The sequence below is a fragment of the Streptomyces sp. BE303 genome, assembly GCF_036290945.1.
Classification (GTDB): Bacteria; Actinomycetota; Actinomycetes; order Streptomycetales; family Streptomycetaceae; genus Kitasatospora.
The window spans coordinates 1-57,104 of record NZ_JAQYWZ010000639.1 but is presented as its reverse complement, the minus strand read 5'-3'; the positions used below and the strand labels follow the sequence as shown (position 1 = coordinate 57,104).

The 57,104-nt window shown below is 75.4% G+C and carries 51 protein-coding genes (1 of these 51 running past the window's edge); 28 read left to right on the top strand and 23 right to left on the bottom strand.

The window, feature by feature from the left end; translation table 11 throughout:
• The 5 genes from PUR56_RS15110 to PUR56_RS15090 form a co-directional block, all read right to left on the bottom strand.
• A protein-coding gene (locus PUR56_RS15110; protein WP_329949291.1) for a hypothetical protein crosses the window boundary here: on the bottom strand, positions 1-203 show its 5' end (the start). The gene continues 1,492 nt to the left of window position 1, outside the view; 203 of the gene's 1,695 nt are visible here — the first part of the coding sequence; its start codon is at positions 201-203; its stop codon lies off the left edge, out of view.
• Positions 203-1,279, bottom strand: coding sequence for a GNAT family N-acetyltransferase (locus PUR56_RS15105; RefSeq protein ID WP_329949290.1), 1,077 nt, complete (start codon positions 1,277-1,279; stop codon positions 203-205). The genes PUR56_RS15110 and PUR56_RS15105 overlap by 1 nt, the downstream gene beginning before the upstream one ends.
• A 72-nt stretch (positions 1,280-1,351) precedes the next feature.
• Complete coding sequence (locus PUR56_RS15100) at positions 1,352-2,509, bottom strand: glycosyltransferase (protein ID WP_329949289.1); 1,158 nt, start codon at positions 2,507-2,509, stop codon at positions 1,352-1,354.
• On the bottom strand, positions 2,506-4,545 hold the full coding sequence (locus PUR56_RS15095) for a polysaccharide biosynthesis tyrosine autokinase (protein ID WP_329949288.1): 2,040 nt from the start codon (positions 4,543-4,545) through the stop codon (positions 2,506-2,508). Before PUR56_RS15095 ends, PUR56_RS15100 begins: the two co-directional genes overlap by 4 nt.
• A 421-nt stretch (positions 4,546-4,966) precedes the next feature.
• Complete coding sequence (locus PUR56_RS15090; protein ID WP_329949287.1) at positions 4,967-6,085, bottom strand: glycosyltransferase family 4 protein; 1,119 nt, start codon at positions 6,083-6,085, stop codon at positions 4,967-4,969.
• A gap of 354 nt (positions 6,086-6,439) precedes the next feature.
• Here PUR56_RS15090 and PUR56_RS15085 point away from each other — a divergent pair, with 354 nt between their 5' ends.
• The 6 genes from PUR56_RS15085 (at position 6,440) to PUR56_RS15060 (ending at position 12,893) form a co-directional block, all read left to right on the top strand.
• Positions 6,440-7,564 (top strand): glycosyltransferase family 4 protein, encoded by a 1,125-nt coding sequence (locus PUR56_RS15085; RefSeq protein ID WP_329949286.1) that lies wholly within the window; start codon positions 6,440-6,442, stop codon positions 7,562-7,564.
• A 103-nt stretch (positions 7,565-7,667) separates the two neighbouring features.
• A complete protein-coding gene (locus tag PUR56_RS15080; protein ID WP_329949285.1) occupies positions 7,668-8,351 on the top strand; it encodes a thiol:disulfide interchange protein DsbA/DsbL in 684 nt (227 codons plus the stop codon).
• 216 nt (positions 8,352-8,567) lie between these two features.
• Positions 8,568-9,479, top strand: coding sequence for an ABC transporter permease (locus PUR56_RS15075; RefSeq protein ID WP_329885253.1), 912 nt, complete (start codon positions 8,568-8,570; stop codon positions 9,477-9,479).
• A complete protein-coding gene (locus PUR56_RS15070) occupies positions 9,469-10,683 on the top strand; it encodes an ABC transporter ATP-binding protein (protein ID WP_329949284.1) in 1,215 nt (404 codons plus the stop codon). Before PUR56_RS15075 ends, PUR56_RS15070 begins: the two co-directional genes overlap by 11 nt.
• A 3-nt stretch (positions 10,684-10,686) precedes the next feature.
• The gene (locus PUR56_RS15065; protein WP_329949283.1) at positions 10,687-11,886 is read left to right on the top strand and encodes a glycosyltransferase; all 1,200 of its coding nucleotides are present in this window, start codon (positions 10,687-10,689) and stop codon (positions 11,884-11,886) included.
• A gap of 131 nt (positions 11,887-12,017) precedes the next feature.
• Positions 12,018-12,893, top strand: coding sequence for an alpha/beta fold hydrolase (locus PUR56_RS15060; RefSeq protein ID WP_329885250.1), 876 nt, complete (start codon positions 12,018-12,020; stop codon positions 12,891-12,893).
• Positions 12,894-13,040: 147 nt separating this feature from the next.
• Here PUR56_RS15060 and PUR56_RS15055 read toward each other — a convergent pair whose 3' ends face one another.
• Both PUR56_RS15055 and PUR56_RS15050 read right to left on the bottom strand, forming a co-directional pair.
• A complete protein-coding gene (locus PUR56_RS15055) occupies positions 13,041-13,787 on the bottom strand; it encodes an SAM-dependent methyltransferase (protein WP_329949282.1) in 747 nt (248 codons plus the stop codon).
• A gap of 24 nt (positions 13,788-13,811) precedes the next feature.
• Positions 13,812-14,942 (bottom strand): glycosyltransferase, encoded by a 1,131-nt coding sequence (locus PUR56_RS15050; protein ID WP_329949313.1) that lies wholly within the window; start codon positions 14,940-14,942, stop codon positions 13,812-13,814.
• A gap of 66 nt (positions 14,943-15,008) precedes the next feature.
• On the opposite strand from PUR56_RS15050, the gene PUR56_RS15045 reads away from it, so the two are divergent.
• Entirely contained in the window at positions 15,009-15,779 is a 771-nt protein-coding gene (locus tag PUR56_RS15045) for a glutamate racemase (RefSeq protein WP_329949281.1), read from the top strand.
• Positions 15,780-16,086: 307 nt separating this feature from the next.
• Here the strand turns inward: PUR56_RS15045 and PUR56_RS15040 are convergent, their stop codons facing one another.
• Entirely contained in the window at positions 16,087-17,235 is a 1,149-nt protein-coding gene (locus PUR56_RS15040; RefSeq protein WP_329949280.1) for a polysaccharide deacetylase family protein, read from the bottom strand.
• A 589-nt stretch (positions 17,236-17,824) separates the two neighbouring features.
• Between PUR56_RS15040 and PUR56_RS15035 the strand changes: the two genes are divergently transcribed.
• From PUR56_RS15035 to PUR56_RS15010, 6 genes are all read left to right on the top strand, one after another.
• Positions 17,825-18,097: a hypothetical protein gene (locus tag PUR56_RS15035; RefSeq protein ID WP_329885245.1), complete on the top strand. Its 273-nt coding sequence runs from the start codon at positions 17,825-17,827 to the stop codon at positions 18,095-18,097.
• 232 nt (positions 18,098-18,329) lie between these two features.
• A complete protein-coding gene (locus tag PUR56_RS15030) occupies positions 18,330-19,172 on the top strand; it encodes a polysaccharide deacetylase family protein (protein WP_329885244.1) in 843 nt (280 codons plus the stop codon).
• Positions 19,165-20,349 (top strand): glycosyltransferase family 4 protein, encoded by a 1,185-nt coding sequence (locus PUR56_RS15025; RefSeq protein ID WP_329949279.1) that lies wholly within the window; start codon positions 19,165-19,167, stop codon positions 20,347-20,349. Before PUR56_RS15030 ends, PUR56_RS15025 begins: the two co-directional genes overlap by 8 nt.
• 41 nt (positions 20,350-20,390) lie before the next feature.
• Positions 20,391-21,185 (top strand): sugar transferase, encoded by a 795-nt coding sequence (locus tag PUR56_RS15020; RefSeq protein ID WP_329949278.1) that lies wholly within the window; start codon positions 20,391-20,393, stop codon positions 21,183-21,185.
• Positions 21,186-21,211: 26 nt separating this feature from the next.
• A complete protein-coding gene (locus PUR56_RS15015; RefSeq protein ID WP_329949277.1) occupies positions 21,212-21,844 on the top strand; it encodes a NeuD/PglB/VioB family sugar acetyltransferase in 633 nt (210 codons plus the stop codon).
• A 30-nt stretch (positions 21,845-21,874) separates the two neighbouring features.
• On the top strand, positions 21,875-22,363 hold the full coding sequence (locus PUR56_RS15010; protein ID WP_329885240.1) for an NUDIX hydrolase: 489 nt from the start codon (positions 21,875-21,877) through the stop codon (positions 22,361-22,363).
• Positions 22,364-22,395: 32 nt separating this feature from the next.
• On the opposite strand, the gene PUR56_RS15005 is transcribed toward PUR56_RS15010, so the two are convergent.
• Positions 22,396-23,325, bottom strand: a complete 930-nt coding sequence (locus PUR56_RS15005) for an NAD-dependent epimerase/dehydratase family protein (protein WP_329949276.1) — start codon at positions 23,323-23,325, stop codon at positions 22,396-22,398.
• Positions 23,326-23,581: 256 nt separating this feature from the next.
• Positions 23,582-24,121: a PTS-dependent dihydroxyacetone kinase phosphotransferase subunit DhaM gene (locus PUR56_RS15000; RefSeq protein WP_329949275.1), complete on the bottom strand. Its 540-nt coding sequence runs from the start codon at positions 24,119-24,121 to the stop codon at positions 23,582-23,584.
• Positions 24,122-24,384: 263 nt separating this feature from the next.
• On the opposite strand from PUR56_RS15000, the gene PUR56_RS14995 reads away from it, so the two are divergent.
• The 3 genes from PUR56_RS14995 (at position 24,385) to PUR56_RS14985 (ending at position 27,485) form a co-directional block, all read left to right on the top strand.
• Entirely contained in the window at positions 24,385-24,612 is a 228-nt protein-coding gene (locus PUR56_RS14995; RefSeq protein ID WP_380363265.1) for a DUF397 domain-containing protein, read from the top strand.
• 777 nt (positions 24,613-25,389) lie between these two features.
• Entirely contained in the window at positions 25,390-25,884 is a 495-nt protein-coding gene (locus PUR56_RS14990) for a hypothetical protein (protein ID WP_329885237.1), read from the top strand.
• 374 nt (positions 25,885-26,258) lie between these two features.
• Positions 26,259-27,485, top strand: a complete 1,227-nt coding sequence (locus PUR56_RS14985) for an acyl-CoA dehydrogenase family protein (protein WP_329949274.1) — start codon at positions 26,259-26,261, stop codon at positions 27,483-27,485.
• 18 nt (positions 27,486-27,503) lie between these two features.
• Here the strand turns inward: PUR56_RS14985 and PUR56_RS14980 are convergent, their stop codons facing one another.
• On the bottom strand, positions 27,504-28,730 hold the full coding sequence (locus tag PUR56_RS14980; protein ID WP_329949273.1) for an aminoglycoside phosphotransferase family protein: 1,227 nt from the start codon (positions 28,728-28,730) through the stop codon (positions 27,504-27,506).
• Positions 28,731-29,205: 475 nt separating this feature from the next.
• Between PUR56_RS14980 and PUR56_RS14975 the strand changes: the two genes are divergently transcribed.
• Positions 29,206-30,693 carry a DNA-binding protein NsdB gene (locus PUR56_RS14975; protein WP_329949272.1) on the top strand — a complete coding sequence of 496 codons (1,488 nt, stop codon included), beginning with the start codon at positions 29,206-29,208 and terminating at the stop codon, positions 30,691-30,693.
• A gap of 265 nt (positions 30,694-30,958) precedes the next feature.
• On the opposite strand, the gene PUR56_RS14970 is transcribed toward PUR56_RS14975, so the two are convergent.
• A complete protein-coding gene (locus PUR56_RS14970) occupies positions 30,959-31,498 on the bottom strand; it encodes a hypothetical protein (RefSeq protein WP_329949271.1) in 540 nt (179 codons plus the stop codon).
• Positions 31,499-31,781: 283 nt separating this feature from the next.
• Between PUR56_RS14970 and PUR56_RS14965 the strand changes: the two genes are divergently transcribed.
• Positions 31,782-33,305: a HEAT repeat domain-containing protein gene (locus tag PUR56_RS14965; RefSeq protein WP_329949270.1), complete on the top strand. Its 1,524-nt coding sequence runs from the start codon at positions 31,782-31,784 to the stop codon at positions 33,303-33,305.
• A 140-nt stretch (positions 33,306-33,445) separates the two neighbouring features.
• Here the strand turns inward: PUR56_RS14965 and PUR56_RS14960 are convergent, their stop codons facing one another.
• Together PUR56_RS14960 and PUR56_RS14955 are read right to left on the bottom strand one after the other, a co-directional pair.
• Positions 33,446-34,291 (bottom strand): undecaprenyl-diphosphate phosphatase, encoded by an 846-nt coding sequence (locus PUR56_RS14960; RefSeq protein WP_380359109.1) that lies wholly within the window; start codon positions 34,289-34,291, stop codon positions 33,446-33,448.
• Between the two features lie 294 nt (positions 34,292-34,585).
• Positions 34,586-35,281, bottom strand: a complete 696-nt coding sequence (locus PUR56_RS14955; RefSeq protein ID WP_329949268.1) for a class I SAM-dependent methyltransferase — start codon at positions 35,279-35,281, stop codon at positions 34,586-34,588.
• Between the two features lie 243 nt (positions 35,282-35,524).
• Between PUR56_RS14955 and PUR56_RS14950 the strand changes: the two genes are divergently transcribed.
• On the top strand, positions 35,525-36,061 hold the full coding sequence (locus tag PUR56_RS14950) for a DUF4396 domain-containing protein (RefSeq protein WP_329949267.1): 537 nt from the start codon (positions 35,525-35,527) through the stop codon (positions 36,059-36,061).
• A 129-nt stretch (positions 36,062-36,190) separates the two neighbouring features.
• Here PUR56_RS14950 and PUR56_RS14945 read toward each other — a convergent pair whose 3' ends face one another.
• Entirely contained in the window at positions 36,191-36,724 is a 534-nt protein-coding gene (locus PUR56_RS14945; RefSeq protein WP_329949266.1) for a PadR family transcriptional regulator, read from the bottom strand.
• A gap of 107 nt (positions 36,725-36,831) precedes the next feature.
• Here PUR56_RS14945 and PUR56_RS14940 point away from each other — a divergent pair, with 107 nt between their 5' ends.
• Both PUR56_RS14940 and PUR56_RS14935 read left to right on the top strand, forming a co-directional pair.
• The gene (locus PUR56_RS14940) at positions 36,832-37,602 is read left to right on the top strand and encodes an alpha/beta fold hydrolase (protein ID WP_329885228.1); all 771 of its coding nucleotides are present in this window, start codon (positions 36,832-36,834) and stop codon (positions 37,600-37,602) included.
• 37 nt (positions 37,603-37,639) lie between these two features.
• On the top strand, positions 37,640-38,563 hold the full coding sequence (locus PUR56_RS14935) for an aminoglycoside phosphotransferase family protein (RefSeq protein ID WP_329949265.1): 924 nt from the start codon (positions 37,640-37,642) through the stop codon (positions 38,561-38,563).
• 75 nt (positions 38,564-38,638) lie between these two features.
• Here the strand turns inward: PUR56_RS14935 and PUR56_RS14930 are convergent, their stop codons facing one another.
• On the bottom strand, positions 38,639-39,586 hold the full coding sequence (locus PUR56_RS14930) for a helix-turn-helix domain-containing protein (RefSeq protein ID WP_329949264.1): 948 nt from the start codon (positions 39,584-39,586) through the stop codon (positions 38,639-38,641).
• Between the two features lie 98 nt (positions 39,587-39,684).
• Here PUR56_RS14930 and PUR56_RS14925 point away from each other — a divergent pair, with 98 nt between their 5' ends.
• Positions 39,685-40,716, top strand: coding sequence for a saccharopine dehydrogenase NADP-binding domain-containing protein (locus PUR56_RS14925; protein ID WP_329949263.1), 1,032 nt, complete (start codon positions 39,685-39,687; stop codon positions 40,714-40,716).
• An 84-nt stretch (positions 40,717-40,800) separates the two neighbouring features.
• Here the strand turns inward: PUR56_RS14925 and PUR56_RS14920 are convergent, their stop codons facing one another.
• From PUR56_RS14920 to PUR56_RS14900, 5 genes are all read right to left on the bottom strand, one after another.
• Positions 40,801-41,688 (bottom strand): biotin-dependent carboxyltransferase family protein, encoded by an 888-nt coding sequence (locus tag PUR56_RS14920; RefSeq protein ID WP_329949262.1) that lies wholly within the window; start codon positions 41,686-41,688, stop codon positions 40,801-40,803.
• Positions 41,685-42,470, bottom strand: a complete 786-nt coding sequence (gene pxpB, locus PUR56_RS14915; protein WP_443034505.1) for a 5-oxoprolinase subunit PxpB — start codon at positions 42,468-42,470, stop codon at positions 41,685-41,687. Before pxpB ends, PUR56_RS14920 begins: the two co-directional genes overlap by 4 nt.
• Positions 42,471-42,478: 8 nt before the next feature.
• Complete coding sequence (locus PUR56_RS14910; RefSeq protein WP_329885223.1) at positions 42,479-43,255, bottom strand: LamB/YcsF family protein; 777 nt, start codon at positions 43,253-43,255, stop codon at positions 42,479-42,481.
• A gap of 75 nt (positions 43,256-43,330) precedes the next feature.
• Complete coding sequence (locus tag PUR56_RS14905; protein WP_329949261.1) at positions 43,331-43,885, bottom strand: hypothetical protein; 555 nt, start codon at positions 43,883-43,885, stop codon at positions 43,331-43,333.
• 229 nt (positions 43,886-44,114) lie between these two features.
• Complete coding sequence (locus tag PUR56_RS14900) at positions 44,115-45,161, bottom strand: IPT/TIG domain-containing protein (RefSeq protein WP_329949260.1); 1,047 nt, start codon at positions 45,159-45,161, stop codon at positions 44,115-44,117.
• Positions 45,162-45,388: 227 nt separating this feature from the next.
• Between PUR56_RS14900 and PUR56_RS14895 the strand changes: the two genes are divergently transcribed.
• The 4 genes from PUR56_RS14895 (at position 45,389) to PUR56_RS14880 (ending at position 53,493) form a co-directional block, all read left to right on the top strand.
• Entirely contained in the window at positions 45,389-46,933 is a 1,545-nt protein-coding gene (locus PUR56_RS14895) for a hypothetical protein (RefSeq protein ID WP_380359077.1), read from the top strand.
• A 217-nt stretch (positions 46,934-47,150) separates the two neighbouring features.
• On the top strand, positions 47,151-48,026 hold the full coding sequence (locus PUR56_RS14890) for a hypothetical protein (protein WP_329885220.1): 876 nt from the start codon (positions 47,151-47,153) through the stop codon (positions 48,024-48,026).
• 96 nt (positions 48,027-48,122) lie between these two features.
• Positions 48,123-52,709: a hypothetical protein gene (locus PUR56_RS14885; RefSeq protein ID WP_329949259.1), complete on the top strand. Its 4,587-nt coding sequence runs from the start codon at positions 48,123-48,125 to the stop codon at positions 52,707-52,709.
• Positions 52,710-52,728: 19 nt separating this feature from the next.
• Entirely contained in the window at positions 52,729-53,493 is a 765-nt protein-coding gene (locus PUR56_RS14880; RefSeq protein ID WP_329949258.1) for a metallophosphoesterase, read from the top strand.
• Here the strand turns inward: PUR56_RS14880 and PUR56_RS14875 are convergent.
• Both PUR56_RS14875 and PUR56_RS14870 read right to left on the bottom strand, forming a co-directional pair.
• Entirely contained in the window at positions 53,469-53,918 is a 450-nt protein-coding gene (locus tag PUR56_RS14875; RefSeq protein WP_329949257.1) for a hypothetical protein, read from the bottom strand. The genes PUR56_RS14880 and PUR56_RS14875 overlap by 25 nt on opposite strands.
• A gap of 209 nt (positions 53,919-54,127) precedes the next feature.
• Positions 54,128-54,823, bottom strand: a complete 696-nt coding sequence (locus PUR56_RS14870; protein ID WP_329885216.1) for a FadR/GntR family transcriptional regulator — start codon at positions 54,821-54,823, stop codon at positions 54,128-54,130.
• Positions 54,824-55,027: 204 nt separating this feature from the next.
• Here PUR56_RS14870 and PUR56_RS14865 point away from each other — a divergent pair, with 204 nt between their 5' ends.
• Both PUR56_RS14865 and PUR56_RS14860 read left to right on the top strand, forming a co-directional pair.
• Positions 55,028-55,582 (top strand): gluconokinase, encoded by a 555-nt coding sequence (locus PUR56_RS14865; protein ID WP_329949256.1) that lies wholly within the window; start codon positions 55,028-55,030, stop codon positions 55,580-55,582.
• Positions 55,579-56,967: a GntT/GntP/DsdX family permease gene (locus tag PUR56_RS14860; protein WP_329949255.1), complete on the top strand. Its 1,389-nt coding sequence runs from the start codon at positions 55,579-55,581 to the stop codon at positions 56,965-56,967. Before PUR56_RS14865 ends, PUR56_RS14860 begins: the two co-directional genes overlap by 4 nt.
• The last annotated feature ends 137 nt before the right edge of the window (positions 56,968-57,104 follow it).

Sequence of the window (57,104 nt, the reverse complement as noted above, 5' to 3'; positions counted from 1 at the left end):
GTGTGCGCCGAGGCCAGGACGAAGACCGTGACGTAGCCGGTGACCAGGGCTGCCGCGAGGGCGGACGGCCAGGGGACGCGGGTCAGGGCCGCCCGCGGGAGCCCGGGCCGGGGCCGGCCGCCCCGGGCGGGTGGTCGGGCGGCGCCGTGCGGGGAGGCCCTGGGCGGCGCGGACGTCCCTGACGCCCCCGGCGGACCGGGCATCAGAACACCTCCAGGTCACCGAGACCGAACCGCCAGTCCGCCAGGGTGAGCGGGGTGGGTCCGGTCGGGGTGCGGGCGGCCAGGGTCATACCGGTCCGGGGGGCGTGCAGGAAGCCGGCCCGCAGTGCGGCGCCGGCGGCTTCGGTGCCGGGGGAGAGGTGGGTGGCGACGTGGTCGCAGCCGGACTCGCGGGCGGCGGCGCGCAGCAGCCGGGCGGCGCTGTCCCGGTCACCGGGGCGGACCAGCACGTCGGAGAGGGTGAACTCGGCCAGCGGTCCGCGCCGTCGGGGGCGGCCGAAGGCCAGCCCGGTGAGCTCGGCGCCGCGGTGGCAGGTGAGGACCCGGTAGTCCAGGCCGGGGGCCTCGCCGTAGCGCCAGCGCAGGAACTCCGGGGTGCGTCGGACGGCCAGGCGATGGTCGGCGGCGTCGGCGGCGGCCCGTTCGCGGAGCAGTTCCCCCACGGGACCCGCCGCCCCGCCGCCCGCGGGGTCGGCGAACCAGTCGGCCGCGGTGGGCAGTGGGCAGGTCGGGCCGACGGGTCGGTCCGCCGCCCGACCGGCCGGGCGGCGGGCCAGCGCCGCGCGTGCGCCGCGGGCGAAGGCGGCCGGCCGGACGGCCCGAACCGCGATCGGCACCCGGCCCAGCTCCTGCCAGCCCATCGTGCGGTAGCCGGGGAGGCTGTTGCCGTTGGGTGTGTTGAAGACCAGCTCGGTCTCGTCGGCGACCTGGTCGAGCAGGTCCGTGGTGAGCCGGCGGAAGATGCCCCGGCCCTGGAAGTCCGGGTGGGTGGCGGTGTCCACCGGGCGGACCGCGGCCACGGTGCGGCCGTCCCCCCGGTGCCACTGCCAGCGCAGGAACAGCCGGACGCCGACGATCCTCCCATCGGCGGTCTCGGCGAGCAGCCCGGGGCTCGCGCCGAACGGGTTGCGCCGGTGCTTCCAGGTGAAGAACTCCGCGGTGCGGGTGCCGGTCGGACCGCCCGCGAGGGACGCGGTCAGCAGGTCGAGCACGGCGGGGAGGTCGGACTCGGCGAGCGGGCGGAAGGCCGGCTCGGCGCGGGCGGGCAGGGCGCTCACGTCCGGACTCGCTCTCCCATCGGTGGTCGGGGGCACGGGCAGATTCGGTACTCCGGCGGGGGACGGGGGAGGTCAGCGCAGCAGGACCCGCGCGTACACCGCCTCCACGGCCCGCTGCGCGCCGGCCACGTCGAACCGCTTCGACCGTTCGCGCGCGGCCGCGCCGAGCCGGGTGCGCAGCTCGGGGTCGTCGGCGAGCCGGGCGAAGGCGTCGGCCAGGGCGGAGGGGTCGCCGGGCGGCACGAGGAACCCCTGGTCGCCGTCGTCCAGCACCTCGGGCATGCCGCCGACCCGGGTGACCACGGCCGGCAGACCGCTCGTCATGGCCTCCATCAGGGCGACCGGCAAACCCTCCTGGCGCGAACTCAGGGTGAACGCGTCGAAGGCGGGGAGCAGTTCGGGCACGTCGGCGCGCGATCCGGTGAAGAGGACGGCGTCCGTCAGGCCGAGTTCGGCGGCGAGGGCGCGGAGCCGGGCCTCCAGCGGCCCGGCGCCGATCAGCACCAGCCGGGCGTCCGGGCGGCGGCGGCGCAGCGCGGCGTGCGCGGCGAGCAGGGTGGCCTGGTCCTTCTTCGGGGTCAGGTTGCCGACCGTGCCGACCACGAACGCGTCGTCCGGGAGCCCGAGTCCGGCGCGGGCGGCGGCGCGGGCGGCCGGCCCCTCGGGGGCGCCGGCCAGGTCCGGTCCGTGGTGCACCACGGTCACCCAGTCGCCGGGGCGGCGCCGGTCCGCCGGGATGGTCCGCTCGACGGCGTGCGAGACGGCGATCACCGCGTCGTTGCGCCGGTAGGTGAGGGCATTGGCCCAGCGGGTGGCCGTGCGGTAGCGGTCCCAGACGTTGTGCTCGGTGTGCACCAGGCGTGGCGCCGGCGCGACCGTGGGGGAGAGCAGCCGGGCGGCGGCGGCCGGGACGGGCATGTGGGTGTGGACCAGGCCGTATCGGCGGTCGGCGATCAGCCGGCGCAGCCGCAGCGGCCAGCGCGGGTCGGCCCGGCCGGGCGTGCCCGGGGCGCCGCCGAGGCAGTGCACCGGGACGCCGGCCTCGGTGAGCGCCGGGGCGAGCGCGTCCTTCCACGGCAGGACGTAGGCGACCTCGATCCGGTAGCGCGAACGGTCGGCGTGGCGGGCGCAGTTGAGCAGCAGTTGTTCGGCGCCGCCGCGTCCGAGGCCCTTGGCCAGCCAGAGCACCCGGGTGGGCTCGTCCGTCGTGCCGTGCGCCGGCGCGTTCACCGCTCCTCCGCCTCGTGCAGCAGGGCCGGCTCGCCGTGGTCGCCGCCGCGGCCGCCGCCGTGGTCGCTTCCCGGGGCGCCGCTCCGTGGGCCGAGCCCGTTGACGCCGCGGCCGAGGCCGGGGCGGCCGGTGCGACCGTTGCCGTCGGGGCCGTCCGTGCCGCGGGCGCCGGTCCCCGGGCCACGCTCCGGCGCGTGACCCGGCGTGTGGCCTGGCCCGTGACCCGGCGCGTTGCCGGGTCCGTGCGGGGAGTCGGGCGTCGACTCGTGCTCCGGTCCGGGTCCGCCGCCCGGGCCGGGCGCGCGTCGGGCCCAGCTCGGTGCGGCCCGCCCGTCCCCGCGCCCGTCCCCGCGTCCGCGCTCTCCCGACCGTTCACCGGGCCGCGCGCCGTGGCGCTCGGCCACCGGCCCGGCCGCCCGCGGCACCGCGGTCGGCTGCCCGCCCCGTCCGGCCGGCACGCCGGCACCGCCCCCGGTGCCGCGCCGCCGCCGTCCGGACGGCCGGCCGGACGTGCCGAGCAGCGCCACCCCGGCCACGGGGACACCGGTTCGGGAGAGCAACTCGGCCACCCGGTCGGCCTGTTCGGGTGTGACGTTGCCGCTCCGCACGGTGACCAGCACCGCGTCCGCGTGCTGCACCAGGTCGTACGCGTCGTTGGCGTGCAGCAGCGGGGAGGTGTCGACGAGGATGACGTCCGCGTGCCGGCGGGCCCGGCGCAGCACCTCGGCGGCGCGCAGCACCAGCGCGGCCGGGTACGCCGTGGTGTTCCCGCCGGTGATCAGCGAGACCCCTTCGACGTTGGTCGGCCGGATCAGGTCGTCCAGTTCGCCCAGCCGTTCGCCGCTGAGCAGCTCGGCCATGCCCGGTCCGTCGCCGACCCCGAGGTGGGCGTGCAGCTGGGGGTTGCGGAAGTCGCAGTCCAGGACCAGGACTCCGCGGCCGGTCTCGGCGAGGGCGGCGGCCAGGTTGGCGGTCGTGATGGTCCGGCCGTCGAGGCTGCTGCCGGAGGTGACCAGCACCACCGGCGCGGGCTCGGCGAGCCGCCGCGAGACGGTCTCCGCAGGATCCCGGTCGTCGCCGCCCGTCGGGCGGGCGAGGGAGTCGGGGCCGGTGAGCAGCAGGGTGGAGCGCAGGGAACGGTAGGCCTCGGCGGCCGGGTCGGAGGGCCGGGCGCGGACCAGCGGTTCGCGCAACCTCCGCAGGCGGCGGGAGAGTTGCGGCACCTCGCCGATCACCGGAAGGTTGAACGCCTCCTCGACGCCGTTGCGGGTGCGGAGCCTGGTGTCCATCCGGCTGAGCATCAGTGCGGCGACCACGCCGAGCGCGAGCCCGAGCGCCACCGCGAGGCCGAGCCGCACGCCCCGGCTGGGGGAGGAGAGCAGGTTGCCCGCCCCCTGCCGGGCGTCGATGCTGCCCCACTGCTGGATGGCGTCGGTCTGGGCGGCGTTCTGCAGTTTGCTGATCGAGGTGAGGGTGGTGGTCAGCGAGGTGTTGGCGGCGGTCAGCTTGGGCTGGAGCTTGGGCTGGTCGGCGGCCGAGGACCGGGTGTACTGCTGCTGGATCTCGTTCAGCTGCCGCTGCTGCTCGTCCGCCTGCGCCTGGAGCTTCTTGATGGTCTCGGAGGAGCTGCGGGCCGACTCGTCGCTGTAGCCCTTGATGATCGCGGCCGAGTAGGCGGTGGCCAGGTCGGAGCAGGACTGCCGGGTCGGCCCGGTGGTGGCGATGGTCAGCATCTGGGCGCTGTCCGCGGTGACCGTCCGGCGGGCGATCACCTCGGCGGCGTCCGTGATGCCGAGCTGTCTGGCGGTGGCCGTGGCGACGTCGGCCCCCTGGGCGTAGGAGAGCACCTGGTCGGCCCGCACGGTGTCGCCGGCCCCCGCGACCGGCGTGATGGCGACCTTGCACTTCCATCTGGCGTTGTCCACCGCGTCGCCGGCGGGGGCCAGCAGCCAGCCGACGACGAGTGCGGCGAGCGTACAACCGGCGAGCAGCCGCCAGTACCGCCGCAGGACGGTGAAGTGGTTTGCCGGTTCCACCGGTTGGATCCCCTCGCGTTCATGGTGCGGTGGTGCTGTTCAGCGCCCGTCCGGCTCCCGCAGGGGAGTACGGAGGGTGGGGGTACCGCCGGCACTGCCCGGGCCGCCGGAACGGACGGCTCCCGGCACGGTGGAATCCCTCGGACGATGTCGCAACCCGCCCCCCTGACGACTCGCGGACGACGTCCCGACGACGCGCTCCCCGCAGACGCGGCCCGGCCCGGCGGTGTACCGACACCCACTGACCGCCGCCCCCGCCGGTCCCCCCGGCGATGCTTCCCGAGCCGCGACGTGCGGCGCAACCGCTTTGGCGATACTGGTCCGGGAGACCTCGTACAACGGGCCGCGACCGCCCGGATCCGGACAGACCGTACTCGGCCGGTCCGCCCGTCCCGAGCCCCCGGGCCGGGCCGGACCGCCTTCAGACCGTGCGCAGCCGCAGCGAGCGCTCGTAGAACCCGACCATCTGGGCCGACACCTGCTGCAGCGTGAACGAGGTCAGGAACCGCGCCCGCGCAGCCTTCGCCCGCACCCGCGCCGCGGCCCGGTCCTCCAGCGTGTCGATCAGCGCCTCCGCCAGCGCGGCGGGCCGCTCCGGCGCCACCAACCGCGCGTAGTCCTCCGAGCCGACGGTCTCGCGCAGCGCCGGGACGTCGGAGGCGACCAGCGGCACCCCGACACCCATCGCCTCCATCGCCGCGCTGCCCAGGCCCTCCCAGCGCGACGGCACCGCCAACGCGTCGGCCGCCGCCATCAGGTCGAACACGTCGTCCCGCGGCCCCAGGAACCGCACGCCGCGCGTCGCCCCGGCCAGTGCCAGCAGCCGGTCCGTCTCGCCGCCCTCGCTGCCGGCCAGCAGCAGCACCGCCTCCGGCTCCGAGCGCAGCACCGCGGGCCACGCCTCCAGCAGCACGTCCAGACCCTTCTGGTACTGCTGGCGGGCCGCGGCCAGCACCACCGGCACGTCCTGCGGCAGCTCCAGCGACGAACGCACCGCGGCCCGCCGGTCCGGCGTCACGATGCCCAGCCGCTCCGGGTCGCGCCCGCGCGGCACCACGTCGATCCGCTGCGACGGCACCCGCAGCCGGCGCGCCATCGCCCCGGCCACGTACCGGGTCAGCGCGTGGAACCGCCGGGTGCCCTGCGCGGTCGCCGCGTCCACCGCCTGGGCGGCCCGCACCTTCCACGGGCTCAGCCCGCGCGCGTTGCGGTGCTCGGGCCCGTACGCCGCGTTGACCAGGCTGGTCACCACCGGCGTGCGGGCGGTCAGCGCGGCGGCCCGGCCGAGCACGTCCGACTCGTACAGGGTGGTGTGCAGCAGATCGGGGCGGCGCTCGCGGACCAGCCGGTGCAGCGCGGCGACGGTCTGGCTCCGGGAGGGCCGCCCGACCCCGAAGACGTCGGCCCCGGCCGCGGTCAGCTCCGGCTGGAAGCCGCCGGTCGAGTCCTTGAGGTACGCGATGTCGAGGCGGACACCGGCCCGCACCAACTGGGGTGCCATTGCCACCAAGCCCTGCTCGGCCCCACCGACCCGGCTCACGCTGTCGATCACATAGAGCACATGCACAGGCCAACCCCCGCCCTCCTGGGCGCGCCCGGTCTCCCGTGCCGGGACGACGCCCTGACTGCCGCTCAGCATCGCAGGTCGCGACCGGTACCCGCCAGCGATTCGGTCAGGACGGCCGCCCGCGGTCGGCCGCGGCCACCCGGGGGAGAGGGCGGCGCCACCGGCAGGGGGCGGCCGAAGGCGCCGGGCGGGGCGCGCGGATCCCCCACCGGGCGCACCACGGCGCCCGACCGGCGCCCGCCGGGAGTATCCGCGCCGAACCGCGGACCACCGCCGGGTTGCGCGAAGGGGTCGTCCCGCGCGGGGCCCTGTGCCAAGGTCTTTCCCATGCCCGAAGCGACACCGGTCAGGACGGCCGGAACCCGCCCCCGCATCCTGCACCTCATCACCGACCCTCGCCGCCGCGGTGCGCAGAACCTCGCCCGCGACCTCCACCGCGAACTCCGCCGCCGTGGCCAGGCCTCCGCGCTGCGCGCCCTCGCCCCGCACCCCGACGCCCACCCCGACGCCGCCGACACGCGGGCCACCGCCGTGCTCGGCCCCGGCCGGCTGCACCCCCGCACCCTCACCGCCCTGCGCGCCGCCGCCCGCACCGCGGACCTCGTCGTCGCACACGGCTCCTCCACCCTCCCCGCCTGCGCCCTCGCCCTGGCCGGTACCCGCACCCCCTTCGTCTACGTCTCCATCGGCGACCCCCGGCACTGGACGGCCGGTCCGGTGCGCCGGCTGCGCACCGGCGCCCTGCTGCACCGGGCCGCGGCCGTCACCGCGCTCGCCGACGAGGCCCGGGAGGTGCTGGTGGAACGGTTCGGGCTGTCCGCCGCGAGCGTGCGCACCATCCCCAACGCCCGGGCGGCCGACCGCTACCCGCCCGCCGACGGCGAGGCCGACCGGCGCGCGGCCCGGCAGTCCCTCGGCCTGCCGCCGGACGGCCTGCTGGTCGCCTGGCTCGGCGCGATCTCCCGGGAGAAGCGGCTGGACGTCGCCCTCGACGCCCTCGACCGGCTCCCCGACGTCCGCCTCGCCGTGGCCGGGGACGGCCCGCAGCGCGCCGCCCTGGAACGGCACCCGGCCGCCGCCCGGGCCCACTTCCTGGGGACCCTCCCGGATCCGGCTCCGCTCTACCGGGCCGCCGACGCCGTCCTGCTGTCGAGCGACAGCGAGGGCGTGCCCGGGGTGCTGATCGAGGCCGCGCTGGCCGGGCTGCCCGCCGTCGCCACCGACGTCGGCTGGGTCCGCTCGGTCGTCCGGGACGGTGCCACCGGCTCGCTGGTCGCCCCGGGCGACCCGGTCGCCCTGGCCGAGGCGCTGGCCAAGGTGCTGGCGGGCGACCGCGCCGGGCTCGGCGCCGCCGCCCGCGTCCACGCGCTGGCCCACTGCGAGCTGGACGTGGTCGCGGACGCCTGGCAGGAGCTCTTCACCGACGTGTGCGGACACGAAGGACGCGGCTGACGCGTCCCGGTACGCCGGGCCGGGTGCGCCGATCGGGCGAATCCCGGCCCGACGCACCGGGGCGACTGGCCGATGACGTTCCGTAACCGTCACACTGCCCCGTGTGAAGTCGATCCTGAGAACCACTCTGCTGCTCGCCGTCGCCACCGGGATCGCCGCGTGCCCCGTGCAGGCCGGCGCCGTCTCCCACCAGCCGCCCCGCGAGGGCGCCCAGTTCGTCCGTCTCGACCAGCCGCAGCCGGTGCGCGAGAGCGCCCGCACCGAGGCGGTCGAGTTCTTCTGGTACGACTGCGGTCACTCCCAGCAGCTCGAACAGCCTCTCCAGGCCTGGGTCGAGAAGCACCGGTCCGACGTCGACCTGCGCCGGGTGCCGGCCATCTGGCAGGGCAGTCGTGAGGAGGGTGCGCAGCGCGGTCACGCGCGCCTGTACTACACGCTGGAGCGGCTCGGCCTGGTCGAGCGGCTGCAGTCCTCCGCGTTCCGCGCGATCCACTCCGACGAGCAGGACCTCACCACCGAGGACCTCACCACCGACTGGGCCGCGCGCCAGGGCGTCGACGCGCAGCGGTTCCGCGAGGTGTACCGCTCGGAGGACGTCCAGCGGGCCGTGGACGAGGCCGTCGCGCTGTTCGTCCGGTACGGCATCAACGAGCTGCCCACCGTCGTGGTGCAGGGCGAGTACCGGACCTCCCCGACCAACGCCGGCGGCGTCGAGGCGATGCCGGGCATCCTCGACCACCTCGTCGCGCAGGACCAGCAGCGCCACCCCCGCACGATCCGGTTCTGACCCCGGCGTTGCCTCCCGAACCCCCGGGCGGGTCGGCCGATTTCGGCCGACCCGCCCTTTTCGGCCGCCCCCCGGGCCGCGATCCGATCACGTTCACCGAACCGACCCCCGTCGACCACACTCTGTGCCACAGTGGGGGCCGGGCCGCACCGGAGCGGTGTCAAGCACCGCCCTGACGAGCCCACTTCTCGATACCGCCGGTACCGGAGAGGGCAGATGTCCGTGGGGGGACAACGCACACAGCTCGTCGACGGGCCGGCCGGCCGGGCCGCGGACACCGAGGCGCACCCGCAGGCCGCCGAGGGGCCGCCGTCCGAACTGGTCTTCAAGCGCCGGCTCCGCCCGGCCCGGGTGGCCCGCGAGCTGTGGGGGGCCCGTGAGCTGGTCCGCGCGCTGGCCGAACGCGACCTGCGGGCCCGCTACAAGCAGGCGGTGCTCGGCTTCGCCTGGGCGGTGCTCACCCCGCTCGCGCTCTGCGCCATCTTCACGCTGGTCTTCCGCCGGGCCGTCGACGTCGACACCGAGGGCGCCGCGTACCCGCTGTTCGCCTACGTCGGCCTGATCGTCTGGCAGTTCTTCAGCAACACGATGAACCAGGGTGCGCTGAGCCTGGCCAACAACCTCAGCCTGCTGAACAAGGTGTACTGCCCGCGCGAGGTCTTCCCGCTCGCCACCATGCTGGTGGCCGGCGTCGACATGCTGATCGGCACCGCCGTCCTGGGGCTGCTCTTCCTGGTGTTCTGGACCGCGCCCGCGGCCACCCTCTTCTGGGTCCTGCCGCTGCTGCTCGTCCAGTTCGCCTTCACCTACGGCGTGGCGCTGGTCCTCTCGGTGGCCGTGGTCTACCTGCGCGACGTCCGGCACCTGCTGCCGATCATCACGCAGATGGGAGTGTTCGCCACCCCGGTCGCCTACCCGCTGGCGCAGATCCCGGAGCGACTCCAGGAGATCTACGTCGGCCTCAACCCGCTCGGTGCCGTGATCGAGGGCTACCGCAACGCCCTGCTGTACGGCCGGGCGCCGGACGCCACGCTGACCTCGATCGCCTCGGTCTCCTCGGTGGTGTTCCTGGTCGGCGGCTACCTGCTGTTCAAGAAGCTGGAGACGGGGATCGCCGATGTCGCCTAGCCCGACCGCCGCCGCCCGTGACCTCCCGCCGGGCACCATCCGCACCGACCAGGTGTGGAAGCGCTTCAAGGCGGACCAGCAGCGGATGCTGCTGCGGGACAAGGTCGACTCCATGGCCCGCCGGCTGCGCGGGGAGAAGGGCGAGGACTGGCGCTGGGCGCTGCGCGACATCTCGATGCACATCGAGCCGGGCGACTCGGTCGGGCTGATCGGTTCCAACGGCTCGGGCAAGTCCACCCTGCTCAAGATGCTGACCCGGGTGATGTACCCGTACGGCGGGGTGATCGACGTGCGCGGGCGGATCGGCGCCCTGATCGAGATCCGGGCCGGCATCCACCCCGACCTGACGGGTCGGGAGAACATCTACCTGTTCGGCGCGCTGCTCGGCCTGCGGCGGCGGGAGGTGGCCACCCGGTTCGACGACATCGTCGAGTTCGCCCGGCTCGGCGGCGCCATCGACCGGCAGGTGAAGTTCTACTCCTCCGGCATGCAGATGCGCCTCGGCTTCGCCGTCGCCGCCTACCTGGAACCCCATGTCCTGCTGGTGGACGAGGTGCTGGCGGTCGGTGACGCGGTGTTCCAGCAGCGCTGCCTGGACCGCATGCGGGAGGTCGCCGAGCAGGGCACCACCATCGTCTTCGTCTCGCACGACCTGCCGGCGGTGGAGTCGATCTGCCGGCGAGGCATCTGGCTGGAGCAGGGCTCGATCCGGGTGGACGCCGGGATCAAGGAGGCGATGGCGGGATACCGCGACTCGATCGAGGCGCAGTCCGAGGCCGGCGGCCGGACCGGGGAGCCGCTCCGACTGCTCGAGCACGGGGTGCGCGGCGAGGGCCGCGAGAGCCTCACCACCGACGAGCCGATGACCGTCGAGCTCACGCTGGGCGGCGACTACCGCGGCGACGCGACCCTGCACCTGGGCGTCAGCGAGGGCACCTCCAGCCCGATCTTCCAGATCAGCCACGAGATCCGGCTCACCGGCGGCGACCACCCGGTCTCCTGCGTGATACCCCGGTTGCCGCTGCCGCGCGGCCGGTACACGCTCTGGGCCGGCGTCTACAGCATCGGCAGGACCGACGGCGGGACGCTGATGAGCTGGCACTCGGTCGGCCAGTTCGACGTCTTCGGGCCGATGCTGGACTCGCCCCCGCGCGCCGTGGTCCTGGCCGCGCCGGTGTTCGTCCCGCACCGCTGGGAGGAGTGACGCGTGCGACCGGTCCGGGTGCTCGTCCACCTCAACAACCTGGCCTTGGGCGGTGCCCAGCTCAACGCGGTCGACATCGCCCGCACCCTGCGTGAACGGGGCCACGAGCCGGTGCTCTTCGCCCAGGGAGTGGCCGGCCCGGCGCCGCTGGTCGACATCGCCGCCGGGCACGGCCTGGACGTGGTCGTCGCCGGCGGGCCCGACACCCCGCACGCCGAGGTCCGCCGACGGCTCGGCCGGCTCGCCGCCGAGCACGGCAGCCAGCTGCTGCACGCCTGGGAGGTCCGGGCGGCCCGCAACGCGTACTTCGGGCCCGGCCGTTACGGCCGGCTGCCGGTGGTCACCACCTTCTACGGCATCCGGATGCTGCGGGGCCTGCCCCGGCACCAGCCGCTGGTGCTCGGCCTGGGCGCGCTGATGGGCGACGGCCGGGCCTTCGGCCACCGGGACGTCAGCCTGATCGAGCCGCCGGTCGACACCGTGACCGATGCGCCCGGTGCGGCGGACGGCGCCGCCTTCCGGCGTGAACACGGCATCCGGCAGGACGAGTTGCTGCTGGTCGTCGTCACCCGCCTGGTGCCCGCGCTGGAGAAGGACGCCGGCGCCGAACTCACCGTCGACGCCGTCCGGCTGCTGGACGACCCCCGGGTCCGGCTGGCCGTGGTGGGGGCCGGGCCTAGCCTGGAGCGGCTGCGCGCCCGCGCGGCCGAGGCCAACGAGGCGCTCGGCCGTGAAGCCGTCCTGGTCCCGGGCCAGTTGGCCGATCCCCGGCCGGCCTACCAGGCCGGGGACGTCGTCCTCGGGATGGGCGGTTCGGCGCTGCGCGGCCTGGCCTTCGGCAAGCCGGTGGTGGTGCACGGCGCGGCCGGCTACACCGCCGTGCACGAGCCGGGGCCGCTGGTCGAACCGCACGCCTCCCGCTGCATGTACGGCTTCGGTGACGGCTCGCGGGAGCCCGCCGCGCTGGCCGGGCAGCTGCGCGGGCTGCTCGACGACCCGGTCCGCCGGGCCGAACTCGGCGACTGGGGGCGGGAGTGGGTGGTCGGCCGGTTCTCGCTGGAGAGCGTCACCACCGCCTTCGAGGAGCTCTACGGGCGGGTGCTGGCGCGTCCGGGCGGTGCGGTCGGCTGGCTGAAGGACCTTGAGCAGATGGCCCGGTTCGAGTTCGCCAAGCCGGCCGGGCTCAGGCTGCTGCGCCGGTGACGGGGGCGCGGTGCGCCGGGGCGGCGGTGAACGTGCGGGGGCGGTAGCGGAGGTGGAGGTGGGGCGGGGGTAGCCGTCCGGAGTGCGGGCAGGCATTTACCTAACTGGTTCAGCGGTGTTTAATGGTTAGCATGAGCGAGCTGACGATCCCGCACATCCACCACCGCCACGTCGACGTCGACGGTCTGCGCGTCTTCTACCGGGAGACCGGACCGGCCGACGCCCCCGTCCTCCTGCTGCTGCACGGCTTCCCGTCCGCCTCGCACCAGTTCCGCAGGCTGTTCGACGCGCTCGGCACCCGCTACCGGCTGATCGCCCCCGACTACCCGGGCTTCGGTCACAGCGAAAGCCCCGCCCCCGGCGCGTTCGACTACCGCTTCGACACCCTGGCCGACGTGGTCGAGGGCTTCTGCCGGACCCTCGGCCTCGACCGGTTCGCGCTCTACGTCTTCGACTTCGGCGCCCCGGTCGGCCTCCGGCTCGCCACCCGGCACCCCGAGTGGGTCACCGGCCTGGTCGTCCAGAACGGCAACGCCTACGAAGAGGGACTCTCCGACCAGGCGCGGGAGTTCATCGCCAACCGGCCCGGCGTCGAAGGGGCCGCCGAACGCGCCCGCGCCATTCTCACCCTGGAGATCACCCGCGCCCAGTACGAGGGCGGCACCGGTGACCCGGAGCTGGTCGCCCCCGACGGCTGGACGCTCGACCAGCACGCCCTCGACCTGCCCGGCCGCAAGGACATCCAGGTCGAACTCGCCCTCGACTACCACTCCAACGTCGCGCTCTACCCCGTCTGGCAGGAGTGGCTGCGCACGCACCGCCCGCCCACGCTGATCGTCTGGGGCCGCAACGACCTGTTCTTCACCGAGCCCGGCGCCCGCGCCTACCTGCGCGACCTGCCCGACGCCGAACTGCACGTCCTGGACACCGGGCACTTCGCGCTGGAGGAGAAGCTTCCGGAGATCGCCCCGCTGATCGACGACTTCCTCGCCCGTACCCAGAAGTAGCCGGAGGGGGCGGGCGGCCCGGGAGCGGAGCGTCGGGAGCCAGCCGGACCACCCCGCCCGCCGCACGACCCCTGCCGCCGCACGACCCCTGCCGCCCACCCCGGACCCGGACCCGTGGCAGCCCGCCCGGGCGTCCGCGGGGACCGCTCAGCCCCGGCGCAGCAGCAGCGTCACGAAGCCGAGCGTCCCCCGGTAGCCGTGCAGCCACTCGGCGCGGTGCAGGTCGGCCGCGGCCCGGGCGGCCTCCGCGTCCGGATGGTCCGCATGGTCCAGCGCCCACTCGGCCAGCGCGCCCGTCCAGGAGAACTCGTAGTCGTCCCACTCCTGGCGGCTGCTCACGTACCCGAACACCGGTGTCCAGCCGTCCGCCGTCACCCGGTCGACGGTGGTCCCCAGGTCCGCGTAGTCGTCCCGGTCCGCACCCAGCCCGTCCAGCGCGGGCCGGTCCGGCTCACGCTCCCAGAACCCCTCGCCGACCAGCACCCGGCCGCCCGGCGCCAGGTGTTCCCGGGAGGCGTCCAGCGTCGGCAGCAGCCCGCCGAACGCATGCGTGGCACCGACGTTCAGCACCAGGTCGAACCCCGCGGGATCGGTGAACTCCCGGGCGTCCAGGTGGTGCAGGCCGAGCCGCCGCTGCACGCCGAGCGCCTCCGCCGTCTGCCGGGCGCGGGTCAGCGCCGCCGCGTCCAGATCCACCCCGACCGCCTCCCAGCCGGTCCGCGCGGTCAGCGTACGGATCAGCCAGCCGCCCTCGCCGCACCCCAGGTCGAGGGCCCGGCCGTGCTCGGTGCGCGCCGTCGCCCGCGCCAGCAGCTGGGCCACCGACTCGTCGGCGACCGGTGCGGCGATCGGGTGGTGGGCATGCGCGAGGCGGGAGATCGTCCGACGGTCCATCCGGCCAGTCTGCCGCAGCCGGGCTCAGTACGTCCGGCCTTTCCAGGCGGCCCCCCTGCCCCGCCAGTGCTGCACCGCCGAGTCCACCGTCATCAGCAGGTAGAGCGCCGCCGTGAACGGCAGCAGCAGGGCAGCCGGCGCCGGCTGCCGGTAGTACCGGAGCATCGGCAGGAAGGTCCCCGTCATCAGCGCCCACGCGGCCCCGCCGACCGCCGCCACCGGCCACGCGCCGGTCGCGAGACCGGCCACGCAGGCGAGGGGCGGCACCAGGTACACCAGCGCCAGACCGAGCACCGTGCCGAGCAGCAGCAGCGGCGAGTGCCGCAGCTGGGCGTACGCGCTGCGCGACACCATCCGCCACAGCTGCGCCAGCCGCGGGTAGGGCCGCACGCTGTCCACCTGCTCGGCCAGGCCCAGCCAGGTCCGTCCGCCGGACGCCTTCACCGCCCGCGCCAGCGACACGTCGTCGATCACCGCTCCCCGGATCGCCGCCACCCCGCCCGCCCGCTCCAGCGCCTCCCGCCGCACCAGCGAGCAGCCGCCCGCAGCCGCGGCCGTCCGGGAGCCGGGCCGGTTGCTCCACCGGAACGGGTAGAGCTGGGCGAAGAAGTACACGAACGCCGGCACGATCAGCCGCTCCCACCCCGTCTCCACCCGCAACCGGGCCATCTGCGAGACGAGGTCCAGCCGGTTGCTCTCGGCGGCGGCCACGAGCTCGGCCAGCGACTCCGGGCCGTGCGCGATGTCCGCGTCGGTCAGCAGCAGGTACTCGGCGTCCGGCCCGGCCAGGTCGACGCCGTGCCGCAGCGCCCACAGTTTGCCCGTCCACCCCGGCGGCAGCGGGGGAGGCGTGGTCACCGTCAGCTCCAGCCCCTCCGGCGCGGCCAGCCCGGCCGCGAGCCGGCCGGTGCCGTCCGTGCTGTGGTCGTCCACCAGGATCACCCGGGCCCGCCCCGGATACTTCTGCGCCAGCAGGCTCGGCAGGCTCACCGGCAGCACCTCGGCCTCGTCCCGGGCCGGCACCACCACCGCGACCTGCGGCCAGCGCGCGGGCGGACGGCGCGGCGGAAGCCGCACGTCGGTACGCCAGAAGAACCCGTGGCAGCCCGCCAGCCAGAGCCAGACCAGCAGGGAGAGCGCAGCGATCCACAGCAGGACGGTCACCCGCGCAGTCTGCCGCACCAGGGGCCCGGCGGGGGGCATCGACTAAAGTCTTGACCCGTGAAGATCGCACTGATGGACTCGGGAATCGGCCTGCTGGCCGCCGCCGCCGCGCTACGGACGCTGCGTCCGGACGCCGACCTGGTGCTCTCCTCCGACCCCGCCTCGATGCCCTGGGGCCCGCGTACGCCCGAGGAGGTGACCGCGCTCGCCCTCGGCTGCGCGCGGGCGGCCGCGGCGCACCGGCCGGACGTGCTGGTCGTCGCCTGCAACACCGCCTCGGTCCACGCGCTCGCCGCGCTCCGCGCCGAACTCGAACCCGGCCTCCCGGTCGTCGGTACCGTCCCGGCGATCAAGCCGGCCGCCGCCCTCGGCGGCCCGGTCGCCATCTGGGCGACCCCCGCCACCACCGGCAGTGCCTACCAGCGGAACCTGATCCGCGACTTCGCCGGGGCGGCGGCCGTCACCGAGGTCGCCTGCCCGGGCCTGGCCGACGCGATCGAGCACGGTGACGACGCGGCGACCACCTCCGCGATCGCCGCCGCGGCCGAGCGCACCCCCGCCGGCACGGCCGCGGTCGTCCTCGGCTGCACCCACTACGAGCTGGTCGCCGACCGGATCCGGGACGCCGTCGCCCCGACGGCCGCTCCGGGGCTCACCCTGCACGGCTCGGCCGAGCCCGTCGCCGCCCAGGCCCTGCGCCGCGTCGCCGACCCGACCCGTCAGGGCGCGGGCACCCTCACCGTCCTCCACGCGGGAGCTCCCGCCGTGCTCCCCGCCGCCGCCCTCGGCTACCCCAGGGCCCTCCTGCTCGGGTCCCTGACCGTCTGACCCAGCCGCGCCCGTGCGTAGGACGTCGGACGGGCCGACTTCCTGCGCGCCGGTGTGCGCACGTGACTCCTGGGGCGTTCGGGGCGTCCGGGGCTCCCGTGCTGCTCGGACGGGCCGTCCGGCCGCGGTCGCCGGGCGTGGGCCTACGGGTGTGGGCCGGCGTGGGCGTGGACCGCGGTGGGGTGGGCGGCGAGCTCTGCTCCAGCCGCGTGGTTCCCGGCGGGCACAGGAAGTCGGACGGGCCGACTTCCTGTGCGGGAGGGTGCGCGAGGGCGGGTGAGGGCGGGTGAGGGCGAACGGACGGGCGTCAGGCGGCCTGGCCGCGCCAGCGGCGGTAGGCCGGTTCGAGGCCGGACAGGATCGTGTCGAACCTGCGCGTACTCGTCGTGGAGTCCACCTGGAGACGGCTGATCTGGAGCGGGTGGTTGGGGAGGCGGGGGCCGAGACGGTGGTCGGAGAGGAAACCGAGCCGGTAGCCGAGTTCCTGCAGGACGGTTTCGGCGCGCGGGTCGTGGCCGCCGTCCGGGTAGGCGAATGCGGTCGGCGGCTCGCCGAGCCAGCGGGTGAGGGCCTCGTGGGCGCCGGTGATCTCGGCCCGGACGGTGGCGTCGTCGCAGCGCCCGAGGCACGGGTGCCCCTGGGTGTGGTTGCCGATCGCGACGCCGCCCTCGCGGAGCGCGAGCAGGTCGGCGGGCGTGAGCTGGTCCTGGCCGGGCGGTCGGCGGTCGGCGCTGACCCGCAGTTCCTGGAGGCTGCGCCGGCGGTCCGGGTCCGGCATCGCCTTGAGCCGGCGGAGCAACTGGGAGGGGTGTCCGCAGTCGAGTGACCGGGCGCGCCCGCCGTGCCGGGCGAGGAAGTCGGCCTCGTGCCACCAGAACGGCTTCTCCGTCCCGATCAGTTCGGAGATCACGAAGGCGGCGGCCGGGATGCCGCGCTCGTGGAGGGCGGGCAGCGCGTGGGTGAGGACGCTGCGGTCGGCGTCGTCGAAGGTCACCAGCACGCTGCGGGCGGGCAGCGGACGCCGTTCGGCGACGGCCTGCTGCACGGCGGCCAGCGAGACGGGTGTGGCGAGTCTTCGCAGCCGGTCCAGCTGGTCGCCGAAGGAACGGGGGTCGGTCACGCCGTGGTAGGCCAGCACGGCGAGCCGCTGCGCGGCCCGGGCCCGGAACAGCGGCTGGACGGGCGCGAAGCGGAGCCACGCCCCGCGTGCGTCCGCCGGACAAGCGGCGTCGGCGCCCCGGGCCGGGCGCGGCACCGGGAGGGGCGCGGGCCGTGGCACGGGCCGCAGGCTCCGGCCCGCGGCCGGGCCGGTGAGCGACTGCCCGCCGAGCGGTTGGCCGGTGAACGCCTCACCCGCGAGCCCCTGGCCCGCGCGTGCCTGCCCGGCGACCGGCTGCCCGTCGGTCGGCGAGGTGGCGGCGGGCCCGGCGACCGGAACGGCCACGGGCGTCGGCACGGCTACGGGGCCTGTGGGTTTCCGCCCCACGGATGTCCGCCCGGTGGCCGGGGTGCCGGCCGGCGGCAGCGGTCGCAGGCCCGGGCGGGCCCTGACCGTGGCCGCGGTCCGGGCCATGGAACTGGAGGTCGATGTCGTGGACTGGGACTGCGGCACGGTTCCCCCTCGGTCGCCGATGCGGCGTGGCGGTACCGCCGGAGGACGGAGCCCGGCCTCCGACTCCAGGGCACGGCGGCTCCGCCCCCTGGGTATCTCCGGTCCACGGCGGGGACTCCCAACCCGCACCGCGGACGGCTCCTGGATCGCTCAATGTAATGGAGACAGGTACGGCGCGTTGATGGTTGTACCGGACAGTCCAGGTTTTTTCGGCGATCGGAAACCCGGCGGGAACGAGGCCGGAATGCAGGCTCGGGGCGTGCCCCGGACGGTGCACCGGAGTGTGGGGGAACCGACCGGGGACAGCCGGAATGGGGAGCCGCTGCCGGGTGGGGGGAGCCGGCCGGCCGGCGCGCGTGATCGTCGCGCAGCGTGTCCGGGAAATGACGTCCTGCGTGCTGCCTCCGCCGCCGCACCGGGGTACCTTGGGCTCATGGCAGACGCGGAACGTGATCACGTCCACCCGCACGGCGCGACCCGGATGGACCGGTTCTGGCACGGAGGCGCGCTGGTCACCCACCAGGTGCCGCTGGCCCTGGTCGGCCTGGCCTGTCTCGCGCTGGGCATCGTGGTGGCCGTCGCGGTTCCGGACAGTGACGGTCCGGCGTGGGCGATGGCGGTGGCGGGCTGCCTCGCGGCCGGCGTCCTGCTGCTCGGCCGGATCGGGTTCGCGCTCTTCCGCCACCGTCGCCGCGCGACCGTCTGATCTTCCCGGGAACGGGCCCGGACAAACCCGATCGCAGGGTGAACGCCCGATCGAGCCCAACCGGTCAGATCGGCCGGTTTCGGCCCATCTGTCAGCTCCTTCTCGCTTCTTTCACAATTCCAGGGCACCAGCCCCACAGTTCCCCCTACTGTGATTCTCGTCCGGGCCGCCGACCGGCCCGGGTGCGAGGCCATTTGCCGACGCCGGGGAGGGTGTCGCAGAGGGGGGAACGATGAGCGGCACCGCCGTGCCCGGAACGGCCCCGGCCACCGGGGGGATCCGGATCCAGGTGAAGCGCCAGCTGGCACGCCTGGTCGGAGCGAGCCCCGGCGAGGGGGCCACCGTCCTGATCTACCACCGCGTCGGCGGAGGCAGCCCGGACGAGCTGGACGTCACCACCGCGGAGTTCACGGCCCAGGCCGACCTGCTCGCCGAGCTGCCGCCCGGCCGGGTGGTGTCCCTGGACGAGGCGACCGACCGGATCGAGGCCGGGCGCCGCACCCCCGGCGCCGTCCTCACCTTCGACGACGGCTTCGCCGACGTGTACCAGAACGCCTGGCCGCTGCTGCGCGAGCGCCGCCTCCCGTTCACGATCTACCTGGCCAGCGGCCACGTCGGCGGCGAGATGCGCTGGGCGGGCTCGACGGCGAGGACCACCGGCGCCCCCGCCCTCAGCTGGGACCAGTTGCGCGAGATGACCGCCTCCGGACTCTGCACGGTCGCCAACCACACCCGCAGCCACGCCCGCCCCGAACTGCTCTCCACCGGCGAGCTCGACGCCTGCAACGACGACGTCGAGGAACACCTCGGCGTCCGCCCCCGGCACTACGCCTACACCTGGGGCGTGCCCGTCCCTCCCATGGAACCGGCCCTGCGGGCGCGGTTCCGGACCGCCGCGACCGGCGAGGTCGGCCGCAACGTACCCGGCGTCGACCCGGTCCGGCTGCGCCGGGTGCCCGTCCGTCGCACCGACCCCATCGACTTCTTCCGCGCCAAGCTCTACGGCCGGCTGATCCCCGAGCGCGCCTACGCCCGGATCGTCGCCACCGCGAAGGCGGTGGGCGCCCGTGCCTGAGGGCCTGCCCTTCCCGCGCCTGCGCGGCCCCGGTGGCCGCCCGCTGCGCGTCGCGCACCTCACCACCGTCGACATGAGCCTCCACCTCCTGCTCGCCACCGAGCTGAAGGTCGACCTGGAGGCCGGGTTCGCGACCTACGGGATCAGCGCGCCCGGCCCGTACGTCGCCGACCTGGAGGCGATCGGGGTGCGGCACGAGCCGCTGCACGCGCTCACCCGGGCCTGGCAGCCGCGCGCCGACGCCGCCGCCGCCCGCGAGCTGCTCGCCGTGCTGGACCGGATCCGCCCGGACGTGCTGCACACCCACAACCCGAAGACCGGTGTGCTCGGTCGCGTGCTGGGCCGGCTCGCCCGCGTCCCGGTGGTCGTCAACACCTGCCACGGGCTCTGGGCGCAGGCCCACGACCCGCTCGCCAAGCGGGCCTTCGTGCTCGGTGCCGAGTCCTTCGCGGCCCGTTTCTCGCACGCCGAGCTGTACCAGAACGGCGAGGACCGCCGTACGCTGGCCCGCGCCGTCCCGGCCCGCCGCTCGCGGGTGGTCGGCAACGGCGTCGACCTCACCCGGTTCGCCACCGACCCGGGTGACCGCGCCCGCATCCGGGGCCGACTGCGTGCCGAACTCGGGGTCGGACCGGACGAGTTGCTGGTCGGCGGGGTCGGTCGACGGGTCGCCGAGAAGGGCATCCGCGAGTACGCCGAGGCCGCCCGCGCGCTGGCCGGCAAGGCCCGGTTCGTCTGGATCGGACCGGACGACCCGGACAAGCCGGACGCCCTCGGCGCCGAGTCCGGGGTCGACTTCCCGGGCCCGCGCAGCGACATGCCCGCGGTCTACGCCGCCCTGGACGTCTTCGTGCTCCCCTCCTACCGGGAGGGGTTCTCCCGCTCCGCCATGGAGGCCGCCGCCGGCGGCCTGCCGATGGTGCTCAGCGACATCCGCGGCTGCCGCGAGATCGGCACCCACGACGAGCACCTGCTCCTCGCCCCGCCCGGGGACGCCCCGGCCCTCACCCACGCGCTGGACCGCCTCCTCACCGAGCCCGGCCTGCGCGACCGGCTCGGCGCCGCCGTCCGGCGCCGCGCCACGGAGCGCTTCGACCAGCGCGCCGTGGCAGCCGTCTCGCTGGAGACCTACGCGGCCGTCGCCCGCGCCAGGGGACTGCCCTGGACGGTCGGCTGAGCCGGCCCGCCCACCACACCGCATCAGGGGGAAGGACCGTCATGAAGCGAGGGGGGGACCTCGCGGTCACCGTCCTGGCCGGGATCGTCGCGATCCCGCTCGGCCTGGTGATCGCCCTGCTGATCCGCTGCACCACGGGCGGACCGGTGCTCTTCCGGCAGACCAGGACCGGGCTGCGCGGCGAGGAGTTCCAGATCCTCAAGTTCCGCACCATGCGGGACAGGCGGTTCCCCGAGGAGGAGGACGCGCCGCGGATCACCGGGCTCGGCGAGCTGCTCCGCAGGACCAGCCTGGACGAGCTGCCGCAGCTGTGGAACGTCGCACGCGGCGAGATGGGCGTGATCGGGCCCCGGCCCACGCTGCCCGAGCAGGTCGTCCACTACTCCCGCCGCCAGCGCGGCCGGCTCGACGTCCGCCCCGGCCTCACCGGCTGGGCGCAGGTCCAGGGCCGCAACTCGATCACCTGGCCCCAGCGGATCGAACTCGACCTCTGGTACGTGCAGCACCGATCGCTCCGGCTCGACGTGCGGATCCTCCTGCTCACCGTCAAGGTGCTGCTGCGCCCGGCCGGCATCACCGCGGCCGGCGGGGTCAACCCGGGGTTCCCGGCGCCCACCGAGCCTGCCGAGGCCGTCGCGCCCGCCGCGTCCGCGCCCGTCCCCGTCCCCACGCCCGCGTCCCTGCCCGCGTCCGCGCCGGTCCCCGTGCCCGCACCGCCCGCGCACCAGCCGTTCCCCGCCGGTATCGGCCTGCCCCGGCAGGCCACCGGCCCCCGGCAGGCGGTCGCCCAGCGACTGGCCCGGCCCGCCGTCACCGCCGTCGAGGAGGCGTCCTGACGCCGCGACCGGGCAGGACGGCCCGCATGCCTTCCGGCACCGCCCGGCCCGGGCTCTGGATCGCCGGCGCCGGGGGCGTCGGCCGCGAGGCGCTGGACACCGCGCTCGCGGCCGGCGTCCCGGTCGCGGGCTTCCTCGACGACCGCTCGCACGGCGCCACCGTCCGCGGACTGCCCGTCCGCCGGCCCGCCGACCTGGGACGCGGCGCGCCCTACCTGGTCGGCATCGCCGACCCGGCCGTCCGGCAGCGGCTCGCCGCCCTGCTCGACGGGCTGGGCGGCGAGCCGGTGACCCTGGTCCACCCCCGGGCGCTGGTCGCCCCCGAGACGGTACTCGGGCCGGGCTGCCTGGTGATGGGCGGCGCGTACGTCTCCAGCAGCGTCCGGCTCGGCGCGCACAGCCAGGTCCACTACAACGCCACCGTCGGCCACGACACCGTGTGCGGGGAGCGGGTGACGGTCTATCCGGGCGGGAACGTCTCGGGGTCGGTGCTGCTCGCCGACGCCGTCACCGTGGGCTCGAACGCCGTGGTGCTCCAGGGCCGCAGGGTCGGCACGGGCGCCTTCGTCGGCGCGGCGGCCGTGGTGACCAGGGACGTTCCCCCCGGCGAGGTGGTGGTCGGCTCCCCGGCCCGACCGCTGCGGAGAACCGCGCCCTGAGGCCGGGACGGCCCGGATAGGCTACCGGGCATGGCCATTCCCGAGTTCCTCGCCGACCTGCGCGCCGTGGTCGGCACCCGCATGCTCTGGCTCAGCGCCGTCGTCGCGGTCGTGCTGGACGACGACGGCCGGGTGCTGCTCGTCCAGCGTGCCGACGACGGGCGGTGGACGCCGCCCGGCGGCATCCTCGACCCGGGGGAGCAGCCCGCCGACGGCGCGGTCCGCGAGTGCCTGGAGGAGAGCGGCGTGGTCGCCGTCCCCGAGCGGTTGGTCTCGGTCACCGTCTCGCCCGAGGTCACCTACCCCAACGGCGACCTGACGCGGTACCTGGAACTCGTCTTCCACTGCCGGCCGGTGGACGGCGAGGCGCGGATCAACGACGACGAGACGCTCGCGGTCGGCTGGTTCGGGCTGGACGAGCTGCCTCCGATGGAGGAGAAGGAGCTCGGGTGGATCCGCCACTCCCTGGCGGACCGCGCGGCGGCGGTCTTCACCTGGCAGGGCACCGAGCGCGTCTGACGCGGCGGCGGACCCCGAGCGGCGGGCGGCGGCTACAGCGTGCGGAACCAGGCCGCCGTCCGCTCCAGACCCTCGCGCAGCGGCACCGGGCGGACGTCCGGGAAGAGCTCGCGCAGCCGTGCGTTGTCGGCCTGCGAGTCCCGGACGTCACCGGCCCGCGGCTCGGTGTGCGCGACCTCGACCGGGTGGCCGAGCACCGACTCCAGCTCGCCGACCAGCTCCAGCAGCGAGGTGCGGGTGCCGAACGCGAGGTTCACCGGATCGGCGTGCACCACCCGGCGGACGACCGCGTCGCTGATCACCTGGGCGACCGTGCCGACGTAGGTGAAGTCCCGGCTCTGCCCGCCGTCCCCGTGCACGGTCAGCGGGCGTCCGGCCAGTGCGGCGTCCAGGAACGCCGGCACCACGGCCGCGTAGGCGTGGCCGGCGGGCTGCAGCGGGCCGAACACGTTGAAGAACCGCAGCGGCAGCACGCCCAGCCCGTAGCAGTGGTGGTAGGCCGCGAGGTACGCCTCGGTGGCCAGCTTGCTGACCGCGTACGGGCTCATCGGCGCGGTCCGCATGGTCTCCCGCTTGGGCAGCTCGCGGTTGGCGCCGTAGACGGAGGAGGACGACGCGGCGGCCACGTACGGCCCGCCGGCCCGGCGGGCGGCCTCCAGGACCTCCAGGGTGCCGGTGGCGTTGGCGTGGTGGCTGGCCAGCGGGTCGGCCACCGAGCGCGGGACGGACGGCAGCGCGGCGAGGTGGACCACCGCGTCGGCGCCGGCGAGGGCCTCGTCCAGCAGCGCGCGGTCCAGGACGGTGCCCTCGAAGAGGACCGCCCCCGTCCCGGCGAGGTTGCCCTTGTGACCGGTGGAGAGGTCGTCCACGACCCGCACCTGGCTCACCTCCGGCCGGTCCAGCAGGGCCCGGACCAGGTTGGCCCCGATGAATCCGGCTCCGCCTGTGACGACCACGCGCATGGCTGAGGTTCCCCCCTCCGACCACCGGGCCCGCTCGGCCGGTTCTGCGCCGATGGTAGCCGGGCGGTCACCGGCTGTGGGGTGGAACCCCGAGAACGGCCGGAACCGGCGGAGCGCCGAGAACGGCCGGAACCGGCCGGGCCCGGGAACCGCCTGAACCGGTGGATCCGCCGGTGGAACCGCCGGCGGATCCACCCGGGGCCGCACCGCTCGGGGCCGCCCGGGGCTGCTCGGGACCGGCCGGTCGGGGCGGCGCTCAGCCCTTGTGCTGGCGGTAGGCCTCCTCGGCCGCGTCCAGCACGGCCGCGAGGTCGCCCCCGGCCGTGGCGGTGGCCACCGCGGCCACCGCGCCCTCCACGAACGGGGCCTCGGCGAACCGGACGGGGAACGGCAGCCCGTGCTCGTCCGCGTCGGAGAGCAGCGCGCGGACGGTCGCGACCGCGCTCCCGAGGTCGGCCAGGATCACCACGCCGTGCCCTTGGTCGACCCGGCGGGTGGCGGCGGCCACCAGCACCGCGCTGATGCCGGGACCGTCGACGAGGTCCCCGCCGGTCGCGGCGACCGGCGCGGGCGAGTCGGAGTCGGCGAGCGAGAGCGCCATGGCGCGGACGGCGGCGGCCAGCTCCTGGCTGTGCGAGACCAGGACGATGCCCACCCGGCCGTGTGCGGGCGGGCGGCCCGGGGCCGGCCGGGGCAGCGGCGTGCGGCCGGGCGGGGTGCGGGGCGCCGGAGGGTGGGCCGAGGGAGCCTCGGAGATGGGGATGACATCGGCGCGGGTGCCGTCCCGGCGGCTCATCGGCTGCTCCTGGGGGAGTGTGGCGGGGCGGGGGCGGTGGGGGCGTTCCACACTCTGGCAGCTCGCCCGCCGCCCGTCCGTGCGGGACACGCCCTAGCACAGCCGGGGCGGTGGCGGGCCCGCTGACAGGCTGTCGGCCCCGGCCGGGGGAGTCCCGGGCATCCCGCTGACCGGGGCGGCGACCGTGACTAGGCTGGGCCCGTCCAGGCCGTCGGGAGGAGAGACCAGTGGTGGCAGCCAACAGCGGGACCGAGGTGGATGCGGTGGAGCCCGTGGAGCTCGGCGTGAACGGGAAGCCGAAGGTGGACTTCGCGGGGGCCACCTGGCTGTGCAGCAGCCAGGGTGTCGGGGACGTCCAGATCGCCTTCGTGGACGGCTACATCGGGATGCGGGACGGCCGCCAGGAGGACGGCCCGGTCCTGGTGTTCACACCGGCCGAGTGGCGGGCCTTCGTGCTCGGTGCGCGGGACGGCGAGTTCGACCTCACCTGAGGTCCGGGCGGTTCCGGCCGGCGGCCGGACCGGTCCGTCGGACCGGGCGCCGCGACCGGGTGTCCGGCCCCTTCGGGGGAGGTTCGGAGCGCGTCCGGTGCCGGCCCGGACCCCCGGGTCGGCACCAAGGTCTCTGCTGGTCATCTTTCTGATCACATTTGAGCGCGCGCCGTCATAATTTCTGTTGACTGTTAGACAAACGCAGCTCAGAGTATGAGCACAGACAGACGCCGTGCCCACCGCCCCCACGCGGCCAGACACGGCGCCTGCTGTGTAACCCGACAGCGCTGCCGGGCTTCCTCCCAGTCATCCCCTGCGCACCGGGGTGCGTCGGCCGGTCCCGGCCCCGAAGGGCCGGCAGTCGCCGGGAGGTGTGGCGCCGGAACCGAGAGCTACTCGGAGACCGGTGCCTGTGCTCGGGACCCGCACGCCCCCACGCGGCGGCGTCCCGAGCAGGTCCACGGGAGCGACGGGCCGGGGCCCCGCGGACCTTGCTTGTGTGCATGGAACTGTTGGCTTGTGTGCTGTGCTGTGTGCGACGACGAAGCTGGGTGCTCGGCACTTCGGCACGACGGTGTGCACAGTGAGGGATACGCGTGTAGGGCCGCGTTGCGACATGCCGTCCCCCCGAAGGGTGAAACCCAGAACGGCTGTCGTGCTGAACCGAACGTAGCCCGGACGGTTGCTCAGAGTCAACATTGGTCTCTGAGCGTGGATCTCCGTCCGGCGCCCCACCCACCCCGTGAGCGTGGTGTGCTTGGCACGTACGATGTTCCCATGTCTTTTCTCCGCCGTCGCTCCGGCCAGCCCACCGGCCCGGACTTCGACGTGCTCGCCATGGATCCGGGCGACTGGCCCGGTGACTTCGGTGCGGCCATGATGACCGGTCCCGACGGCTCCTGCCAGGGGATTTTCCTGCGCTACGACCTGTTCGGCGGCAGAGGACCGGCGATGTTCATCGGCAATCTCCCCGAGGGATCGCCGGCCCGGGACACCGGGGACAGCGTGCCCTTCGAGGTCCGGCAGCTGCTCGCGGCCCTGGAGGACGAGGAACCGGTCGAGTTCGTCTCGGCGGAGGACTTCCCGGTCCTGCTCGGGGACGACCTGCTCATCGTGAAGAAGGTCAAGGTCAGCGAGGGCCGGGTGTTCTGCTCCCAGTTCGGCCGGAGCGACGGAGTGCAGGTCACCATCGCCTCCTGGGACCGACCGATTTCGGACGACCTCTACCAGTTGCTCAAGCCGCTGCCCGCGGACATGTTCCAGCAGGGCTGATCGGTCGCCGGAACCCTGCCCCGGAGGGCAGGGTTCCGCTTCCCGTTCGGTGCACCGCCGGGTGGCCCGTTCCGGCCCACGGGCGCTGCTTGACGGTTTCGATCACGGCTTCGTACAGTCGCGAACATGTCGTGCCGTCTTCCGCTGCTGACCCGCCGCAGCTATCTCGACCTGCGGCGTACCGCCAGCGCTGCGTGTCCGGGCTACTGAGGGGGATTCGTCCCCGAGGCGGCGGGCGGCCGGCCGAGCGGTCGGCGCCGATCCGGGGGCGGGCGTTCCGCTGACCTCCGGGGCCGCCCACCGGTACCGCGCGCCAGTCCGGCGTGCCGCCCGCAGATGCCGAGCCCACGCTGCCGCCCGGAGGCACCAGCACCATGACCACCACCGCTGCCGACCAGTCACCCGCCGCCCAGTCGCCTGTCGCGGCCGCGCTCGCCGGACTGCCCCGGGTCGTCGATCTGCTGGCCGCGCGGGCCGAGGAGCACGACCGCGACGCCACCTTCCCGTACCAGGGCATCGAGGCGGTGCACGAGGCCGGGCTGCTCACGCTGACCGTCGACCGGCGGTACGGCGGCCCCGGCGGCACGCTCGCCGACACCGTCCGGGTGCTGGCCCAACTCGGCCGGGGGGACGCCTCGGTGGCCGTGGTCACCGCGTTCACCCTGCTCCAGCACGCCGAACAGGCGCGAGTGGCGGGCTGGCCGACGGCCGGCTACCGGCGGCTTCTCAACGAGTCCCGACGCGGCCCGGCGCTGGTCAACACCCTGCGCGTGGAGCCCGGCGGCCGGACCGGGGCGCCGCCCGCCACGATCGCCCGGCGGGACGGTGACGGCTGGCTGCTCAGCGGCCGGAAGACCTACTGCACCGGCGCCGAGGCGCTGGCCTGGATGGCGGTGACCGCGCGGACCGACGAACCGGTGCCCCGGATCGGCACCTTCCTGGTCCGCGGCGAGAGCGAGGGCCTGGAGATCGACCCGACCTGGGACCAGCTCGGCCTGCGCGCCAGCGCGAGCCACGACGTGGTCCTGGAGGAGGTGCACGTCCCGGCGGAACTCGCGCTGGGCCTCACCCCGCCGAAGGGTGGAACCGTGAAGGGCGGGGCCGCCGCTCCCGGAGCCGCCGCCGAGGCCGTACCGGCCGCCGAACTCGGCCGCGCCTGGCACGATCTGGCGCTCTCCGCGGTGGCCGTCGGGGTCGCCCGCTCCGCCCAGGACTGGCTGGTCCGCTTCCTGCACCAGCGGACTCCGGCCAATCTGACCGAGCCGCTCGGCAGTCTGCCCCGGTACCGTTCCGCGCTGGGGGAGATCGAGGCCCAGTTGATCGGCGCGGAGGAACTCGTCCACGGGCTGGCCCCGCGGGTGGACCGGGCCGAACCGGACGCGGTCGCCCGTACCGGGCCGGCCCATCTGATGGCCTCCCGGGCCGCCATCTCGGCCGTCCAGCAGGCCGTTTCGCTCACCGGCAACCCGGGCCTGAGCCGGCGTCACCCGTTGGAGCGCTACCTGCGCGACGTGCTGAGCAGCCGGGTCCACCTGGCCCCGGACGAGGCCGTCCTGGAGGCCGCCGGCCGGGCGGCGCTGGAGCGCGGCGCCCGGCCCTGAGCAGGGGAACCGGCCCGCTCAGCGGGTGCCGACGGCCGCCCGGACCGCGCGGCGGGCCAGCGCGGCGTCGTCGTAGAGCCGCCGGATCATGATCCGCTGCTCCTCGCCGGCGCCCGGCACGTCGTAGAGCCGGATCTCCCGCATCAGCACGAGGACCAGGTTGACCAGGAACGCGTCCCGGGCCATCGTGCCGCCGCTCTGGGCGAGTTGGCTGATCTGGCGGCGGGCCGCGGTGTCCCCGGAGAGCACGCTCCACAGCACCGCCAGGTCGTACCCCGGCAGGTACCAGCCGGCCTGCTCCCAGTCGACCAGCACCGGACCGGAGGGCGCCAGCAGCATGTTGCTGAGCAGCGCGTCCCCGTGGCAGAGCTGGAGCGGGACGTGGCCGAGCCCGTGCAGGAGGCCGCGCAGGTCGCTGGCGTCCCGGTCGGTGAGCTGGCCCACCGAGTGGTACCGGGCGATCTCCAACTGGTAGTCCAGCCGTGGCTGGAACACGTCGGTCGGAGGCCGCCAGAGGTTGAGCGTCCGGACGGCGGTGAGCAGCGCCCGGACCTCGCCCGGGGTGGGCGCGTTGACCGGGTGGCGCTCGCGTGCGGCCGGACGGCCGGGAACGCGCTCCATGACGAGCACGCAGCGGTCGTGGTCGGCCGCCACCAGACGGGGCAGCCGCACCGGCGGTCGGTGCCGGACGAACGCCCGGTAGACCGCGACCTCGTGGTGGAAGTCGCTCACCAGCTGTTCGAAGTGCTCGCTCCGCACCGCCTGCGGGGCCAGGCACTTGGCCACCACCGGCGCGCGGCCGATGGTGCCCGCCACCAGGATGTGGCGGCTCCCCTCACGCAGCACCTGGCGAGGGGTGAACGCGGGGCATATCCGGGCGACACCGGCGAGCGCGGCCCGTACGGCGGGGGTCTGCAGCGCCGCGGGGTCGATCCGTTCCTGGACGCCGGACTGGCCGGGGCGGAGCGGCGGGCGCAGCATCCGGCCGTCGCCGGGGCGGGCGGCGGGGATCCGCGCGCCGGGCGCCCGGGTGCCGACGGGGAGGGCGGAATCCGGCGCCCGCAGGCCCAGCGCGGTCCGGGCGGCCTGGCCCCGCGGGTCCGCGGACCGGCCGTCGGCGCCGCGGGGGGCGGCGGGCCGGGTCGGCGGCACCTGCTTCGGTCCGGGACGGCCGGTGGCTGCGGTGGGGGGGCGCAGCGCCGCGCGGGTCGCGGTCGGCGTCGGGGAGGTCGCTGAGGAGTACATGGGGTGAGGGAGGTTCCTTCCTGTCCGTCTGCGGGTGAGCCCCGCCGGTGCGGGGAGGGCCGGTGCCGCGTGCTTCCTGGCGTGACGGCGGCCCTTGCTCGGTCCGGTGGGTGGTGCGCGGGCTCCGGGCACGGACGCCGGGGTCGGAACCCCGTGCTGCGGCGGTGGACCGGCCGTCCGCACCCTGGGGAATGCGGTCGGCCGGTACTGCCGTGGCCGTGCCCGGCGCCCCCGCGCCACCCGGCCGCGCCACCCCCTCGGGTGAGAACCGGGGACGTTCCGCGACCCGAAGGGGGGAACCCCTCCAGGGCCTGGAACACCGCCCGACCCGGGGGTCGGGGTGGCGCACCTCTACATCACACCCGAATGCCGGTGGTTGGTAATGTGGCGGGCCCTGGCGAAGCCTGGCGAATGCTCGCCTGGCACATGACGGAGCCTCTAGCCTCGAACCAGCCGAGGAACCTGGGGGCTTCACGTGAGCAGGGGACCCAACACCCGACTCGCCGATCTGTTCGTCCTGACCGGATGGTCGAAGGGCGAGCTCGCGCGGCTGGTCAATCGGCGCGGTGCCGCGATGGGACAGCAGCAGCTGTCCACCGACACCTCGCGGGTCCGGCGCTGGATCGAGCAGGGCGAGGTCCCGCGCGACCCGGTGCCGAGGGTGCTGGCAGCTGTGTTCACGGAGCGGCTCGGCCGTGTCGTCACCACTGAGGACCTCGGTCTGGAACGACACCGGCCCACCAGGAACGGAGCGGCGCAGTCCGCCATCTCGTCGTTATGGGAGCCGGATCGAACGGCCGCGGTCCTCACCGAGTTCACGGGAATGGACCTCATGCTGAACCGACGTGGATTGGTGGGCGCGGGTGCTGCGCTCACGGCCGGGGCGGTCGTCGCCGACTCCCTGAAGGGCTGGCTGGGCGGGGACGCGGTCGCGTACGCGGCCTCGGCGCCCGGCCCGAGACCGGTGGTCGCCCAGGGCGGCGCCCGCCCGGTGGTGGACCTGTACGACGCGGGCCCGGTGGGGCCCGGCGAGGTGGAGGCGCTGGAGCGCTCGGTCCAGGTGTTCCGGGCCTGGGACGCGGCCCGGGGCGGCGGCCTGCAGCGGAAGGCGGTGGTCGGCCAGCTCAACGAGGTGGGCGGCCTGCTGACGCACCGCCACGGCGCCGCCGTGGAGCAGCGGTTGTGGCTGGTCGCGGCCAACCTCGCGGTGCTGGCCGGCTGGATGTCGCACGACGTCGGCCTGGAGCCGACCGCGCAGAAGTACTTCCTGCTCGCCGCCGAGGCGGCGAAGGAGGCGGGCGACCGGCCGCGCGCGGGGGAGGCGATCTCCCGGGCGGCCCGGCAGATGGTCCACCTCGGGCGGGCCGACGACGCGATCGACCTGATGGCGGCGGCCAAGTCGGGCGGCGGTGGCCGGATGCTGCCCAGGACCCGGGCGATGCTGAACACCGTGGAGGCCTGGGCGCACGCCTCGATCGGGCACGCGCAGGCGACCCGGCGGCTCCTCGGGGAGGCCGAGGACCTCTTCGCCGAGGAGGTCACCGGTCCGCCGCCGTCCTGGATGCAGGTCTTCGACGAGGCGGAGCTGCGCGGGATGCAGGCGCTGGTGCTGCGGACGCTCGCCGAGCACGACGCGTCGGCCGCGGCGGACGCGCGCCGGCACGCCGAGCGGGTGATCGCGCTGCGCGAGGGTACGGGGCAGCTGCGTTCGGCGCTGTTCGACCGCATCACGCTGGCCTCGGTGCACTGGATCACGGGGGAGCCGGACGCGGCGGACTTCCAGGTGAAGATGGTGATGAACCTGATCGGCCAGAACTCCTCGCACCGGACCTGGGACCGGTTGCGGGAGATGTACCGGCTGACCGCGCGCTACCGGGGGGTCCCGGCGGTGGACGAGCTCAGGGCCGAGCTGGGGCGGGAGCTGCGGTCGGCGGACGCGACGAACCGGCCGCGGCCCGCCTGAGAGCCACGCCGTCCGAGAGCCGGCTGCTTCAGGGCCGACCCGGTTCGGAGCCGGGCCGGATCGGCTGAGGGGCCCGCTGCCCCGACGGTCGCGCGGTCCGAGGGGCGAGTTGTCCCGACGGTCGCGCTGTCCGAGGGGCGAGTTGTCCCGACGGTCGCGCTGTCCGATGATCGGTCCGCCGGTGGGTCGCCGTGTCGGGTGCCTGCCCGCCGGCCGCCGTCTGCCGGGCGGGGGAGCGGACCGGAGCTTGCCCGACAGGCAAGCTCTAGGAGGAGTGCGCCCGGCGGAGCAGCATGCGCAGGGCGGTCACGGTGCCGTCGGTGCCGACCACGGGCTCGCCGGTGTACTCGACCGTGTCGTGCCCGCCGCCGGGGCGGCGGACCTGGAGGGTGCCGAAGGCGTGCCGTCCGTGGACCAGGGCGTCGGTCATCATCCGGCGCAGCTGGGGGCGGTCGGCCTCGTCCAGCCGGTCGGGCAGGCGGTCCAGGCTGAGCGGGCCGCGGCCCGGGTCGCAGCCGAGCAGCCGGTAGGCGTCGGCGGACCACCGGGCGTCGTCGGTGAGCAGGTCCCACTCGGCCGAGCCGACGGTGGCGGAGTCGGGCGGCGCCTGCGTGGTGCCGTCCACTCTCTCGCCCGCCGGGCCGTCGCCGCCCGGCTGGCCGTCCCCGTGCGCCGGGCCGTCCCCGCCGGGCGGGCCGCCGGCCGCAGTCCTCGCGCCGAGCGCTCCGGTCGCGGCCGTCACGGCGGCCGGCGTGGTGGCACCGGCGGCGCGGGGTGGGCGGGTGACGGTATTCGGCATGATCATGGCAAGTCCAATGGTCCCGAGGTGATGGGCGGGCCGGCCGGATGGTGAAGTCGACTGTCGCACAGCGGCATCACCCTCGTGGGCGATTTGGACAGAACGCAGGCAAATTTCCCCCGGCATATGCCAGTGCGCACAAAGGGTCGGTCGCCCTGTGTGCGGCGGGGTGCCCGAGGCGGTAACCTTCGGTGATTCCGGCGCCCGGGCGCCCACCGCAGTACCCACCAGAGACCCCGGCGACGGAAATCCCGTTGCCACTACGACCGCCGCAACGGATGCTGACCTCATGTTCGAGCCAGTGATAGCACCTAGTGCCAGCCTCCTCGGCCTCCTTCAGCGAGGTCGCGGTGACGGGCAGCTCCATGCGCTGGCCGCCGACCGCACCGAGGCCATCGCCGCGTTGGAGGAGTGCGTCACCAGGGATCCGAGAGCCGACTGGCAGGTCGAGAACCGCTCCCTCTACTACGCGCGCCTCTACATGGAACTGGAGGCGCCGCTCGACGGCATCGAGGACCACCTGCACTCACCGGAGGACCTCCTCGACGAGGACGAGTCCCGGACCGGCCTCGCGCTCTCCGTCCTGGGCCACCTCGCCGCGTACGGCCGGCGCGACGCGCTGCTGATGCTCCGCGAGTACGCCGCCACCGGCACCAACTGGGCCTGGGCCCTCGACGAGCTCGCGCTGCGCGACGACGACCGCGGCCTGCTGCTGCTCGGCACCGCCGTACTGGACCGCTTCGCGCCGGGCCCCGAGGGCGACGCCGAACTGCGGGAGACCATCCGGTCCGCCTACGAGCCCCGGCCCTGGCGGCTCTGGGCGGCGTACCACCCGCGGGTCGCGGCGGCCGGCGAGCAGTCCCCCTTCGACCTCTGGCAGCGCCAGCTGAACCGCAGCGGCGTCACCCCGGGCTGGTCCACCGCCGACGTGCTCGCCTGGGCCGACCAGGGCGAACTCGGCAGCCTGCGCGCCACCGCCTTCGCCGGCCGGCCGGACCGTACCGAGCCGGCCTACGACCTGCGGGACGGCCGTGACGCCACCGGCCCCGACGCCGTGGACCGCCGGGCCGCCGCCGCCGCCCGCTGCCTGACCGCCGTGGTCCGGCCCGAGGACCGCCCCGCCGTGCTGGAGGCCGCCCGCTCCGGACTGCCCGGCGCGCGCCGGGCCGCCCTGCGGCACCTGGTGGACCAGCGGGACCCGGCCGCGGCCGACCTGATCGAGGCGGCCGCCTCCGACGTGGACGACCGGCTGGTCCGGTTCGCCCTGGAGCTGATCGGCCGGATGCGCGGCCCGGAGGCGCTGGTGCACGCCCGCCGCTGGGCCGACCCGGCGACCGGCGGCGCCGACAGCGCCCTCGGCGAGGCCGCCGTCCAGCTGCTGGCCGACGCGGGCGAGCCCGCCGACGGCCCGCTGGTGGTGGCCGGGCTGCGCCGGTGGATCTCGGTCCGCGGAGTGGCCGGCGCCGGTGCCGGGCTCGGGACGCTGGTCGACGGTGCGGGGCGGCTGACCGTCGCCGCCGCCGTCCCGGTCCTGCGCCACATCTACGGGGAGTCCGCCTCCTCCGACCTGCGCGGCCGCGCCGCCCGGGCGCTCGCCGTGACCGACGTGCACTTCCCCGAGGGGCCGGCCGTCGAGTGCCTCTGGGACTGCGAGGAGTCCACCCGGGAGCTCGCCGCGAGGCACGTCGCCACCACCGGCGACGCCCGCGTGCTGGAGCGCCTGCGCCGTCTCGCCGCCGATCCGGCCGAGGAGGCCGAGGTCCATGCCGCCGTCCGGGGCAGGCTGACGGCCGCCCGGGAGCGGAGCCGGTAGGCGTCGGTGACGACGAGTTCGTCACGACCGGTTCGTCATGACGGAGCGGGCCGGTCCACCTGGTGAGGTGGACCGGCCCGCTCTGTCGTTCGTCGGTGGAACGCGGTTCTACCTGCGGCCGCGACCCTGCCGGTGGGAGGTCACTTGGCCACCACGCCGGCGTCGGGCGTCAGGGTACCGACGGACACCAGGACGATGATCAGGATCCCGAGCGCGATGCGGTAGACCACGAACGGCATGAAGCTGTTGTTCGAGATGTACTTCAGGAACCAGGAGATCGCCGCGTAGCCGACCACGAAGGCGATCGCGGTGGCCAGGATGGTCGGTCCCCAGGCCGGGGCCGGACCCTCGCCGATCTTGAACAGCTCCAGCACGCCGGAGGCCAGCACGGCCGGGATCGCCAGCAGGAACGAGTAGCGCGCCGCCGCCTCGCGGCTGTAGCCGAGCAGCAGACCGGCGCTGATCGTGCCGCCGGAGCGGGACACGCCGGGGATGAGCGCGAGCGCCTGGGCCAGGCCGTAGCCGGCCGCGTGCGGGAGGGTCAGGTCGGTGATCGGCTTGGCGTGCCGGACGGCCCTGGTCCGGTCGGCGATCGCCAGGACGATGCCGAAGACGATCAGCGTGGTGCCGATGATCCGCAGGTCGCGCAGGTCCTTCTCGATGGTGTCCTGGAAGAGCTTGCCCAGGATGCCGATCGGCAGGGTGCCCATGATCACGAACCAGCCCATCCGGGCGTCCTGGTGCGAGCGGAGCGCCGGCCGGAACAGCGATAGCGTCCAGGTCTTCACGATCGAGGCGATGTCGCGGCGGAAGTAGATCAGCACCGCGGTCTCGGTGCCGAGCTGCGTCACGGCGGTGAACGCAGCTCCCGGGTCCTGCCAGCCCAGCAGGGCGGGGAAGACCCGGAGGTGGGCGCTGGACGAGATCGGCAGGAACTCGGTGAGCCCCTGGATCAGGCCGAGGACGGCCCCGTGGAACCATTCGATCACCGGACACCCGCCAGGGGTATCCGTCGCTCGATGCGCATTCAGCGGTCCTTGTTGGTCGGTGCGGGAACGGGCCCCTGCGGTGTGCGGCCGGCGCATGCGAGTGGCACGGTCCGATGGCAGGCGAATCACCGGTCCCGCCCGGCGCTCGGGCCGCGCGCGGGCCCGGCGTGCGCCTGATGCTACGCCGTTCAGGTGACGGGCCGACGCTCGCCCCCGCCGCTGCGTGCAGCGCCCCGGCCGACCTCCGCCCGGGTCGACCTCCGCCGGGCGCCGCACGCGGCGGGCGGGCGTTCAGCCGGCGACAGGACGGGCCCGAACCCAGATCCGGTCCTCGGTGAGGTAGGACTCGACGGCCAGCCCGGCCTCGGCGAGGGCCCCCTCGAACTGCGCCGTGTCGAGCGGCCGGGAGAGGAAGGTCTGGGTCCACCGCGCGTCCGGGAACTCGTACTCGACGTGGACGGAGGCGACGCCGTCCCCGACCGGGGTGGCCGAGGCCACCCGCACCAGCCCGTCCGGGGGGAGCGGCCGCTCGCGGGGCACGTCGCGCTGCCAGTCCTCGCCCTCGCGCTGGAGCAGCACGCAGCCGTCCGCCGCGACGTGCCGCCGGCAGGTGTCCAGCAGTCCGCGGCGGACCGCCGGGTCGCCGGCGTGCACCAGGAACGACGCGAGCAGGACGACGTCGAACCGCTCGTCGAGGTCCAGCAGCTCGATCGTGCTGCGGACGGTCCGCGCTCCGTGCACCCGCGCCAGCATCTCGGCCGACTCGTCCACCGCCGTCACCCGGAACCCGAGGTCCAGCAGCGGATGCGTCATCCTGCCCGCGCCGCAGCCGAGTTCGAGGATGCTCGCGCCGGCCGGAACGGCGCGCCCGATCACCTCCGGCTCGCCGTTGGGCAGCAGTCGCCCGTACATCTCGACCGCGCAGCCGTCCGGCGTGATCGCCCCCGGGCCGGTCCCGTCGTATCCCGTGCGTCGTTCGTCAGCCATGCGATCCATCCGAACACGATCGGGCGGGGGCGGGAAGAGGGTGGGTCGATCCATGGTTGTCGTATACCCCTAGGGGGTATACATTCATCGGCGGAACCGGGAAGCGCAGAGCGACCGAGCACAGCGGAGGACGACATGACAGACCCCGCCCGACACGAGCATCCGCAGCACGTGGACCACGGGCACCACGGGCACCGCGACGGCCACCGGGTCGGCGAAGGCAGCCCGGGTCACACTGGAGAGATGGACCACTCGGCACCCGCCGGGCACACGGGTCACGCGGGGCACGCGGGGCACGCGGGGCACGCGGGGCACGCGGGTCACGCGCACGGCGCCGGTGGCGCGAGCTGGCGGACCGCCGCCCGGGCCACCCTGCACTGCCTCACCGGTTGTGCGATCGGCGAGGTCCTCGGCATGGTGATCGGCACCGCGCTCGGCCTGCACAACGGCGCGACCGTGGCGCTCTCGGTCGCGCTGGCCTTCGTCTTCGGCTACGCGCTCACCATGCGCGGCGTGCTCGGGGCGGGCCTCGACCCCCGCGCCGCGGTGAAGGTCGCGCTGGCCGCCGACACCGTGTCGATCCTCGTCATGGAGCTGATCGACAACACCGTGATGATGACCGTCCCGGGTGCGATGGACGCGGGCCTCGGCGACGTCCTGTTCTGGCTCGCACTGGCCGGCGCGCTGCTCCTCGCCTTCGTGCTGACCGTCCCGGTCAACAAGTGGATGATCGGCCGGGGCCGTGGCCATGCGGTGGTCCACGCCCATCACGGGCACTGACGTGCGCTGACGGCGCCGCCCGGTCGGACGGCTGCGGCCCGCACCTCCTCCCGGGAGCAGGTGCGGGCCGCGGCCGTTCCGCGCGGTCGGCGGTCGGCGGTCGGCGGTCGGCGGTCGGCGCCGGGTCGGTCAGTGGGCCCGGTCGAGCTCCGCGAGGGTGGCGTGCAGCCAGTCCAGTTCGGCCGCGGTGGTGGCGCGGGCGATCAGCAGCATCCCTCGGCGGAACGGGTCGTCGACCTCCTCGGCGCCGACCGGGCGGGTGCCGTCGTAGAAGAAGCTGGCCGGCTCGCCGAGGAAGGCCAGGCGGCGGCGGAGCACCGCGGCCTGCGCCGCCGGTTCGGCGTCGAGGTGGCGCAGGAACGCCAGGGTGGCGAACCAGCGGTTCTCGTCGCTGATGTCCAGCTCCTCCGGGGTGCGGAGCCGGTCGAGCAGGGCGGCCCGCCCGGCGTCGGTCAGCCGGAGCGTGTGCCGCGGGGCGGCCGCCGCGCCGGGCTCCGCGGTGCGTACGAGCAGGCCGTCGGCCTCCAGTCGCTTGATCGCCGGATAGAGCGTGCCGTCGCTGATCGGCCGCACGTGCCCGGTGAGGGCCGCCAGGTGCCGGCGCAGTTCGTAACCGTGCAGCGGCCGGTCGTGGAGGAACCCCAGGATCGCGAGTTTGAGCATGGGGCCACTCTCTCAGACACGGGTGCAGATATATCGGTGTCGCTATACCTCGACTCCGAGGTATGGTCTGTCTCGTCACGCCACAGAACCGAGCGAGGAGCACGATCGTGCGCGAAGCCACCGTCACCCCGAACGGCGACCGGATCCGCTGGGTCGAGGTCCCCGGCGCCGAACCCGCCCGCCTCTACCTGCACGGCCTCGGCTCCAGCTCGCCCGTCTACTTCGCCGCGGCGGCGGCCCACCCGCTGCTCACCGGCCGCCGCTCGCTCCTGCTCGACCTGCTCGGCTTCGGGATCAGCGACCGGCCCGCCGGCTTCGCGTACACGATGGAGGACCACGCCGACGCGGTCGCCACGGCGGTCCGGGCGGCGGGCCTGACCCGGGTCGAGGTGGTCGGCCACAGCATGGGCGGCGCGGTCGCGGTGGTGCTGGCCCACCGGCACCCCGGGCTGGTCGCCAGCCTCGTCCTGGTCGACGCCGCCATCGACCCGGCCGCTCCCGTGCGGGGCCCCGGCAGCAGCGGCCTCGCCAGCTTCACCGAGGAGGAGTTCCTGGCCGGCGGCCACGAGCAGGTGGCCGAGTGGGCGGGCCCGTTCTGGTGGGCGACCATGCGGCTGGCCGGTCCCGAGGCGCTCCACCGCAGCGCCGTCCACCGCTCCCGGGGCACCGTCCCGACCGTCCGCGAGCTGCTGGTCGGACTCGACCTGCCGCGCACCTTCCTCCACCCGGCCGAGGACGGCCCCTACCCCGGAGCGGATCGACTCCGCGAGGCCGGGGTGGTGCTCGCGGCCGTCCCGGACTGCGGGCACAACATCATGCTCGATAATCCGGAGGGGTTCGCGGCCGTCGCCGCGGCCGGGCTGGCGCGCCGCACCTGAGCGCCCGGCCGTCCTCCGACCGAGGGAGTCGTCCGACATGGTGATCCGCGTCCCCGAGGCCCTGACCGCCTCGCTCGACGGTTTCCTCGGGGAGCCCGGCCGCAGCTGGGCGGCCGGGCTCCCCGCCCTCGCCGACGAGCTCATGGACCGCTGGTCGCTCCGCCCCGACGGGCCGGTCGCGCACGGTGCGGTCGGCCTCGTCCTCCCGGTCCGCCGCGCCGACGGCACCCGCGCCGCACTCAAGCTCCAGCCCGTGGACGAGGAGACGGCCGGCGAGCCCGTCGCCCTCCGCGCCTGGGGCGGGCGGGGCGCCGTCCGGCTGCTCGACCACGACCCGACGACCGGCTCGATGCTGCTGGAGCGCCTCGACCCGGCCCGCTCGTTGAGCGCCGAGCCCGACCACCTGGTCGCCGTCGGCGAGATCGCCGCACTGCTCGCCGAGCTGACGATCCATCAGGCGCCGCACGGCATGCGCACCCTGGCGGACGTCACCGACGCGATGCTGGCCGACGTCCCGGAGGCGCTCGCCGGACTCGCCGACCCGGCCGACCGCCGGTTGCTCGCCGACTGCGCCGCCGCCGTCCGCGAGGTCAGGTCCGAGCCCGGCGACCGGTTGCTCCACTGGGACCTCCACTACGACAACGTGCTCGCCCCGCCCGGGCCGGACGGCCGCGCGGCCTGGCTCGCCATCGACCCCAAGCCGCTCGCCGGCGATCCCGGCTTCGAGCTGCTCCCCGCCCTCGGGAACCGCTGGACCGACCTCACCGCCACCGGCGACCTGCCGCGTGCGCTGCGCCGCCGCTTCGACCTGATGACGGACCGCCTCGCCCTCGACCGCCCGCGCGCCGTCGGTTGGACGCTCGGCCGGGTCCTCCAGAACGCCATGTGGGACGTCGAGGACGGCGAGGACGTCGTCGCCCCGGTCCAGCGGGCCGTCGCCGAGACGCTGTTGGCCCGGTAGTCCGGCAGCCCGGAAGGTCGGTGCCTCGGGACGCCGGACGGGCCGACCCGCCCCGCCGTCGCGCGCGTCCGCCGGTCAGGCGGGCCGTGCGCTGCGGAACGAGTGCCGGTAGCTGGCGGGCGGGACCCCGACGACCCGCTTGAACTGACGCCGGAGCGTCGTCGCCGTGCCCATGCCGGTGGCGATGGCGATCGCCTCGACGCTCTCGTCGGTGGACTCCAGCAACTCCTGTGCGCGGCGGACGCGTTGGGTCAGCAGCCACTGGATCGGGCTCTGTCCGAGTACGGACCGGAACTGCCGTCCGAGGTGGCGCGGGCTGGTGTTCGCCCGGCGGGCGAGGTCGGTCACCGTCAGCGGCTGGTCCAGCCGCTGCTGCACCCAGGCGAGCAGCTGGGAGAGCGTGTGGTCGCCCGAGGACTGGACCGGCGTGGCCACGAACTGGGCCTGGCCGCCGGGGCGGTGCGGCGGCATGACGAGGCGGCGGGCGACGGAGTTGGCGATCGCGGCGCCGTGGTCGAGGTGCACCAGGTGCAGGCAGAGGTCCACGGCGGCGGCCTTGCCGGCGGCCGTCAGTACGCTGCCGTTGTCCGTGTAGAGCACGTCCGGGTCGACCACCGCCAGCGGGTGACGGGCGCTCAACTCCGCGGCGTGTGCCCAGTGGGTGGTGGCGCACCGGCCGTCCAGCAGGCCCGCGGCGCCGAGCACGAACGCCCCGGTGCACAGGGACGCGACCCGGGCGCCCGCCGCGTGGGCGGCGCGGACGGCCTCGACGACCTCGGCGGGTGGCGGCTCGTCGACGTCGGCGCACGCGGGCACGATCACCGTGTCGGCCTCGGCCAGCCGCTCCAGCCCGTGGTCGGGTTCGACCAGGAACGGGCCGACCCGCAGCGGGCCCGGCCCGCAGAGCAGGACGTCGTACCAGGCGTTCGCGGCCTCGCGCGGGGGATTGCCGAAGATCTCGTAGGCCACCGCGAGTTCGAAGTGCAGCAGGTGACCGGCGGCCAGCAGTGCGACAGTCGGCATGTCCGAAAGTGTACGGGCGATGTCGTTCCGGACCCTCACGCTCCGGACCTGCCGACGGTGAGACTTGGTCGGTCAGCACGTCGAGAGCGGGGGGAACCATGGGTACAGCGGGTGCGGTAGTGGTCTACGGGGCGACCGGGCACACCGGGCGCTTCGTCGTCGCCGAGCTGCGGAGGCGCGGTCTCGCCACCGTCGCCTCCGGCCGGGACGCGGCCCGGCTGGAGGAACTCGCCGCCGAGTGGGGCGACGTGGCGGTGCGCCCGGCGACCGTCGACGACGCCGGCTCGCTGGACCGGGCGCTCGCGGGTGCGGCGGCGGTCGTCAACTGCGCCGGACCGTTCGCCGTGACGGCGGGCCCGTTGGTCGAGGCGGCGCTGCGCGCGGGGATCCCGTACGTCGACGTGGCGGCGGAGATCGAGGCGAACGTCCAGACGTTCGCCGAACACGCGGACGCGGCCCGGGAGGCGGGCGTCGCCGTGGTGCCGGCGATGGCGTTCTACGGCGGGCTGGGTGATCTGCTGGCGACCGCGGCGATGGGCGAGTGGACGACGGCGGACGCGGCGCACGTCGCGTACGGGCTGAACAGCTGGCACCCCACGCCGGGCACCCGGGTGGCCGGCCAGGTCTCCCACCAGCGGCGCGCCGGCCGCCGGGTGCGGTTCGCGGACGGCGAGCTCCGGTACCACGACGACGAGGTGGTGGAGCAGGACTGGGACTTCCCGGCGCCGCTGGGCGAGCGACGGGTGATCGCCGAGTTCACCATGGCCGACGTCGTGACCCTGCCCAGCCACCTGGCGGTGCCGGAGGTCCGCACCTACATGACCGTCGAGGCCGCGAGGGACCTGGCGGCGGAGGCCACCCCGGCGCCTGAGGCGGTCGACGCCCTGGGACGGTCGGACCAGACCTTCGTCGTGGACGTCGTCGTCGCCGCGGGCGGCGTCGAGCGCCGCGCCGCGGCACGCGGCCAGGACATCTACGCGATCACGGCGCCCCTGGCGGTGGAGGCCGTCCGGAGGATCCTCGCCGGGGAGACGCGGACGACGGGCGTGGCCTCGGCCGGTGCGATGTTCGACGCGGCGGACTTCCTCCGGGCCCTGAGCCCGTACCTGGCGGTCGAGCTCCCGCACTGACCGGCCACCCGGCCACCCGGCCACGGCCCCACGCGTTCCGCAGCGCCGGGCCGCCGCGCCGACCGGCCCGGCCGGGACCGGGCGCTACCGCCCCCGGTCCCGGCGCCCCCGGACCACCGTGAAGCGGACCGGGGTGCCGGGCCGGGCCTGGGCGGCGGCGGCCAGATCGGCGGGCGGGACGACACCGACGACCGGGTACCCGCCGGTGGTCGGATGGTCGGCCAGGAAGACCACCGGGCAGCCGTCGGGCGGGACCTGTACGGCGCCCAGCACCATGCCCTCGCTCGCCAGTTCGTCGTCCCGCGCCCGGCGGACCGGCGGGCCCTCGGTCCGCAGCGCGATCCGGTTGCTGGCCGGGGCCACCCGGTAGGGGTCGCCGGCGAGCCGTGTCAGGGCCTGCGGGTCGAACCAGTCCGCGCGCGGGCCGGGCCTCAGCCGCAGCACCAGCGCGTCCGGCGGCGCGGGCAGCGGGACCAGCTCGGGCGCCGGCCGGTACGGCGGAGGCGGGCCGACCGGCAGCCGGTCGCCGGCGGCCAGCGGAGCCGGTCCCAGCCCGGACAGCAGGTCGGCCGACCGGCTGCCGAGGACCGGCGGGACGGCGATCCCGCCCGCCACCGCCAGGTAGGCGCGCACGCCGTGGGTCGCGGCGCCGACCTCGACCACCGCTCCGGCGGGTACGGCGACCGGCGCGCCCCAGGCGGCGGCCCGGCCGTCCACCCGGACCGGCGACGGTGCGCCGGTGACCGCGAGGACCAGCGGCCGGAGCGCGCGCAGCGCGACGCCGCCGAGCGTGGTCTCCAGGGCCGCAGCGCCGGGCTCGTTGCCGGCCAGCCGGTTGGCCGCGCGCAGCGCGGGCTCGTCCAGCGCGCCCGCCCGGGGCACGCCGAGGTGGGCGACACCGCGCCGCCCGAGGTCCTGCACCGTGGTGAGCGGTCCGGGCCGGAGCACCAGCAGCCCGTCGGCCGGGGTCACGCCGCACCGCCGGGGCGTCCGGCCCGGGCGCCGCGGCCACCGCTCGCCGGTGCCGCGCCGCCCGCCTCCGCGCCGCCGTGGGCGGTCGGCAGGCCGGGTCCGTCCGCCGGCGGGGTGAACAGACCGGGTCCGCCCGTCAGCGGGGTGAAGCGGACCCGCACCCCCGGCGCGAGGAGCGCCGCCGGCTCGCGGGCGGTGTCCCACAGCGGCAGCGGGGTGCGTCCGAGGAGCTGCCAGCCGCCGGGGGAGGAACGCGGGTAGACCCCGGTGTAGGGGCCGGCCAGGGCGACCGAGCCGGCCGGGACGGCGCTGCGCGGGGTGGCGCGGCGCGGTACCCCGTACCGGGGCGGCAGGCCGGTGAGGTAGCCGAAACCGGGGGCGAAGCCGCAGAACGCGACGACGTACTCGGGTTCGGTGTGGATCCGGACGGCGGCCTCCGGGGAGACGCCCCAGAGCGCGGCGACCTCGGCGAGGTCCTCGCCGTCGTACACGGTCGGCACCTCCACCAGCGGGCCGGTCGCGGTGTCGGCGGCCGTCGGGCGCGCGCTTCGCAGCAGGGCCGCCAGCGCGGGGACGTCGGCCACGCCGTCCAGCAGGACGGTCCGCGCGGCGGGGACGATCTCCTCGACCTCGGGCAGCTCGCCGGCGGCCTGCCGTTCGCGCAGCCACGCGTAGAGGGCGGTGGCACCGGCGGGGTCGGCCGGTTCGGCCAGCAGTGCCCGGTCGCCGACCGGTCGGACCGCGATCGGCCGGTGTGCGGCAGGACCTCCCCCGTCGGGCACGGCCGCGGTCACGCGAAGGGCTCCACCCGGACGCCCGCGGAGGCGAGCGCGCCGCGGATGCGCCAGGCCAGCTGGGCGGCGCCGGGGGTGTCGCCGTGGACGCAGAGGGAGCGGGCCTCGACGGTGATCGGCTCGCCGCCGACGGCGTCCACCGAACCGTCCCGGGCGATGCCGACCGCGCGGGTGATCACCGTCGCGGGGTCGTGCACCACGGCGTCCGGCTCGCGGCGCGGGACGAGCGTGCCGGCCCAGGTGTAGGCGCGGTCGGCGAAGGCCTCGGCGACGACCGGCAGGCCGACGCCCTCGGCGACCGCCAGCAGCCGGGAGCCCGGCAGGCCGAGGACGGGCAGCGGGCCGTCGCAGACGGCCCCGGCCCGAAGGATGCCGGCGACCACGGCCTCGGCCTGTTCGGAGTCGGCGACCACCCGGTTGTAGAGGGCGCCGTGCGGCTTGACGTAGGAGACCCGGGAGCCGGCCGCGCGGGCGAAGACCTGGAGGGCGCCGATCTGGTAGGCGATCTCGTCGGCCAGTTCGTCGGGCGGGACGTCCATGGCGCGGCGGCCGAAGCCGGCGAGGTCGCGGTAGGAGACCTGGGCGCCGATCCGTACGCCGCGCTCGGCGGCCAGGGAGCAGACCCGGCGCATGGTGGACGGGTCACCGGCGTGGAAGCCGCAGGCGACGTTGGCGCTGGTGACGACGGAGAGCAGGGCCTCGTCGTCGGTCAGCGTCCAGCGTCCGAACCCCTCACCGAGGTCCGCATTGAGATCGATCACCGCGTCGGCCACGCCCGTCCCGCCTCCCAGCAGCTGTTGAGCCAGATGGTAGGGCCTGCGGGTGAGGGCGGGGTGACGCCCGCCCGGTCAGCCCACTGCCGGGGCCGGTCGGCTCTCCGCCCGCTCGACGAGGGGCCGCAGCGCGCGCAGCACGATCAGCAGCGGCACCACGCCCACGACCCCGAACGACATGTCGACAAGGCTCCAGTACGGGGGGATGCCGCGGAGCGGTCCGCAGACCAGGGCGAGGGGGATGATCCCGGCGCAGGCGAGGACCGCCCGACGGATCACCCAGACGTTGCGCACCGGGTCCTTCAGCGGGCCCAGGAAGGCCGCCGCGATCACCAGGTGGGCGAAGGCCGGCCCGTCGGTGCCGTAGGCGAGGAAGGGGTGGCGGGCGTTGGTCTCGGCGACGCCGTCGCGGACCTTCTCGATCCACTCCAGCAGGGCGGGGAACCGGTCGGTGACGGGGGCGCCGGGGCCGGCGGCCAGGTCGGCGAGCCACCGGGTCTCGCTCTCCAGGGGGAAGGCGGTCAGTCCGCTCGGCACCAGGCAGACCACGAAGACCCGCAGCCACCGCCGGACCCGTCGCAGGGCCGCCCGTTCGGCTGCGGTCCCAGCGTCTCCGGTCGCGTCGCTCATGGCGGAAACCCCCGTGTCGAGGCGGCAGGCCGGGCGGTTCCCGTCTGCACGGAAGTGACTCCAGACCTCGAATTGAACGTGTTCAACTCCCCGGCGGGCCCGCCCGGAGCGCCGCCCAGGGGCCCTGGTCGAGGGAGCTCCGCCCCCGCCCTACCGGGCCCGGAACCGCCGCCGAACGCAGCGGGGCCCGGCACCGCAGCGGGTGCCGGGCCCCGTCGGGGTGCCGTCGTCAGGGCGTGTAGGTGAACCGGCCCGCGGTGACGGGCGCGCTCGTCCCGCCGGCCGTCGTCACCGTCACGTCGACCACGCCGGAGCCCGCCGGGGCGGTCGCCGAGCAGAGCGCCGGGCCGCAGGAGTAGCGGGTGGCCGGCACTCCGCCGAAGCGCACCGTACCGTTGGCCAGGCCGGCGCCCTGCACGTAGATCTGGGTGCCGCCGGCGGCCGGTCCGGTGCTGGTGGTCAGGCCGGTGACCGCCGGTGCGGCCGGCGCCGGCGGAGCGGCGCCGGTGTAGTCGAACGTGGTGGCCGCGGTCGCGGAGCCGCCGGGGGTGACCACGGTGACCGGCACGCTGCCCGAGCCGCCGGGCGCGGTCACGGCGCAGCCCGTCGCGGTGCAGCTGCCGGCCGCGACCGAGTCGCCGAACAGGACGAAGCCGTTGTCCAGGCCGGTCCCGGTCAGCGTGACGGGGGTGCCGCCGGTGCCCGGGCCGGTCGTGGTGCCGAGGGCGGCCACCACGGGGGCGGCCTGGGTGGCCGGGGCCTGCGGGCCGCTGCCGAGCAGGTAGGAGGAGACGTTGTCCGACGGGTCGGCGTCGTTCCGGTTCGCGGCCGTCACCTTGATCGTCCCGGACGGCCTGGTTCCGTGGGAGGCGACGGTCACCTTCATGAACTCGCTGCGCCCCGGCGCGCGGTTCCCGGTGAAGTAGGCGTCGAGCCGGCGGCCGTCGGGCGAGACCGTCTGGGTGAAGGTGTAGTCCTGGAAGGAGGTGATCGTCGCGCCGTCGGTGGTCAGGCCGGGCGGCAGTTCGACGGTGAGGTGGGTGACGCCGGTGAGGTCGGCGGTGCCGGTGGACTTCCAGGTCACCGAGATGTTGGTGTGGTCGACCGGGAAGATCGGGTAGTTCCCGGCCTGCGTCACGGTCACGTTCTGGCCGGTGACCGCCGCCTTGGCGGCGGTGCCGGTGGTGGTCGCGGCGGTGGACACGGCGGCGCCGGTGGTGAGGGCGGCCACGGCGAGGGCGGCGGCGAGGCCGCCTCGTACCAGTCTGGTGATCATATGGGAAATCATGGCGGGGGCGGTTCGTTCGTGGGGCCGTTTCTCGAAAGCGGGTTCTATTCGCCCCCGGCTCGTCGGGAGCCGTTCTCCTCGCCGTTCCCTCCCCGGTGCCGCGCGCTCCCGTCCCGCACCGCCGTCCCGCACGTCCGCCCCGGCCGGTGGGCCGGCGGGACGTCCGTAAGGTCCGTTTCGGTCGATGTCGGCGCCTACCTCTAGTCTTGTCCACCGTGACCGTCATCGCTGACCAGCCCACCGAGCACGGCTCCCGGCCGCCCGCCGGGCCCGCCGTCGCCGCCGCGCGGCCCGCGCCCGGCCCCGCCGCCGACGAGGGCCTCGCCCGCCGGCTCAAGGCACTGGCCTGCACCGCGCCGCTGCACGACCTGGACAGCCGCAAGGTCATGCTCGCCGGCGAGTACGGCGGCTACGCGATGGCCGAGGTCGGGCTCGCCGCGATCGACCTGGTCACCCTCAACATGGACTTCGACACCGGGGCCGACCGCGAGATAGTGCTGGCCCGGCTGCTGCCCCGGGTCGCCGCCCAGGCACCCGCCCGGTCCGCCGCCGAGCACCAGCGCGTCGGCCGGTGGGTGCTGGAGTCGCTGATCAACGTCGGCAGCGTCGACCGCGGCTTCCGCGCCGTCTACGGCACCTTCGACGCCGAGGGCGCGTACGTCCGCCGCGACTACGACTTCAAGCTGATCGAGGAGGTCCCGGGCCCCGACGGCGGCGTCTACCTGCGGACCACCGACGAGGCGGTCAACGTCCTCGTCGGCGCGCTCGACACGGACGTCACCTCCGCCCAGATCGCCGCCGAGGTCAAGCTGGAGGTGCTGATCCGGCGCGGTCGCCTGGCCGACGCCCAGCTCGCCGCCGAGCAGGCCCGCTACCGCACGGTCCAGTACGCCGAGACGCTGCGCCGCGCCCTCGACGCCACCCGCCGCAACGTCCGCGCGGTCGACTGGATGCAGGCCGTCCCCGACCTCATCGACGAGGCCCTCGACCACATCGCCGACCGCTACCGGCACGAGAACGCGATTCTCACCAACATCCGCAAGGCCCGGGACGAGGCCGAGGACCAGGAGCACAAGCGTCGCGCCGCCGAGCTGGTCGACATCGTCAAGGACTGCATCCGCCGCCACACCCAGCTGCAGACCAGGCTGCTGGAGGCCGGGCCGCTGTTCCGCGCCGAACAGGACCGGCAGGCCTTCTCCGCCCCGCGCGCCCGCAGCGGCATCGACCTCTACGGGCAGCTGCTCGCCCCCGTGCTCCGGCTGCCGATAGAGCAGGCCGTCGGTCCCACCGGCGCGTTCTTCGCCCGCGGTACCGGTCTGCGCACCCCGGTCTCGGTCCGGGTCGCCGACCTGGTCGACCTGCTGCTCACCCCGCCGGTCGAGCGCGAGCACCTGGGCGCCGAGATGCCCGACCCGGACCTCGTCGCCACCCCGGACGACAGCCGGTTCTCCGAGGCCCAGCTGGAGGCCGCGCTGGAGCTGCTCGACCTGCCGGCCGACGCGCCCCGGCGGCTCTCCGGCCTGCTCGCCGAGGCCCGCGCGCAGGATCCGGAACTCCCCTACCTGGTCGCCCTGCTGGCCGTGCACGCGGCCAGCCCGCCGGTCGGCACCGCCTACCGGCAGGGGGAGGAGCGGCTGCTCTTCGCGGTCGACGACGGGACGGTGCTGCACGACCGGGAGTTCGGCGGCGCCGACCTCGTGGTCGGCAGCGCCCTGCTCGACGCGGCCGGCATGGCGGCCGACCGCAAGGAAGCCGGCTGATCCGCATGCCGACGCGCCACCGGACCACCCACCGGACGCCCACCCGCCGGACGACCGGACACCGGCCCCCCGCCGGGCCGGAAGCCCGCCCGGAAGCCCGCCCGGAAGCCGGGCCGGAGACCGGCCCGGTCGGACACCCCGCCGCCCGCCGGACCACCCGCCCGGCCGGCCGGCAGACCCCCCGAACCCCCAGCAACGCCCCCGAGGAGCACCGCCCGTGACGACCCACCACGACACGTCCTGGGCGCCCGAGACCGAGCCCGCCGCGCCCGCGCCGATCACCCCGGCCGACGTGGCCGACGCCGCCCGGCTGGTCTCCTTCGGCCTCCAGGCCAAGCTGCTCCCGGCCCGCGACGCCGAGTACACCGAACTGGTCCGCCGCTACCGCGAGGACCCGGCCTTCGCCCGCCTCGCCGACGCCGTCGCCACCGGCATGGGCCTGGTCGTCCTGGAGGTCTCGCCGCGCGCCGGCATGGCCGTCGCCGCCGCCGAGGAGTCCGTCTTCGCCGTCCGGATGGGCGACTACTCCCGGCGTGCCGCCTCCGAGTCCACCGACCGCTTCCTGCACGGCCTGGCCCACCTCGCCGTCGCCGCGATGGCCTTCCCCCGGCCCGAGGACCTCGCCGACGACGGCTACCTCGGCCGGATCACCGTCAACGGCGTCGACGCCTTCGTCCGCCAGGCCTGCCGCCGCCTGGAGGAACAGGCCACCGTGGACGGCGCCAACACCGACCCGCACAGCGACGCCCCCGGCCTGGAGGCCGCCTGGCGGGTCTGGGCCCGGCGCACCGCCACCGGCGCCACCAAGGACGCGCGCCGGCTGTCCGGCTCCACCATCGGCATCGTCGCCAAGGCCGTGCTGTTCCTGGTCGACTCCGGCTTCCTGCAGAAGGTCGCGGACGACGCCGGCGGCACCTACCGCACCACCGCCCGCTACCAGCTCCAGGTCCGCGACCTGGCCGGCAGCGCCGCGATGGCCGAACTGCTCGACCTCGGCGTCGTCCCGGTCTCCGACGGCACGGCCACCCTGCTGCCCCCGGACACCGGTGACGAGCTGGTCGCCGACGCCGGCCTCCCGTTCCACTCCCTCTGACGCCCCCCACCCCCCGCCCGCTCCTCCGGCATCCGCCCCGACCCCTGTCGTCCGAACCAGCCCCCCATCCACCCGTCTCCTGGAGAACCGCCGCACATGTACGAGCTCAACCGGGTCCGCCTCTACTCGATCGGACCGGCCGGCGCCCGCTACGCCGACACGGTGCTCGACCTGCGCGGCGTGGGTGAGCCCGTCGCCGATCCGGCCCCCCAGCAGATCGGCCTGTTCGGCGAGGAGCCCGACGGTCCGGTCCGCCGCCCGGCGCCCGCCGGTGTGCTCTTCCTGGAGAACGGCGGCGGCAAGTCCGTCCTGCTCAAGCTGATCTTCTCGGTCATGCTCCCCGGTCACCGCAACACCCTCGGCGGCGCCAGCTCCGGCGTGCTCCGCAAGTTCCTGCTCGCCGACGACTGCGGCCACGTCGCCCTGGAGTGGCAGCACACCGTCACCGGCGAGCCGATCGTGGTCGGCAAGGTCAGCGAGTGGCGCGGACGCCAGGTCTCCTCGGACCCGCGCAAGTTCGCCGAGACCTGGTACTCCTTCCGCCCCGGCCCCGGCCTCACCCTGGACTCCCTCCCGGTCTCCGAGCGGGTCAGCCTGGCCGGCGACCAGAAGGCCCGTGGCCGCCGCCGCACCATGAAGGGGTTCCGCGACGCCCTCACCGAGGCAGGCAAGGCCCACCCGCACCTCGACCTGGTCTTCGAGGACGGCCACGACCGCTGGACCGAGCACCTCGGTGAACTCGGCCTCGACCCCGAACTCTTCCGCTACCAGCGCGAGATGAACGCCGACGAGGGCGAGGCGGCCGGCCTCTTCGCGGTCAAGCAGGACAAGGACTTCACCGACCTGCTGCTGCGCGCCGTCACCGACACCCGGGACACCGACGGCCTCGCCGACCTGGTCCACGGCTTCGCCGCCAAACTCGGCCTGCGTTCCGAACTCACCGCCGAACGCGACTTCACCGCCGGTTCGCTGGAGCTGCTGGAGCGCATCGCCGAGTCCACCACCGCCCGCGAGTCCGTCCGCGAGGCCCACCGCACGGCCGAGCGCCGCACCCGTCGGCTCGCCCACGCCCTGAGTTCCCGGGCCGCCGCCGAACGCGACCGCGCCCACGACCTGGCCGTCGAGGTGGCCGCCGCCGAGGGCGCCGTCACCGCCGCCGAGACCGACCGCACCCGGCACACCCTGATCGCCGCCGAACTCACCCACCGGCACGCCACCCTCGCCCTGGCCGCCGCCACCGCCGAGGCCGCCGCGCTGCGCCGCGAGCTCACCGACGCCCGCACCCTGCACTCCGCCTGGCAGGCCGCCGAGACGGTGCTCCGCCAGCGCGCCGCAGCCGACCGGGTGGCGCGGGTCGCCGCCGCGATCCGTGAGGCGGAGCTGGACGCCGCCCCCGCGCTGGCCGCCCGGGCCCGCGCCGCCACCGCGCTGGCCCGCGTCCTGGAGAGCGCCGCCGCCGCCGCCGAGCTGCGCGCCGACACCGAGGAGGAGCGCGCCGCCGAACTCCAGGCCGACGGCGCCAAGTCCCAGACCGACGCCACCGAGGCCGCCACCGCCGCGCAGAAGGCCCGCAGCGAGGCCGACCACCTGCGCCAGCGGCTCGCCGAGGTCGAGCGGGAGACCGAGGCCGCCGTCGAGGCCGGCTGGATCGACCCCGACACCGCGGAGCCGGACCCGGCCCGCGCCGCCCTGCACGCCGCCGACGTCGAGAAGTCCGCCGGCGACGCCCTCGCCCGGGCCCGTACCGCCGCCGAGGCCGCCGCCGCCCGGCTGCGCGAGGCCGCCGCCGCCACCGGCCGCGCCGAACTCGCCGACGCCCGCGCCACCGACGCCCGCAAGGCCGCCGTCCGGGCACTCGCCACCGAGCAGCGCACCGCCGCCCTGCTCGCCACCGAGCCCCGCCTCGCCGATCTGCTCTCGCTCACGCCCGCTCCCACCGACTGGCACGAGGAGGGGACGGGAGCCGAGGAGGACGCCGGCTTCCTCACCCCCGCCGTCCTCGACCGCAACGCCGAGTACCTGCGCGAACTCCTCGACGAGACCATCGCCGCCGCCGAGCGCACCCTCTTCGACCTGCGCACCGCCGCCGCCGACGACTCCCGGATCCTCGCCGCCCTCGGCGACGGCGGCCTGCTGCCGCCCGGCCCGGACGTCCTGGCCACCGTCGAGTACCTCGCCGAGCACGGCATCCCCGCGCTGCCCGGCTGGCGCTACCTCGCCCAGTCCGTCGACCCGGCCGACCACGAGGCGATCCTCGCCGCCCGCCCCGAACTCGTCGACGGCGTCGTCATCACCGACCCCCACTCGCTCGACCGGGCCCGCGAGGCCCTGCAGTCCGCCGCGCTGCTGCCCCGCTCGACCGTCGCCGTCGGCGCCGCCGCCGCGCTGATCGCCCCGATCACCGACGAGCCGGCCTTCTTCCTGGTCCCGCCGAACCCGGCCATGCACGACGAGTCCGCCGCCGACGACGAGCGCCGCGAGCTGCGCGCCCGCGCCACCGCCCGCGAGGAGCACATCCGCGAACTCGCCGGCCGCCTCGGCGGCGACCGCGCGCTGGCCGCCCGGCTCGCCTCCTGGCACGCCAGCTGCCCGCCCGGCACCCTCGCCGAACTGGCCGCCGCCGCCGAGGCCGCCCGCGAGCACGCCGAGCACGCCGCCGCGGCCCTGGCCACCCTGCGGGCCGAGCACGACGAGGCCGAGACCGACCACGCCACCGCCACCGTCGCCCACGAGGAGCACCGGGAGGCCGCCCAGCAGGCCCGGCGCCGCGCCGACGCCCTCTCCGGCCTCGCCTTCCGCCTGCGCGAGCGGGCCAACTGGAGCCGCCGCCAGCGCGAACTCGCCGAGGACGCCGCCGAGTGCGACCGCCGTCAGGCCGTCTGCGCCGAACGCGCCCGCACCTGCGACGAGGACCGGCGCGCCGCCCAGCGCGCCGCCGACGACGCCCGCCGGACCGCCCGTACCCTGCGGGCCGAACGCGCCGAGATCCCCGCCGCCGAGCAGGACGACGAGCCCGTCGAGGCGACGTCCGTCGCGCTCCCCGCACTCCGCGAGGCCTACCGGGCCGCGTCCCAGCTGTACGAGAAGGTCGGCGTCGGCGCCGACCTGCGCGCCGAGCAGGCCCGCGCCGAGGGCGACGAGGCCGCCGCCGCGACCGAGCTCGACCGCCTCACCAACAAGGTCCGCACCCGCGCCGAGGAACTGCTGGGCAGCCCCGACGGCGCCGACGGCCCGGCCCGTCAGGCCGCCGCCGCCCGGGCCGAGGAGCTGGTCGCCACCATCGAGACCCGCGCCGCCGTCGCCAGCGAGCAGCTCGGCCGGCTCCGCGGTGACGCCGAACGCTCCGCCCCCGTCGACGGCGAGGCGCACACCGAGCTGCCCGAGGAGCTGGTCCCCGCCGACCCCGAGCACGCCCAGGTCCTGCTGCGGACCGCCACCGGCCGGCTCGCCGACCGCCGCGAGGCCCTGGACACCGCCCGCACCGTGCACGCCGACCTCCGGCGCACCTCCGACGCCGCCCAGGCCGCCGCCGCCGACTTCGACGAGCACGCCGGTCAGCTCCGCGACGGCCTGCGCGAGCACCAGGACGACGCGGACCGGCCGGTCGAGCCCTACCTGGGCTCGATCGTCGACGCCCGCGCCGCCGCCGCCGAGGCCCGCCGTGCCCTGCGCACCGCCGCCGGCGAGCTCTCCTCCGCCGAACTCGCCGTACGCGACGCCTCGGACACGCTGGTCCGGCACGCCAACGCGGCCCGCTTCGAGGCCGTCCGCACCCCGGCCCGCCAGCAGATCCGCGAACTGCCCGCCTCCGCCCTGCCCGACCACGCCGTCGCCTGGGCCGTCGCCTTCGCCCCCCGGCTGCGCGTGCTCACCGACGAACTCGCCCAGCTGGAGCGCAACCGAGGCTCGATCGTCGACCGCCTGCGCGGCCTGGTGGAGTCCTCGCTCACCACCCTGCGCGCCGCCCAGCGGCTCTCCCGGCTGCCCGAGGGCCTGGGGGAGTGGTCCGGCCAGGAGTTCCTCCGGATCCGCTTCGAGGACCCGGACCACGCCACCCTGGTCGAGCGGCTCGGCGAGGTCATCGACGAGGCCACCCGCGCCGCCGTCCGGAAGAACAGCGACCTGCGTCGCGACGGCATGTCCCTGCTGCTGCGCGGCGTCGCCGCCGCGATCGGCCCGCGAGGGGTCTCCGTCGAGATCCTCAAGCCCGACGCGGTGCTGCGGGCCGAACGGGTCGGCGTCGGCCAGATGTCCGACGTCTTCTCCGGCGGCCAGCTGCTCACCGCCGCCATCGCGCTGTACTGCACGATGGCCGCGCTGCGCGCCAACGACCGGGGCCAGTCCCAGCTGCGGCACGCCGGCACCCTGTTCCTCGACAACCCGATCGGCCGGGCCAACGCCACCTACCTGCTGGAGCTCCAGCGCGCCGTGGCCGACGCGCTCGGCGTCCAGCTGATCTACACCACCGGGTTGTTCGACACCACGGCGCTCGCCGAGTTCCCGCTGGTCATCCGGCTGCGCAACGACGCCGACCTGCGGGCGGGGCTGAAGTACATCTCGGTGGAGGAACACCTGCGGCCCGGCCTGCCGGCGCCGCAGGACCCGGACGGCCCGGCCGTCCACGGCGAGATCACCGCCACCCGGATGTTCAAGCGGCCGGCGGAGGCACCGGCCTCCTCGTGACCGTCGTACGGTGGGGCGCATGTTGACGATCGTTCACTTCAGCGACACCCACCTGGGCCAGGACCACCACGGGGACGGCGGTGCGCGGGCGCGCGGGCGGGCCGAGCGGGTGATGGCGTACCTCGACGCCCTGCCCGGCGCGCCGGACGCCGTCCTGGTCACCGGCGACCTCGCGGACCACGGCCTGCCCGCCGAGTACCGCGAGGTCGCCGAGGCGCTGGTCTCCCGCCACCCGGTGCTGTTCTGTCCCGGCAACCACGACATACGCGGGCCCTACCGGGAGGTGCTGCTCGGCGAGGGGCCCGCCGACGGCCCGGTCAACCGGCTGCACCGGCTGCCCGGCGCCGACGTGCTGATGCTGGACTCCTCCGTCCCGGGCCGGCACGACGGCCTGCTCGACGAGGAGACCCTCGGCTGGCTGGACCGCACGCTGGCCGAGGGGGCGCCGGACCGCCCCGCGCTGGTGGCCTTCCACCACCCGCCGGTGGTGCTGCACCTGCCGTACGTGGACCCGATCCGGCAGTTCGGCGAGGAGCGGCTCGCCGAGGTGCTGGGCCGCCACCCCCGGGTCAGGGCGCTGCTCTGCGGTCACGCCCACACCGCGGCGGCCACCACCTTCGCCGGACTGCCGCTGCTGGTCGCGCCGGGCGTGGTCTCCACCGTCGCGCTGCCCTGCGAGGGCGGGGCCGAGATCACCTACGACCAGCCGCCGATGGTCGCCTTCCACGTGCTGGACGACACCGGACGGCTCACCACCCACTACCGGGTGGTCACCTCCGGCTGACGCGGCCCGTGGCCGGCCGGCGGGTGCGGGTGCGGGGGCGGGTACGCCGGCGGGTACGTCGCGGCGCGTGCCTGCGGCCGCGGCTGGCCGGCCGGCGGGGGAGCGGTTCCCGGCGGCCCCGGTCGCGGCGCCGGTCGTGGCCCCGCCGGAGCCCGGCTGCCGGCCATCGGCGAGGCGGAGTCCGGCCCGCGCAACCGCTGCGCGGCGACCTGACGCGAGATCAGGATCTCCAGGAGGCACCACATCGTGCCGAACACCCCGAGCCCCATCGCCATCAGGGCCGGTGTCATCAACCAGCTGTCGGCGTAGGAGGACAGCGCCGCGAGGACGATGCCGACCAGGGTGAAGGCGAGACAGAGCACCGCCCGGACGACGGTGGTCCGCACCTCGTCGGGCAGACGGCGGCGACGGCGTGCGGATGACATCGGGCGACCCCCAGGCGCGGTCACGGCGGCGTACGCGGGCGGACACGGGTGGAACCGGTCGGGGCGGGCAGGGTTCCGGAGTGACCGGCGGCCGGGAGCGCGCCCCTCTGCACCACTCTGCCCTGTCGTACCCGGACTATGCGCACGAATCCCCCGAACTGACACCAAATCGTGTGATCAGGGCCGGAGCGGCCGAAACCTCCGGGCGCTCAGCCCAGTTGACGACCGAGCTCCTCCAGCGCGCCCGTCACGATCGTCCGCATCGCCCGCTCGGCGTGTTCGGCGTCCCCCGCGCAGACCGCCTCCGCGACCTCGCGGTGCAGCCGGATCGCGTACGGCTCGGGCTGATGGGGCATCAGATGGTACTCGGTCCGGCCGGTGAGCACCGCCCCCACGGTGTCACCGAGGTGCGCGAACATCTCGTTGCGGGAGGCGCGCAGCACGGTGGCGTGGAAGTCGATGTCGTGCTGGAGGAAGGCGGCCAGGTCGGCGGCGCGCGCGGTCACCGTCAACTCGACGGCCAGGGAGCTGAGTCGGCGCCGCTCGTCGTCGGTGGCGTGGTGGGCGGCGAGGGCCGCCGCGGCCGGCTCCACGGCCAGCCGGAGCGAGCCGAGCGAGCGCAGCTGCGCGGGGCGGTCGGCGCCCGCCAGCCGCCAGCGGATCACCAGCGGATCGAAGACGTCCCAGTCTGACTTGGGCTGCACGGTGATCCCGACCCGGCGGCGGGAGGCCACCATGCGCATCCCCTCCAGGATCCGCACCGACTCGCGGACCACCGTCCGCGACACCCCGAACCGCTCCTCCAGCTCCTCGGCCCGCAGCACCGCGCCCTCGGGAACCTCCCCGGACGCGATGGCCGGCCCCAGCTCCGCGAGCAGTCGGCCGGGCAGCCCCTGGATCTCCATCCGCCCAGCCTAGACGCCCGCCCCCGGCCCGCACCCCCCGACCTGCACCCGGGGCCCTGACCTGCACCCCGGGACCGGCCCGCGCCCCCGAACCCCGCGGTGCGCCCCGGCCGGGAACAAAAGTATGACGATTTGATTTCCAGCACTTGAATACGTCATATCTTTGAGAAACAGTGGCGGCCAGGCAACGAAGGAGCACCACCCATGGCTCTCAGCGTCGAGAACCACGACACCCCCGCAGCACCCCTCACGGTCGTCGTGATGGGCGTCTCGGGCGTCGGCAAGACCACCCTGGCCCGTCTGCTGGCCGACCGCCTCGGCCTCCCCTTCGCCGAGGCGGACGACTTCCACCCGCCCGCCAACATCGCCAAGATGTCGGCCGGCACCCCGCTGGACGACCGGGACCGGGCCCCCTGGCTGCGCGCCGTCGGCGCCTGGCTCAAGGAGCGCACCGAGGCCGGCACCGGCGGTGTGGTCACCTGCTCGGCGCTGAAGCACGGCTATCGCGACACCCTCCGCGAGGCCTGCCCGGACGCCTGGTTCCTGCACCTCAGCGGCGGTCACGAGCTGGTCGGGGACCGGCTCGCCCACCGCACCGGCCACTTCATGCCGACGTCGCTGCTCGACTCGCAGTACGCGGCCCTGGAACCCCTCGGTCCGGACGAGCGGGGCGCCGCCCTGGACGTCGGCCCGTCCCCCGAAGACCTCGTCGAGAAGGCCGTGGCGCTGCTGCGGCCCGTCAATGGAGACCTCGCGTGACCACCCTCCTCGCGGCCGCCGCACCGGCCCTGCCGCACACCGACAGCGACCTCCGGCTGTTGATCGCGGTGCTGCTCAGCATCGGCGCCATCGTGCTGCTGATCACCAGGTTCAAGCTGCACCCGTTCCTGGCCCTCACCCTCGGCTCGGGGCTGCTGGCGGCCGTCGCGGGCGCGCCGTTCGACAAGCTGCTCGGCAGCTTCTCCACGGGCTTCGGCGCCACCGTGGCGGGCGTCGGGCTGCTGATCGGCCTGGGCGCGATGCTCGGCAAGCTGCTCGCCGACTCGGGCGGGGCGAACATCATCGCCGACACCGTGCTGGCCCGCTCCGGCCCGAAGGCGCTGCCCTGGGCCATGGCGCTGATCGCGGCCGTGCTCGGTCTGCCGCTCTTCTTCGAGGTCGGTGTCGTCCTGCTGATCCCGATCGTGCTGCTGGTGGCGCGCCGGGGCAACGTCCCGCTGATGCGGATCGGCATCCCGGCCCTTGCCGGCCTCTCGGTCCTGCACGGCCTGGTGCCGCCGCACCCGGGCCCGCTGGTCGCCGTCGACGCGCTGAAGGCCGACCTCGGCATCACCCTGGCCCTCGGCCTGCTGATCGCCGTTCCGACGCTGATCGTCGCCGGCCCGCTGTTCGCGCGGGTCGCCGAGCGCTGGGTCGGCCCGCTGGAGATCCCGGAGAACACCGCCCCGGAGGGAGCCGTCGAACGGCCGGAGCGCACGCCGTCCTTCGGCGCCGTCCTGGCGACCATCCTGCTGCCGGTGGTGCTGATGCTCGGCAAGGCGCTGGCCGACGTCGTGGTCGACGACCCGAAGGCGCTGCCGCAGCGGGTGTTCGACTTCATCGGCTCGCCGCTGATCGCCCTGCTCGCCGCGACCCTGCTCGGCATGGTCACCCTCGGCCGGGCGGCCGGTTTCGACCGGGACCGGATCTCCGACACGGTCGGCAGGTCGCTCGGCCCGATCGCCGGCATCGTCTTCATCGTCGGTGCGGGCGGCGGCTTCAAGCAGACCCTGATCGACGTGGGCGTCGGCGACGCGGTGAGCGAGTGGTCGGCCAGGTGGCACATCTCGGCGCTGCTGCTCGGCTGGCTGATCGCCGTCCTGATCCGGCTCGCGACCGGCTCCGCGACGGTGGCCACCATCACCGCGGCCGGCATCGTCGCCCCGCTGGCCGCCGACATGTCCTCGACCCACGCGGCCCTGCTGGTCCTGGCGATCGGCGCCGGCTCGCTCTTCTTCTCGCACGTCAACGACGCCGGCTTCTGGCTGGTGAAGGAGTACTTCGGGATGAGCGTCGGCCAGACCCTGAAGTCCTGGTCGGTGATGGAGACGGTGATCTCGGTCGTCGCGATCGCTCTGATCATGCCGCTCAGCCTGATCATCTAGCCCCAATGCCGTGTAGATAGAGCCGTGGGTGGCCGCGTCAAGTCGCCTGAAATGGGACGGAGCTCCTGCTAGAACCGTGTCGACCAAGATCACTGTTCGGTAGGAGCTCCGTTGGGTGCCAAGTCTGTCATCTCTCG

Coding starts and splice junctions, on each gene's coding strand:
- PUR56_RS14990 (WP_329885237.1), top strand. CDS start 25,390: ATGTCTTTTCTCCGCCGTCGCTCCGGCCAGCCCACCGGCCCGGACTTC.
- PUR56_RS15030 (WP_329885244.1), top strand. CDS start 18,330: ATGAGCGGCACCGCCGTGCCCGGAACGGCCCCGGCCACCGGGGGGATC.
- PUR56_RS15070 (WP_329949284.1), top strand. CDS start 9,469: ATGTCGCCTAGCCCGACCGCCGCCGCCCGTGACCTCCCGCCGGGCACC.
- PUR56_RS14930 (WP_329949264.1), bottom strand. CDS start 39,586: ATGCCGACTGTCGCACTGCTGGCCGCCGGTCACCTGCTGCACTTCGAA.
- PUR56_RS14945 (WP_329949266.1), bottom strand. CDS start 36,724: ATGCTCAAACTCGCGATCCTGGGGTTCCTCCACGACCGGCCGCTGCAC.
- PUR56_RS14935 (WP_329949265.1), top strand. CDS start 37,640: ATGGTGATCCGCGTCCCCGAGGCCCTGACCGCCTCGCTCGACGGTTTC.
- PUR56_RS14955 (WP_329949268.1), bottom strand. CDS start 35,281: ATGGCTGACGAACGACGCACGGGATACGACGGGACCGGCCCGGGGGCG.
- PUR56_RS14965 (WP_329949270.1), top strand. CDS start 31,782: ATGTTCGAGCCAGTGATAGCACCTAGTGCCAGCCTCCTCGGCCTCCTT.
- PUR56_RS14950 (WP_329949267.1), top strand. CDS start 35,525: ATGGACCACTCGGCACCCGCCGGGCACACGGGTCACGCGGGGCACGCG.
- PUR56_RS15005 (WP_329949276.1), bottom strand. CDS start 23,325: ATGCGCGTGGTCGTCACAGGCGGAGCCGGATTCATCGGGGCCAACCTG.
- PUR56_RS15075 (WP_329885253.1), top strand. CDS start 8,568: ATGTCCGTGGGGGGACAACGCACACAGCTCGTCGACGGGCCGGCCGGC.
- PUR56_RS14970 (WP_329949271.1), bottom strand. CDS start 31,498: ATGATCATGCCGAATACCGTCACCCGCCCACCCCGCGCCGCCGGTGCC.
- PUR56_RS14925 (WP_329949263.1), top strand. CDS start 39,685: ATGGGTACAGCGGGTGCGGTAGTGGTCTACGGGGCGACCGGGCACACC.
- PUR56_RS14980 (WP_329949273.1), bottom strand. CDS start 28,730: ATGTACTCCTCAGCGACCTCCCCGACGCCGACCGCGACCCGCGCGGCG.
- PUR56_RS14985 (WP_329949274.1), top strand. CDS start 26,259: ATGACCACCACCGCTGCCGACCAGTCACCCGCCGCCCAGTCGCCTGTC.
- PUR56_RS14900 (WP_329949260.1), bottom strand. CDS start 45,161: ATGATCACCAGACTGGTACGAGGCGGCCTCGCCGCCGCCCTCGCCGTG.
- PUR56_RS15055 (WP_329949282.1), bottom strand. CDS start 13,787: ATGGACCGTCGGACGATCTCCCGCCTCGCGCATGCCCACCACCCGATC.
- PUR56_RS15020 (WP_329949278.1), top strand. CDS start 20,391: ATGAAGCGAGGGGGGGACCTCGCGGTCACCGTCCTGGCCGGGATCGTC.
- PUR56_RS14870 (WP_329885216.1), bottom strand. CDS start 54,823: ATGGAGATCCAGGGGCTGCCCGGCCGACTGCTCGCGGAGCTGGGGCCG.
- PUR56_RS15000 (WP_329949275.1), bottom strand. CDS start 24,121: ATGAGCCGCCGGGACGGCACCCGCGCCGATGTCATCCCCATCTCCGAG.
- PUR56_RS15085 (WP_329949286.1), top strand. CDS start 6,440: ATGCCCGAAGCGACACCGGTCAGGACGGCCGGAACCCGCCCCCGCATC.
- PUR56_RS14865 (WP_329949256.1), top strand. CDS start 55,028: ATGGCTCTCAGCGTCGAGAACCACGACACCCCCGCAGCACCCCTCACG.
- PUR56_RS14905 (WP_329949261.1), bottom strand. CDS start 43,885: ATGAGCGACGCGACCGGAGACGCTGGGACCGCAGCCGAACGGGCGGCC.
- PUR56_RS15015 (WP_329949277.1), top strand. CDS start 21,212: ATGCCTTCCGGCACCGCCCGGCCCGGGCTCTGGATCGCCGGCGCCGGG.
- PUR56_RS15060 (WP_329885250.1), top strand. CDS start 12,018: ATGAGCGAGCTGACGATCCCGCACATCCACCACCGCCACGTCGACGTC.
- PUR56_RS15035 (WP_329885245.1), top strand. CDS start 17,825: ATGGCAGACGCGGAACGTGATCACGTCCACCCGCACGGCGCGACCCGG.
- PUR56_RS14880 (WP_329949258.1), top strand. CDS start 52,729: ATGTTGACGATCGTTCACTTCAGCGACACCCACCTGGGCCAGGACCAC.
- PUR56_RS15010 (WP_329885240.1), top strand. CDS start 21,875: ATGGCCATTCCCGAGTTCCTCGCCGACCTGCGCGCCGTGGTCGGCACC.
- PUR56_RS14875 (WP_329949257.1), bottom strand. CDS start 53,918: ATGTCATCCGCACGCCGTCGCCGCCGTCTGCCCGACGAGGTGCGGACC.
- PUR56_RS14885 (WP_329949259.1), top strand. CDS start 48,123: ATGTACGAGCTCAACCGGGTCCGCCTCTACTCGATCGGACCGGCCGGC.